At 72.3% G+C, this 55954-nt stretch carries 56 protein-coding genes (1 of these 56 cut by a window edge); 20 read left to right on the plus strand and 36 right to left on the minus strand.

Translation table 11 applies throughout. The features are described 5' to 3' along the window. Together AB4Y76_RS03030 and AB4Y76_RS03035 are read left to right on the plus strand one after the other, a co-directional pair. Positions 1-624 (plus strand): hypothetical protein (locus AB4Y76_RS03030; RefSeq protein ID WP_441922026.1); only part of this gene is annotated, 624 nt, incomplete at its 5' end. Continuing rightward, positions 621-1946, plus strand: a complete 1326-nt coding sequence (locus tag AB4Y76_RS03035; protein ID WP_441922027.1) for an ABC1 kinase family protein — start codon at positions 621-623, stop codon at positions 1944-1946. The genes AB4Y76_RS03030 and AB4Y76_RS03035, both read left to right, overlap by 4 nt. A 28-nt stretch (positions 1947-1974) precedes the next feature. On the opposite strand, the gene AB4Y76_RS03040 is transcribed toward AB4Y76_RS03035, so the two are convergent. From AB4Y76_RS03040 to AB4Y76_RS03065, 6 genes are all read right to left on the minus strand, one after another. Continuing rightward, positions 1975-2373, minus strand: a complete 399-nt coding sequence (locus tag AB4Y76_RS03040) for a hypothetical protein (RefSeq protein ID WP_441922028.1) — start codon at positions 2371-2373, stop codon at positions 1975-1977. Positions 2374-2414: 41 nt separating this feature from the next. Continuing rightward, complete coding sequence (locus AB4Y76_RS03045; RefSeq protein WP_441922029.1) at positions 2415-2576, minus strand: hypothetical protein; 162 nt, start codon at positions 2574-2576, stop codon at positions 2415-2417. A gap of 104 nt (positions 2577-2680) precedes the next feature. Then, a complete protein-coding gene (locus tag AB4Y76_RS03050; RefSeq protein WP_441922030.1) occupies positions 2681-2935 on the minus strand; it encodes a hypothetical protein in 255 nt (84 codons plus the stop codon). Beyond that, positions 2932-3207: a WhiB family transcriptional regulator gene (locus AB4Y76_RS03055; RefSeq protein ID WP_441922031.1), complete on the minus strand. Its 276-nt coding sequence runs from the start codon at positions 3205-3207 to the stop codon at positions 2932-2934. The genes AB4Y76_RS03050 and AB4Y76_RS03055 overlap by 4 nt, the downstream gene beginning before the upstream one ends. A gap of 163 nt (positions 3208-3370) precedes the next feature. After that, positions 3371-3562: a hypothetical protein gene (locus tag AB4Y76_RS03060; protein ID WP_441922032.1), complete on the minus strand. Its 192-nt coding sequence runs from the start codon at positions 3560-3562 to the stop codon at positions 3371-3373. 145 nt (positions 3563-3707) lie between these two features. Next, complete coding sequence (locus tag AB4Y76_RS03065; RefSeq protein WP_441922033.1) at positions 3708-5780, minus strand: ATP-dependent DNA helicase UvrD2; 2073 nt, start codon at positions 5778-5780, stop codon at positions 3708-3710. 112 nt (positions 5781-5892) lie between these two features. On the opposite strand from AB4Y76_RS03065, the gene AB4Y76_RS03070 reads away from it, so the two are divergent. Further along, positions 5893-6144 (plus strand): mycoredoxin, encoded by a 252-nt coding sequence (locus AB4Y76_RS03070; RefSeq protein WP_441922034.1) that lies wholly within the window; start codon positions 5893-5895, stop codon positions 6142-6144. Positions 6145-6173: 29 nt separating this feature from the next. On the opposite strand, the gene nudC is transcribed toward AB4Y76_RS03070, so the two are convergent. Both nudC and AB4Y76_RS03080 read right to left on the minus strand, forming a co-directional pair. Beyond that, entirely contained in the window at positions 6174-7112 is a 939-nt protein-coding gene (gene nudC, locus AB4Y76_RS03075; protein WP_441922035.1) for an NAD(+) diphosphatase, read from the minus strand. Beyond that, a complete protein-coding gene (locus tag AB4Y76_RS03080; protein ID WP_441922036.1) occupies positions 7097-9001 on the minus strand; it encodes a M3 family metallopeptidase in 1905 nt (634 codons plus the stop codon). The genes nudC and AB4Y76_RS03080 overlap by 16 nt, the downstream gene beginning before the upstream one ends. A gap of 109 nt (positions 9002-9110) precedes the next feature. On the opposite strand from AB4Y76_RS03080, the gene deoD reads away from it, so the two are divergent. After that, positions 9111-9821, plus strand: a complete 711-nt coding sequence (gene deoD, locus AB4Y76_RS03085; RefSeq protein ID WP_441922037.1) for a purine-nucleoside phosphorylase — start codon at positions 9111-9113, stop codon at positions 9819-9821. Here deoD and AB4Y76_RS03090 read toward each other — a convergent pair. The 10 genes from AB4Y76_RS03090 to AB4Y76_RS03135 all read right to left on the minus strand — a co-directional run bounded on the left by AB4Y76_RS03090 (position 9818) and on the right by AB4Y76_RS03135 (position 25692). Beyond that, positions 9818-12358 carry a beta strand repeat-containing protein gene (locus AB4Y76_RS03090; RefSeq protein ID WP_441922038.1) on the minus strand — a complete coding sequence of 847 codons (2541 nt, stop codon included), beginning with the start codon at positions 12356-12358 and terminating at the stop codon, positions 9818-9820. The genes deoD and AB4Y76_RS03090 overlap by 4 nt on opposite strands. Then, entirely contained in the window at positions 12358-13428 is a 1071-nt protein-coding gene (locus tag AB4Y76_RS03095) for a COG1470 family protein (RefSeq protein WP_441922039.1), read from the minus strand. The genes AB4Y76_RS03090 and AB4Y76_RS03095 overlap by 1 nt, the downstream gene beginning before the upstream one ends. A gap of 47 nt (positions 13429-13475) precedes the next feature. Further along, the gene (locus AB4Y76_RS03100) at positions 13476-13940 is read right to left on the minus strand and encodes a hypothetical protein (RefSeq protein WP_441922040.1); all 465 of its coding nucleotides are present in this window, start codon (positions 13938-13940) and stop codon (positions 13476-13478) included. Between the two features lie 197 nt (positions 13941-14137). Continuing rightward, positions 14138-17365: an ATP-dependent helicase gene (locus AB4Y76_RS03105; protein WP_441922041.1), complete on the minus strand. Its 3228-nt coding sequence runs from the start codon at positions 17363-17365 to the stop codon at positions 14138-14140. After that, positions 17362-20598 carry an ATP-dependent helicase gene (locus AB4Y76_RS03110; protein ID WP_441922042.1) on the minus strand — a complete coding sequence of 1079 codons (3237 nt, stop codon included), beginning with the start codon at positions 20596-20598 and terminating at the stop codon, positions 17362-17364. The genes AB4Y76_RS03105 and AB4Y76_RS03110 overlap by 4 nt, the downstream gene beginning before the upstream one ends. 13 nt (positions 20599-20611) lie before the next feature. Beyond that, positions 20612-20947, minus strand: coding sequence for an MGMT family protein (locus AB4Y76_RS03115; RefSeq protein ID WP_441922043.1), 336 nt, complete (start codon positions 20945-20947; stop codon positions 20612-20614). 17 nt (positions 20948-20964) lie between these two features. Continuing rightward, a complete protein-coding gene (locus AB4Y76_RS03120) occupies positions 20965-21822 on the minus strand; it encodes a hypothetical protein (protein WP_441922044.1) in 858 nt (285 codons plus the stop codon). An 86-nt stretch (positions 21823-21908) separates the two neighbouring features. Continuing rightward, positions 21909-23108, minus strand: a complete 1200-nt coding sequence (gene moeZ, locus AB4Y76_RS03125; RefSeq protein ID WP_441922045.1) for an adenylyltransferase/sulfurtransferase MoeZ — start codon at positions 23106-23108, stop codon at positions 21909-21911. Positions 23109-23156: 48 nt separating this feature from the next. Beyond that, positions 23157-24326, minus strand: coding sequence for a class F sortase (locus AB4Y76_RS03130; protein WP_441922046.1), 1170 nt, complete (start codon positions 24324-24326; stop codon positions 23157-23159). Positions 24327-24582: 256 nt separating this feature from the next. Continuing rightward, complete coding sequence (locus AB4Y76_RS03135) at positions 24583-25692, minus strand: hypothetical protein (protein ID WP_441922047.1); 1110 nt, start codon at positions 25690-25692, stop codon at positions 24583-24585. A gap of 466 nt (positions 25693-26158) precedes the next feature. Between AB4Y76_RS03135 and AB4Y76_RS03140 the strand changes: the two genes are divergently transcribed. The 3 genes from AB4Y76_RS03140 (at position 26159) to AB4Y76_RS03150 (ending at position 27556) form a co-directional block, all read left to right on the plus strand. Further along, a complete protein-coding gene (locus tag AB4Y76_RS03140) occupies positions 26159-26824 on the plus strand; it encodes a TetR/AcrR family transcriptional regulator (protein ID WP_441922048.1) in 666 nt (221 codons plus the stop codon). A 55-nt stretch (positions 26825-26879) separates the two neighbouring features. Continuing rightward, entirely contained in the window at positions 26880-27101 is a 222-nt protein-coding gene (locus AB4Y76_RS03145; RefSeq protein ID WP_441922049.1) for a DUF3107 domain-containing protein, read from the plus strand. 140 nt (positions 27102-27241) lie between these two features. Continuing rightward, a complete protein-coding gene (locus tag AB4Y76_RS03150) occupies positions 27242-27556 on the plus strand; it encodes a hypothetical protein (protein ID WP_441922050.1) in 315 nt (104 codons plus the stop codon). Between the two features lie 9 nt (positions 27557-27565). Here AB4Y76_RS03150 and AB4Y76_RS03155 read toward each other — a convergent pair whose 3' ends face one another. After that, positions 27566-28291 carry a ferritin-like fold-containing protein gene (locus AB4Y76_RS03155; RefSeq protein ID WP_441922051.1) on the minus strand — a complete coding sequence of 242 codons (726 nt, stop codon included), beginning with the start codon at positions 28289-28291 and terminating at the stop codon, positions 27566-27568. A gap of 146 nt (positions 28292-28437) precedes the next feature. Here AB4Y76_RS03155 and AB4Y76_RS03160 point away from each other — a divergent pair, with 146 nt between their 5' ends. Next, entirely contained in the window at positions 28438-29856 is a 1419-nt protein-coding gene (locus tag AB4Y76_RS03160) for a DEAD/DEAH box helicase (RefSeq protein ID WP_441922052.1), read from the plus strand. Between the two features lie 15 nt (positions 29857-29871). On the opposite strand, the gene AB4Y76_RS03165 is transcribed toward AB4Y76_RS03160, so the two are convergent. Then, positions 29872-30573 (minus strand): L,D-transpeptidase, encoded by a 702-nt coding sequence (locus tag AB4Y76_RS03165; protein ID WP_441922053.1) that lies wholly within the window; start codon positions 30571-30573, stop codon positions 29872-29874. 12 nt (positions 30574-30585) lie between these two features. Beyond that, on the minus strand, positions 30586-31350 hold the full coding sequence (locus AB4Y76_RS03170) for a ParA family protein (RefSeq protein WP_441922054.1): 765 nt from the start codon (positions 31348-31350) through the stop codon (positions 30586-30588). A 62-nt stretch (positions 31351-31412) separates the two neighbouring features. Here AB4Y76_RS03170 and AB4Y76_RS03175 point away from each other — a divergent pair, with 62 nt between their 5' ends. Continuing rightward, positions 31413-32210, plus strand: coding sequence for an SDR family NAD(P)-dependent oxidoreductase (locus AB4Y76_RS03175; RefSeq protein ID WP_441922055.1), 798 nt, complete (start codon positions 31413-31415; stop codon positions 32208-32210). Between the two features lie 38 nt (positions 32211-32248). Here the strand turns inward: AB4Y76_RS03175 and AB4Y76_RS03180 are convergent, their stop codons facing one another. The 3 genes from AB4Y76_RS03180 to AB4Y76_RS03190 all read right to left on the minus strand — a co-directional run bounded on the left by AB4Y76_RS03180 (position 32249) and on the right by AB4Y76_RS03190 (position 34184). After that, positions 32249-32854, minus strand: a complete 606-nt coding sequence (locus AB4Y76_RS03180; protein WP_441922056.1) for a MarC family protein — start codon at positions 32852-32854, stop codon at positions 32249-32251. A gap of 81 nt (positions 32855-32935) precedes the next feature. Continuing rightward, on the minus strand, positions 32936-33568 hold the full coding sequence (locus AB4Y76_RS03185; RefSeq protein ID WP_441922057.1) for a DUF6758 family protein: 633 nt from the start codon (positions 33566-33568) through the stop codon (positions 32936-32938). Between the two features lie 16 nt (positions 33569-33584). Then, complete coding sequence (locus AB4Y76_RS03190; RefSeq protein WP_441922058.1) at positions 33585-34184, minus strand: histidine phosphatase family protein; 600 nt, start codon at positions 34182-34184, stop codon at positions 33585-33587. A 28-nt stretch (positions 34185-34212) separates the two neighbouring features. On the opposite strand from AB4Y76_RS03190, the gene AB4Y76_RS03195 reads away from it, so the two are divergent. Beyond that, the gene (locus tag AB4Y76_RS03195; RefSeq protein ID WP_441922059.1) at positions 34213-35394 is read left to right on the plus strand and encodes an MFS transporter; all 1182 of its coding nucleotides are present in this window, start codon (positions 34213-34215) and stop codon (positions 35392-35394) included. A gap of 11 nt (positions 35395-35405) precedes the next feature. Here the strand turns inward: AB4Y76_RS03195 and AB4Y76_RS03200 are convergent, their stop codons facing one another. Beyond that, the gene (locus tag AB4Y76_RS03200; RefSeq protein WP_441922060.1) at positions 35406-35591 is read right to left on the minus strand and encodes a DUF5302 domain-containing protein; all 186 of its coding nucleotides are present in this window, start codon (positions 35589-35591) and stop codon (positions 35406-35408) included. Positions 35592-35785: 194 nt separating this feature from the next. On the opposite strand from AB4Y76_RS03200, the gene AB4Y76_RS03205 reads away from it, so the two are divergent. The 4 genes from AB4Y76_RS03205 (at position 35786) to AB4Y76_RS03220 (ending at position 40218) form a co-directional block, all read left to right on the plus strand. After that, complete coding sequence (locus AB4Y76_RS03205) at positions 35786-36871, plus strand: hypothetical protein (RefSeq protein ID WP_441922062.1); 1086 nt, start codon at positions 35786-35788, stop codon at positions 36869-36871. 118 nt (positions 36872-36989) lie between these two features. Further along, entirely contained in the window at positions 36990-38399 is a 1410-nt protein-coding gene (locus tag AB4Y76_RS03210; protein ID WP_441922064.1) for an NAD-dependent malic enzyme, read from the plus strand. A 59-nt stretch (positions 38400-38458) separates the two neighbouring features. After that, complete coding sequence (locus tag AB4Y76_RS03215) at positions 38459-40015, plus strand: hypothetical protein (RefSeq protein ID WP_441922066.1); 1557 nt, start codon at positions 38459-38461, stop codon at positions 40013-40015. Further along, positions 40012-40218 carry a DUF6752 domain-containing protein gene (locus AB4Y76_RS03220; protein WP_441922068.1) on the plus strand — a complete coding sequence of 69 codons (207 nt, stop codon included), beginning with the start codon at positions 40012-40014 and terminating at the stop codon, positions 40216-40218. The genes AB4Y76_RS03215 and AB4Y76_RS03220 overlap by 4 nt, the downstream gene beginning before the upstream one ends. 88 nt (positions 40219-40306) lie before the next feature. Here the strand turns inward: AB4Y76_RS03220 and AB4Y76_RS03225 are convergent, their stop codons facing one another. The 5 genes from AB4Y76_RS03225 to AB4Y76_RS03245 all read right to left on the minus strand — a co-directional run bounded on the left by AB4Y76_RS03225 (position 40307) and on the right by AB4Y76_RS03245 (position 45341). Further along, a complete protein-coding gene (locus AB4Y76_RS03225; protein ID WP_441922070.1) occupies positions 40307-41506 on the minus strand; it encodes an acyl-CoA dehydrogenase family protein in 1200 nt (399 codons plus the stop codon). Positions 41507-41628: 122 nt separating this feature from the next. Then, a complete protein-coding gene (locus AB4Y76_RS03230) occupies positions 41629-42783 on the minus strand; it encodes a hypothetical protein (RefSeq protein ID WP_441922072.1) in 1155 nt (384 codons plus the stop codon). A 10-nt stretch (positions 42784-42793) separates the two neighbouring features. Further along, on the minus strand, positions 42794-43057 hold the full coding sequence (locus AB4Y76_RS03235; RefSeq protein ID WP_441922074.1) for a DUF6752 domain-containing protein: 264 nt from the start codon (positions 43055-43057) through the stop codon (positions 42794-42796). Then, the gene (locus AB4Y76_RS03240) at positions 43054-44634 is read right to left on the minus strand and encodes a class I SAM-dependent methyltransferase (RefSeq protein WP_441922076.1); all 1581 of its coding nucleotides are present in this window, start codon (positions 44632-44634) and stop codon (positions 43054-43056) included. The genes AB4Y76_RS03235 and AB4Y76_RS03240 overlap by 4 nt, the downstream gene beginning before the upstream one ends. 8 nt (positions 44635-44642) lie before the next feature. Beyond that, positions 44643-45341: an NTP transferase domain-containing protein gene (locus AB4Y76_RS03245; RefSeq protein ID WP_441922078.1), complete on the minus strand. Its 699-nt coding sequence runs from the start codon at positions 45339-45341 to the stop codon at positions 44643-44645. Positions 45342-45458: 117 nt separating this feature from the next. Between AB4Y76_RS03245 and AB4Y76_RS03250 the strand changes: the two genes are divergently transcribed. After that, complete coding sequence (locus tag AB4Y76_RS03250) at positions 45459-45992, plus strand: GNAT family N-acetyltransferase (RefSeq protein ID WP_441922080.1); 534 nt, start codon at positions 45459-45461, stop codon at positions 45990-45992. On the opposite strand, the gene AB4Y76_RS03255 is transcribed toward AB4Y76_RS03250, so the two are convergent. Both AB4Y76_RS03255 and AB4Y76_RS03260 read right to left on the minus strand, forming a co-directional pair. Continuing rightward, entirely contained in the window at positions 45964-46875 is a 912-nt protein-coding gene (locus AB4Y76_RS03255; protein ID WP_441922082.1) for a DMT family transporter, read from the minus strand. The two genes, AB4Y76_RS03250 and AB4Y76_RS03255, sit on opposite strands and share 29 nt — an antisense overlap. Next, positions 46872-47753, minus strand: coding sequence for a PhzF family phenazine biosynthesis protein (locus AB4Y76_RS03260; RefSeq protein WP_441922084.1), 882 nt, complete (start codon positions 47751-47753; stop codon positions 46872-46874). The genes AB4Y76_RS03255 and AB4Y76_RS03260 overlap by 4 nt, the downstream gene beginning before the upstream one ends. 139 nt (positions 47754-47892) lie before the next feature. On the opposite strand from AB4Y76_RS03260, the gene AB4Y76_RS03265 reads away from it, so the two are divergent. Genes AB4Y76_RS03265 through AB4Y76_RS03280 form a run of 4 tightly spaced genes read left to right on the plus strand, consistent with a single transcriptional unit; the run spans position 47893 to position 51350 of the window. Continuing rightward, on the plus strand, positions 47893-49140 hold the full coding sequence (locus AB4Y76_RS03265; RefSeq protein ID WP_441922086.1) for a magnesium transporter MgtE N-terminal domain-containing protein: 1248 nt from the start codon (positions 47893-47895) through the stop codon (positions 49138-49140). A gap of 4 nt (positions 49141-49144) precedes the next feature. Then, complete coding sequence (locus AB4Y76_RS03270; protein ID WP_441922088.1) at positions 49145-49786, plus strand: DUF1003 domain-containing protein; 642 nt, start codon at positions 49145-49147, stop codon at positions 49784-49786. Positions 49787-49807: 21 nt separating this feature from the next. Then, positions 49808-50971, plus strand: coding sequence for an Mrp/NBP35 family ATP-binding protein (locus AB4Y76_RS03275; RefSeq protein WP_441922090.1), 1164 nt, complete (start codon positions 49808-49810; stop codon positions 50969-50971). A gap of 52 nt (positions 50972-51023) precedes the next feature. After that, positions 51024-51350, plus strand: a complete 327-nt coding sequence (locus tag AB4Y76_RS03280; protein ID WP_441922092.1) for a sec-independent translocase — start codon at positions 51024-51026, stop codon at positions 51348-51350. An 11-nt stretch (positions 51351-51361) separates the two neighbouring features. Here the strand turns inward: AB4Y76_RS03280 and AB4Y76_RS03285 are convergent, their stop codons facing one another. Genes AB4Y76_RS03285 through sigE form a run of 3 tightly spaced genes read right to left on the minus strand, consistent with a single transcriptional unit; the run spans position 51362 to position 53877 of the window. Next, on the minus strand, positions 51362-52771 hold the full coding sequence (locus AB4Y76_RS03285; RefSeq protein WP_441922093.1) for a S1C family serine protease: 1410 nt from the start codon (positions 52769-52771) through the stop codon (positions 51362-51364). A gap of 4 nt (positions 52772-52775) precedes the next feature. Next, positions 52776-53276, minus strand: a complete 501-nt coding sequence (locus tag AB4Y76_RS03290) for a zf-HC2 domain-containing protein (RefSeq protein WP_441922095.1) — start codon at positions 53274-53276, stop codon at positions 52776-52778. Positions 53277-53286: 10 nt separating this feature from the next. Continuing rightward, positions 53287-53877: an RNA polymerase sigma factor SigE gene (sigE, locus tag AB4Y76_RS03295; RefSeq protein ID WP_441922097.1), complete on the minus strand. Its 591-nt coding sequence runs from the start codon at positions 53875-53877 to the stop codon at positions 53287-53289. 246 nt (positions 53878-54123) lie between these two features. Here sigE and AB4Y76_RS03300 point away from each other — a divergent pair, with 246 nt between their 5' ends. Then, a complete protein-coding gene (locus AB4Y76_RS03300; protein WP_441922419.1) occupies positions 54124-54774 on the plus strand; it encodes an O-methyltransferase in 651 nt (216 codons plus the stop codon). A 44-nt stretch (positions 54775-54818) separates the two neighbouring features. On the opposite strand, the gene AB4Y76_RS03305 is transcribed toward AB4Y76_RS03300, so the two are convergent. Next, a protein-coding gene (locus AB4Y76_RS03305; protein WP_441922099.1) for a GAF domain-containing sensor histidine kinase crosses the window boundary here: on the minus strand, positions 54819-55954 show its 3' portion. It continues 454 nt past the right edge of the window; only the last 1136 of its 1590 coding nucleotides appear in the window; the start codon falls outside the window, past its right edge; the stop codon is at positions 54819-54821.

Below are 55954 nucleotides of genomic sequence, written 5' to 3' on the forward strand. Positions count from 1 at the left end.
GCGCTGGCCGACCCGACCGGGTTCGCCGCCCGCCTGGCCGCCCGCCGCCTGCGCGCGGTCGCCGTCCTCGGCGACCTCGGGGAGCTCGGTGACGACCACGGGCCGGACGCCCTGCTCGAGGCCGCGGGGCTCGGCGTCGGCCGGGACCTGGGCGGCCGGCTCCCGGACGCGGCGCTGGTGCTCAGCGTCGGCGAACCCGAACGCGAGCTCACCGACCTGCTGGTCCACGGCTCCGTACCGCACCTGGTCCTCCGCCTCCTCGAGGGGACGGTCGTGGTGGGCCCCCTCGTGGTCCCCGGCCGGACCGCCTGCCTGCGCTGCGTGGACGCCCACCGCGCGGACGAGGACCCGCTGCACCCGCTGCTCGTCGCGACCCACCACCGCGCCGTCCGCCACGACGGCGTCGCGGAGCCGGGCGACGCCGCCCGGGTCGCGCTCGGGGTCGCCTGGGCGGTCCGCGACCTCGTCACGCACCTCGACGGCGGCCGGGCCGCGTGCTGGTCCGCGACCGTCCGGATCCCGGTCGACCTGGCCGCCCTTCAGGTGGTCCGCTGGCTGCGGCACCCGGCCTGCTCCTGCATCTGGGTGGCCGATGCGGGGCCATCGTCCACAATGGCTGTATGACCGAGCTCCCCCGCAAGGCCGTACGGCGAACCGCGCGCCTCGCCGCGCTGCCCCTCGGGTACGCCGGCCGGCAGGCGATCGGGCTCGGCCGGCGCATCGGCGGCGCGCCCGCGGACACGGTCATGACCGAGCTCCAGCAGCGCACCGCGGAGCAGCTCTTCCGCACCCTGGGCGAGCTCAAGGGCGGCGCGATGAAGTTCGGCCAGGCGATGTCGATCTTCGAGGCGGCCCTCCCCGAGGAGGTCGCCGCCCCCTACCGCGAGCAGCTCACCCGGCTCCAGGACTCGGCGCCGCCGATGCCGACGATCACGGTCCGCGAGATCATCGCCGACCAGCTCGGCGAGGACGCCGGCCGGCTGACCGACCTGCAGGGCGACCCCGCCGCGGCCGCCTCGATCGGGCAGGTGCACCAGGCCCGGTGGGACGGCGCGGACGTCGCGGTCAAGGTGCAGTACCCCGGCGCCGGCGACGCCCTCCGCAACGACCTCAAGCAGCTCGCCCGGGTCGCCCGCGGGCTCGGCCCGGTCTTCCCCGGCATCGACGTCAAGCCGCTGGTCACCGAGCTGCAGGAGCGGGCCGAGGAGGAGCTCGACTACCGGCTCGAGGCCCAGGCCCAGTCCGTCTTCGCGGCGGAGTACGACGGCGACCCCGCGGTCGTCGTCCCGGCCGTCCGGGCCGGGACCGAGACGGTCCTGGTGACCGACTGGCTGGACAGCCCGGCCTCCCTCGCCCAGGTGATCCGGGACGGCAGCCAGGCCGAGCGGGACCACTACGGCGAGAAATTCGTCCGCTTCCTCTTCGGCGCCCCGGCGCGGACCGGCATGCTGCACGCCGACCCGCACCCGGGGAACTTCCGGCTGCTGCCCGAGCCGGACGGCTCTCCCGGCCGGCTCGGCGTGCTCGACTTCGGCGCGGTCGCCCGGCTCCCCGAGCGCGGCCTGCCCCGCACCCTCGGCTCGCTCATCCGGATCGCCTGCCTCGACGACTACGACCAGCTCGTCGCCGGCCTGCGCGACGAGGGCTTCATCCGGGAGAAGGTCCAGGTCGACGCGGACAAGCTGCGCGCCTACCTGAGCCCGTTCGTGGAGCCGGCCGGCGCGGAGACGTTCACGTTCTCCCGGGAGTGGATGCAGGAACAGTTCCGCCGGGTCAACGACCCGAAGGGCGACGCCTACTCGGTGATGCTGCGGCTCAACCTGCCGCCGTCGTACCTGCTGATCCACCGCACCTGGGTGGGCGGGGTCGGCGTGCTCAGCCAGCTCGGGGCGACCATCCCGTTCCGGGAGATCCTGCTGGAGTCGCTGCCCGGTTTCGCCGGCTGACCGACCGTACGGCGCCGACCGTACGGCGTCAGCCCGCCTGGTGCGGTCCGCCGTGCAGGATCGGCGAGCCGGCCGCCACGCAGCCCCCGTCGACCTGGACCACGGCCGCGTGCACGTCGTCGCGGGCCACGAAGAAGTCCTGCTCGGTCCGCACCCGGACCAGCTCCTCGGCCGCGTCGACGAGCGGCGCCAGCGTCGTCCGGGTCGCCCCCCGGGCGGCCCGGCTGAGCCGCCGGACCTGGTCGGCGAAGACGGTGCGCGACGTCGGGTCGGAGACGACCAGGGCGTCCACCGCCAGGTGCACCCCCGGGCAGAGGGACTTCAGCGGGACCCCCTTCGGTTCGTCGTCCGCCGCGGTCGTGGCCGCAGCACCGCACCCCGCGACCAGCAGCAGCGCGAGCGCGAGGAGGGCAGGGACGGGACGCATGCGCAGAACCTAACCGCGTCCGGCGCCCCGTGCGGTCGGTTTCACCACCACTCGGAGTCGAGCTTGGACTCCATCGAACGCAGGTGCTCGCGCGAGCAGCTGTCGCAGAACCAGCTCACCCGGCCGCGCTCGACCGCCGAGGTCCAGGTCAGCGGCGGCTGGTCCCCCTCGTCGACCTTGCCGCAGAAGGCGCAGGTGGTCATGGAGCCAGCCTAGGCGTGCCGGGACGCAGAACCGCCGCCCGGCCCCGAAGGGTCGGACGGCGGTTCGTGTTTTCCCGCGATCGAACGAGAAAGCTTCTGCCTGCTCAGATCACGCGGGCGACAGCCAGACGCGCCTGGGCAGCGGCGCGCTCGGCCTTGCGGGAGAGGCGCCGGGCGGCGGCGAGGTTGCGGCCTCGCCGGGTGCTGCGCGCCTCCGAGAGGCGCGCGCCGATATGGGCCCGCGCCAGGTCTTCCTGGATGAAACTCATCTTGGTGCTCCGTTCGAAGTTCAGGTTCAGGTGCTGGGTGTCGTGCTTGGTTCGTCGTGCGCGGATTCCGGCACTACCGGCGGTGCTCATGCGGCGACCTCGCTCTTGCGGGGCCGGCCACGGGGCCGCTTGCGGGGGATCACCACTCCTTGGAGGAACAGCTGACCTCCCCACACGCCCCAGGGCTCCCGACGCTCGAGCGCGCCGGCGAGGCACTCGGCCATCACCGGGCAGCTCGTGCACAGCGCCTTCGCGAGCTCCACGTCCGTGGGCGACTCGGCGAAGAAGAGCTCCGCGTCGTTGGTCCGGCACGGCAGCAGCTCGGTCTCGGCACTCTTCGGGTCGAGAACGCTGATGCTCATGTGTCCACCTCCTTCTCTCTTGTTCGATCGCTGGGTGTTGCTGGTCAAACTCGGGTGAGGAATCACTCGTCGATCTCCGGCTGGTCTCGTTCGGGAAACACGAAGGCCGCGGATCCCTTGGTGGGTTCCGCGGCCTTGGAGGTGCCGGTCGATGAGTGTGGACTCATGTGACAGGTGGACTCCAAGGCTTCGCCGAACCCGGCTTGGTGGCCTGGAAGGCATCGGTGCGACGCTTCGTCGCGGCGGCGGCGTAGCCGACCGCGGACGGGCACACGTCACCCATGCCGGAACCGTGGACGCGCACGACGGAAGCCGACCGCGTCACGGTCGTGTTGAGCCAGATGTTGTTGCTCACGGTCATGCACCTCCTCGAGGCAGTCGGGCGCCAGCGTTGTCAGGGCTGTGTTGCGCAGGTCGTGAGAGCAAAGTACGCCCGCCCTCAGAAGACGCGCAAATCATTTATTGAAAAATCTGGATCGCGTGCTACGCGCGCGCTCGGGTCACGCGCCGGCAAGGACCGCGAGGACGTCGTCGGCGTACTTCTCCAGCTTGGCCGCGCCGATCCCGTTGATCCGCAGCAGGGCGTCGCGGTCCGTCGGCCTCACCTCGGCGATCGCCTCCAGCGTCGCGTCGGAGAACACGACGAACGCAGGCACGCTCTCGGCGTCCGCGCGCTCCTTGCGCCACGCCTTCAGGGAGGCGAACAGCTCCTCGTCGTACGGGATCGGGCAGTCGTCGCAGAACCCGCGGTTGCGCTCCTTGGGCGTCGCCAGCGGCCGCCGGCACATCTTGCACACCGACGCCTTCCGGCTCGCCCGCTTGCCGCCTCCCCCGCCGGAGGGGGCAGCGCGGTCCATCACCGACTCCGGACGCAGGCCCGCCAGGAACCGCGACGGCTTGCGCCGCGCCTGACCGCCCGGGTTGCGGGCCAGGGACCACGAGATCATCAGGTGCTTGCGGGCGCGGGTGATCCCCACGTAGAGCAGCCGGCGCTCCTCCTCGACCGCGGCCGGGGTGTCGGCGTAGGTGATAGGCATCGAGCCCTCCTGCACGCCGGCCAGGAAGACCGCGTCCCACTCCAGGCCCTTCGCCGTGTGCAGTGTCGCCAGCGTGACGCCGTCGGCGACCGGGGCGTGCTGCTCGGCGGCGCGCCGGTCGAGCTCGGCGACGAACCCCTCCAGGGTCGGCGCGATCTCGGCGGCGGCGTACTCCTCGGCCTGGGAGACCAGCGCCATCAGCGACTCCCAGCGGTCCCGGGCCTGACCGCGCGCCGCCGGCGCCTCCGGGCCCCAGCCCATCCCGCCGAGCACGCCGTGCACCTGGTCGAGGAGGCCGTCGGTGGCGGGCTCGCCGGCGCGCAGGCTCGCCCGCATCAGCGCGAGCGCCTGCCGCACCTCGGGCCGCTCGAAGAACCGGGCCGCGCCCCGGACGACGTACGGGATCGAGCGGGAGGCGAGCGCCTCCTCGAAAGTCTCGGACTGGGCGTTGATCCGGAAGAGCACCGCCATCTCCCGCAGCGGCACTCCCGCCGCTCGGAGCCGCTGGACCTCCGCCACGACCGCCTCGGCCTCGGCGACCTCGTCGGTCGCCTCCTGCCAGCGCACCTCGTCCCCTGCCGGCCGCTGCGCGCGCAGCGTCACCGAGCCGGTCGGGGTGCCGTGCAGCAGCTCGTTGGCCGCCTTGATCACCTGCGGGGTGGAGCGGTAGTTCCGGACCAGCTCGACGCTGGTCGCGCCCGGGTGCTTCCGGGTGAATTCCTGCAGGTACGACGCCCGCGCCCCCGCGAAGGAGTAGATCGTCTGCGCCGGGTCGCCGACCACGCAGATCTCGTCGCGCCCCCCGGTCCACAGGTCCAGCAGTGCGGCCTGGATGGGGCTGACGTCCTGGAACTCGTCGACGACGAACCACTTGTACTGCGACCGCACCGACGCCGCGACCCGCTCGTCCTCGCTCAGCAGCGCGGCCCCGATCAGCAGCACGTCCTCCATGTCCATCCGGCCCTGGTCGCGCTTGAGCTCCTCGTAGGTGGCGAAGACGTGGCCGACGACCCCGTGGTCGAGCCCGCTCACCTCGCGACCCCGGGTCGGGGCGACCCGCTCGTAGTCGTCGGGCCGGACGTTGGTGACCTTGGCCCACTCGATCTCGCTGGCCAGGTCCCGGAGCCGGGCCTGGTCGACCTCGAGGCGGTTGCGCCGGGCGGCGCCGGCCACGATCGGGATCTTCGAGGCGGTCAGCTCGGGCGGCTCGCCGCCGTACACCCGCGGCCAGAAGTAGCGCACCTGGCGCAGCGCCGCGGAGTGGAAGGTCCGCGCCTGGACCCCGGGCGCCCCGAGGGCCCGCAGCCGGGTCCGCATCTCGCCCGCGGCACGGGTGGTGAAGGTGACGGCCAGCACCTCCGTCGGGTTGTAGGTCCCGGTCGCGACGCCGTACGCGATCCGGTGCGTGATCGCCCGGGTCTTGCCGGTGCCCGCACCCGCGAGCACTCGGACCGGGCCGCGCAGCGCCTCGGCGACCAGGCGCTGCTCGGGGTCGAGGGCTTCGAGGAGGCGTTCGGCACTCCCGGGGACCGTCACGGAATGTTTCCCCCTCCGAGGTCGTTGAGGCGTGTGGTGATCCGAAATTCGATCGGATCCGACCACCAGCTCGATCGTCAGACGCAGCCTAGTTGCGAGAGGGGACATCCCGATGTCCGGCCAGTTCACGATGTACAGCACCCCGTGGTGCGGCTACTGCCACCGGCTGAAGAGCCAGCTCGACCGCGAGGGCATCGTCTTCGACATCGTCGACATCGAGCAGCACCCCGAGGCGGCCGACCTGGTCATGTCGGTCAACGGCGGCAACCAGACCGTCCCCACCCTGGTCTATGCCGACGGCACCGCCCAGACGAACCCCTCGCTGGCGCAGGTCAAGGCCAAGCTGGCCGAACAGGTCGCCTGAGCGCGGCCGTCCGCGGCGCCTGACCTCGCTCACCACTGACCCGGCAGCGGGCCGCCGTACCAGTGCTCGATGAGCGAGCGCGAGATCGAGATGCCGCCAGGCAGGACCAGCGTCCCCGCCTCGGCCTCCTCCTTCATCTGCGCCCGCGTGAACCAGCGGGCGTCCTCGATCTCCTCGCCGTCCACCGACACCTCGGTGGAGACCGCGCTCGCAAGACAGCCGATCATCAGGCTCCGCGGCAGCGGCCACGGTTGGCTGCCGAAGTAGGAGACCTCGCCGACGGCGATCCCGGACTCCTCGAAGACCTCGCGGCGCACCGCCTGCTCGATGGACTCCCCCGGCTCCACGAACCCGGCCAGCGTCGAGTAGCGCCCCGGCGGCCACGCCGGGTGCCGGCCGAGCAGGCAGCGGTCCGCGGGGTGCTCGCCGTCGGTGACGACCATGATCACCGCGGGGTCGGTCCGCGGGAACTCCTCGCGGCCGCAGCCGGTGCAGCGCAGCACGTGACCGAGCAGGACCGGTTCCAGCGCCCCGCCGCAGCGCGGACAGTGCCGCGTCGCCCACAACCACTCCGCGACACCGAAGGCGTGCACCAGCAGCGACGCCTCGTCCTCGTCGAAGGCGCCGAGCAGACCGCGCAAGCCGGTCCAGTCCTCGCCGGCCGAGGAGGCCGGGGCGATCACCGCGAAGTGGACGACGCCGTCGCGGTCCCCGAGCAGCACCCGCGTGCCGTCGGGCGCCTCCGCGGGAGCGACCCACGGGACGCGGCCGTCCTCCAGGTGGATCCGGGTGCCCGCGACGACGAGCACGCGCGTGGCCGGGTCGGCCCAGACCTCGTCCAGCCAGGCGGCGTCGGTACGCCGGTCGGCGATCCGGTCGTGGGCGTGCCGGGACAGTGCGATCGGGGCGATGCCGTCGGTCCCGAGGGCGCGGGGGTCGCTGCTGTCCGCGGTCATCCGTTCAGCCACCGCGAGAACGCCTCGGTGTTGTACGGCCGGCCCAGGAAGTCGGCGACCAGGACGGCGGCGTCGCGCGAGCCGCCGGGAGTGAGCACCCGGTCGCGGTAGCGGTGCGCCACCTCCTCGGCGAACAGCTCGTCGGTGTCGAAGGCGCTGAACATGTCCTTCGCGATCACCAGCGACCACATGTAGGTGTAGTACGCCGACGAGTACCCGTCGAGGTGGCCGAAGCCGGTGTGGAAGTGCGTGCCCTCCAGCGGCGCGATCAGGCTGTACTGCGGGTAGAGCTCGAAGACCCGGGCGGTCAGGTCGTCGGGCACCTCCACGTGCAGCAGGTACGACAGCGCCGCGTAGAACATCTGCGTCCGCGCCAGGAAGCCCTTGCCGAACTCGTCGGCCGCCCGCATCGCCGCGACCAGCTCGGTCGGGATCGGCGTCCCGTCCGCGTCGGTCGCGAACAGCTGCAGCACGCCGGCGTCCCAGGCCCACTCCTCCAGCATCTGCGACGGCGCCTCGACGAAGTCCCACTCGGTCGCGACCCCGGAGAACCGCACCCACTCGTGACGCCCGGCGAGCACGTGGTGGAGCAGGTGGCCGAACTCGTGGAAGAGCGTCACCACCTCGCCGTGGTCCATCAGACCGCGGTTGAAGTTGCAGACCAGCACGCCCTCCGGCAGCTGCCGCTCGCGGACCCCGGAGACCAGGTCGAACTGGGCGGCGTGGTTGTACTTGCGCATCCGCGGGTGCAGGTCGAGGTGGATCCGGCCGATCCGCTCGCCCCCCAGGTGGACGTCGTACGTCGTGACCTCGTCGTGCCAGGTGGTCTCGGCGACCGGCTCGTAGCGGATGCCGAACAACCGGCTGGTGACGTCGAGCAGGCCCTGGTGGACCTTGCCGAAGTCGAAGTAGCGACGCACCTCCTGGGCGTCGACGCCGTACTGCTCGCGCTTGACCGCCTCGAAGCAGTACCGCCAGTTCGACAGGTCGACGGTCGCGATGCCGTCCTGCGCGCCGCGGGCGAGCAGCACGTCGCGGTCGCGCAACCCGGCGTCGCGGGCGTCCGCGGCGACCTGGTCGACGAACTCGAGGATCGCCGCGCCCTTGCCGATCATCTTGACCTCGGCGTCGAAGTCCGCCCAGTCGCTGTAGCCGAGCAGGTGGGCCTTCTCGCGGCGGAGCCGGAGCAGGTCGCCGAGGACCTGGTCGTTCTCCGGCCAGGCCAGGTTGAAGAACTCGGTCGCGACCGCGCGCCGCGCCTCGGCGTCGCGGCTGTAGGTCAGGAACGGATGCACGTCCGGGTACTCGGTGGAGATGGCGACCATCCCGTCCTCGTCGGGCTGGTGGTCGGCCACGTAGTCCTCGGGCAGGCCGACCAGCGCCTCCGCAGGGACCCGTGCCGTACGACGGCCGTCGCGGATGTTGCGCGAGAACGCCTGGCTGAGCTCGGTGTGCCGCTCGTTGAGCTCCCGCAGCCGGTCCCGGGTCTGGTCGTCGAGCTCCACTCCCGCCCGACGGAACGAGCGCAGCGCGTCCTCGAGCACCCGGCGCGCGCCGTCGTCCAACGGCTCGGGCCGTACCGAGGACAGCAGCGCGAAGACCTCGCGGTCGAGCAGCAGGTCGCTGGTGAAGCGCCGCACCTCGACCTCGAGCGCCTCGGCCTGCTCGATCACCGCCGGATCCGGGTGCACCGAGGAGAGCAGGCTGCTCACCGCGGAGGCGTTCGAGAGCGCGACGGAGGCGTCGTTCCAGAGCTGCAGGATCGCGGTGTCCCCGGGGTGCGCTGTCTTCAGCGCGGCGATCTCGTCGGCCGCCAGCCGCACCGATCCGTTGCCGCGCTCGGCCAACCACGAGCTCCACTGCTCCGGGGAGGTGGGCAGGGCAAGCGGTTCGAGGCTCATGGGGCCGAGGCTAGTCCGTGCCCGGTCGGCCGGTCGCGCGAGTTCGCCGGGTTGTCGAGCCTCTGGTCGTCGAGCCTGGGTTGGGGGTCGGTCCGTCTACCTTTCTTGCATGAGCACGCACATCGGCGCCGCGCCGGGCCAGATCGCCCCCACCGTCCTGCTTCCCGGCGACCCGCTGCGGGCGAAGTGGATCGCCGAGACGTTCCTCGACGACGCCTCCTGCTACTCGGAGGTGCGCGGGATGTTCGGCTACACGGGGACCTGGCAGGGAAAGCCGGTATCGGTGCAGGGGTCCGGGATGGGCCAGCCGTCGATGGCGATCTACGTCAACGAGCTGTTCCGTGAGTACGACGTGCAGGCGATCATCCGGGTCGGGTCCTGCGGCGCGCTGACCACCGACGTGGCCATCCGGGACGTCGTGATCGCCTCCGGCGCCTGCACGGACTCCGCGATGAACCGGCACCGGTTCCTCGGGCTCGACTACGCCCCGGTCGCCGACTTCGGGCTGCTCCGCGACGCCGCTGCGGCCGCCGAGGCGCGCGACGACGTGACCCACCACGTCGGGCTGATCCACTCGATCGACTCGTTCTACAACCCGCGTGCCGCCGAGCTCACCAAGCCGCTGGTCGAGCACGGGGTGCTCGCCCTCGAGATGGAAGCGTCCTCGCTGTACACGCTGGCGGCGTCGTACCGGCGGAAGGCGCTGGCGATCTGCACGGTCTCCGACCACATCGTCACCGGCGAGGAGACGACGGCCGCCGAGCGCGAGCAGACGTTCGGCGCGATGGTCGAGATCGCGCTGGCGGCGGCGCTGCGCTAGTTGATCGTGCAGGTGTCGCTGTTGTTGCCCGTGTGACTGAAGGCGGCAGTCGCGCGCGGGCCCTCGACGCCGTTGACGATCGCCGCCAGCTCGAAGGTTCCGCTCAGATTGCCGTTGATGTTCGGCGTGGTCCACGGCGAGGTGACCGGACTCTGTGCGGCGATGGATCCGGAACTCAGGTTCGTGTAGTAGATCTTGAAACCACCGTTTGGCGTCCCGCCGGCCCACGTCCACGAAATGCTGTAGCCCTTGTTGTTACCGCTCGGTCGGCTGCACGAGGTGATCACAGGGGCGACCACGGCGGACGTGACCGTCACACTCTGTGGCGTTGCCGACGCAGCGTTGAAGTTGCCGGTCGCCGACGACGAAGCCGTGATCGTGCAAGTGCCCGTCGAAGGACCGAAGGTCACTACGCCGCCCGCGATCGAACAGGCACCGCTCACCCCGATCGTCACGGTCGGTCCGGACGGCGAGGCAGAGGCCGTGGGCGTGTAGGTCGTGCCCGCGGCAGCGGAGGACGGCGCAGTCGTCCCGAACGTGACGGTCGGGGTCGCCTTGGCCACCGTGAATGTGCGCGGCACCGCGGTCGCGGCGTTGTAGTTCGTGCTGCCGCCCTGGCTCGCGGTGATCGTGCAGTCACCGGCTCCGACGATGGTCACCGTCGATCCGGAGATCGTGCAGACACCGCTCGGCGAGGCCGCGAACGAGACCGCGAAGCCGGACGACGCGGTCGCGGAGACCGTGAAGGCCGGGTCGCCGTACGTCTTGCCGGCCAACGCGGCGAAGGTGATCGCCTGGCTCGCCTTCGCCACCGTGAAGGACTGCGAGACCCGCGGGGCGGCGTTGTAGTTCGCGTTGCCGGCCTGGTCGGCGTCGATCGTGCAGGTGCCGGCGCCGACGATCGCGACCGATGTCCCGGTCACCGTGCAGACCGCGGTGGTCGTGGTGCTGAAGGCGACGGTCAGGCCGGACGACGCGGTCGCGGAGACCGTGAAGCTCGCGTCCCCGAAGGTCTTGCCGCCCAACGCGCCGAAGGTGATCGTCTGGCTCGCCTTGCCGACGGTGAAGGCCTGCTGGACCTGCGGCGCGGCGTTGTAGGCGGCGTTGCCCGCCTGGTTCGCGTTGATCGTGCAGATCCCGGCGCCATTGTTGAACGAGACCGTGGTGCCGCTGATCGTGCAGGCGCCGCTGACGGTGAACGTGACGGCCAGACCGGAGGTCGCGGTCGCGGCCACGGTGTACGACGAGCCGTTGAACGTCGCCGCGGTCGGCGCCGTCGAGGTGAACGAGACGGTCTGGTCGGTCCGGGTGACCGCGAACGACTGCTGGACCTGCGCAGCGGCCAGGTAGTCGGTGCTGGCCGCCTGGTCGGCGTTGACGATGCAGGTGCCTGCGCCGACGAAGCTGACGGTCGAGCCCGCCACGCTGCAGACACCGGGCGACCCGCTGCTGAAGGTGACCGCGTTGCCGGAGGCGCCACCGGTGGCGGCGACCGTGTACGTCGTGCCGTTGACCTTGGCGTCGGCCGGGACCGTCGAGGTGAAGGAGATCGCCTGCGAGCCCTGGCCGATCGCGTAGGGCTGCTGGACCTGGTTGGCTGCGAGGTAGTCCGCGTTGCCGGCCTGGTTGGCGTTGACCGTGCAGGAGCCGACGTGGTCGTGGCTCACGACGCCGCCGCTGAGTGAGCACTTGCCGGCGGTCGAGGAGTCGATCGAGAGCACCACCGGGTTGCCGGACCCGCCGCCTGTCGCGGTCGGCGTGTAGCCGGGGCCACCGACGACCGCGGCGCTCGGCGCCGTCGAGTCGAAGGAGACGACCTGCGCCGCCTTGGCGATCGTGAAGATCTGCTGGACCTGCGGCGCGGCCGTGTAGTAGCCGCCGCCCGCTTGGTTGGCGTTGATCGTGCAGGTGCCGGCGTGGCCGAAGCTCACCGACGAGCCGGTGACCGTGCAGACACCCGGGGTGGCGCTGCTGAAGACCACCGGGTTGCCGGAGCCGCCGCCGTTCGCCGTCACCGTGTAGGTGCCGCCGTAGGTCGGGCTCACCGGGCTCGAGGTGAAGGTGATCGTCTGGGTGGTCGTGACCACGTTGACCGCGCTGCTCGGCGCCGAGGCGGCCGACCAGGTGCGGTAGACCGCGGTGACGACGTACGTGGAGGTGCCGACGGGGACGCCAGCGTCGGAGCACGCGGTCCCGGTCGTCGGCGCAGCCGCCGAGGTGCCGCACGCGGCGACCACCGGGCCGCTCGAGGGAACCCGCTGGACGAAGTAGCCGGACGGCGCCGGGCTTCCCGTCGAGGCCGTCCAGGAGACGTTGACGGTGCCGGTGCTCGCGACTTGCGACCCGCTGACCGACGTCGGCGCGGCCAGCGTGCCGGTCGTCAACGTGCCGGTGTCGGAGCCGGTCGCGGTGAAGAAGGCCGTCGCGACACCGGCCGCAGCGAGGACGAGCGCCAGGGCGACGACGAGGACGAGGGAGCCCCGGCCGAGGCGGGTCTTGCCGCCGTCGGTCCAGTGCGGGGCGCGGTGCGTCGTCATCAGGCACCGTTCCCGGTCGCGGTGATCTTGTACTGCACGAGAGCGGTCTTGCAGGCGTCCTGGTTGCTCGGCAGGTTGAGCATCTGCACCTGCGGCCACTGAGCCCGCGGGACGCCGAGCTGCTGCAGCGTCCGGGTGCTGTTCGCCGGGATCGTCAGCGACGCCGGGCCGCTGTACGCCGTGACCTGGTAGTTGCCGATCCCGCACCCGGTCTTGTCGGTGCTCTGCAGCGCGACGCCGAGGTTGGTCACGGTCATCGGCGCGTTGAACGGGTTGGTCATCGAGACGTTGATGGCGCCGATCGGGCCGCCGGGCGACAGCACGCGGTCAGGCGTGCCGCTGATCGGGAAGTTCGGGTAGGTCTGCGGCTGCACGATCAGGTACGCCGACGCCGTGGCGGACGCCAGCAGCGCGGTGCCCTTGACGGTGATCAGGTAGCTGCCCGGGACCACGTTCGTCGGGACGTTCACGTTGACCGTCGCGGTGCTGCCGAGGATCGAGAGCGACGGCGAGACCGACGCGGTCGCGTACTGCGGCAGGCCGGTGACCTGGAGGCCGATCGCGCCCGCGAGCAGGCCGCGGTTGATGTTCAGGGTGTAGCTGGTCGACGACCCGTCCACCACGGTCCGGGACGGCGGCGAGAGCACCATCGTGAAGCCGGTCGGCAGCGAGACGACCAGGTTCACGGTGATCGTCGCCGAGGAAGTCCCGGAGGTCGCGGTGATCTGCAGCGCGTACGAGCCGACCGGTGTGGAGGCTCCGGTCAGGACGGAGATCACGAACGGGACGCCGGCGATCACCGTGTGCGGGTACGTGACGGTGGCACCGCTCGGTGCCCCGGTGACCGCGAGCGACACCGACCCGAGCAGTGAGCCGGGCTGGCTCACCGTGCCGAGGACGACGGCCTGGCTGCCGACGGTGACACCGAGTGCCGACTGGTCGACGCTCAGCGTGAGACCGACGCCGACGGTGGTGGCCGTCGGACGCAGGGCCCCGGACCCGACGGACGCGGCCAGGAGCGCAGCGACGAGCACCACGAGGAGCTTGAGCCCCCGGCGCTTCATCCTCATGCTGTTCTCCTGGCCGCGTCGTCGTCAGATCAAAGGGTCGAGCTGCGTCAGCTGACGGCGACCTTGACGGTGACCTGGGCGTCCTTGCACGCGTTCTGGTCGGCGCCGTCGTCGACGAGACGCAGCTCGAAGGTGCCGTTGACGGTCGCGCCGGCGTTCACGCTGCCGGTGGTGATGCTGGTGTTCGAGGTGGCGTAGTTGGACGCGGCGCAACCGGCCTTGTCGGTGCTCACCACGGTCGGGACGGCCGAGCTGAAGCTCTGCACACCGCTGCCGTCGTTCTTGACGGAGAAGCTCACGGTCTGGACCGGGAGGCCGGTCGCGGTGGTCGGCGCCAGGTTGGCGTTGTTCGTGTCGGTGATGGTGACGGTCCACGGCGTGGAGGTGCCGGTGGTCGCGGTGCCGGTGTCCTCACCGGTGGTGGTCCAGTACGCGAACGCGGCACCCGCGGTGAGGGCGACGGCGCTGACGCCGGCGAGGACGGCGTACTTCTTCTTGGTCAGACGAGCCATGAGTGTTCCCCTTCGAAATGACGCACAGGTCAGCAAGGTGCCGCCCCGTGTGATGCCCCCCGGCATCCAGTCGCGCAACGAGGTCGCGCGACGGTGCGTTACGGGTGGAACGAGTGAGGTGCGCGTTGGGTACGAACGGCGGATCCGGATGGCCCGAACGGACTAGAGGAAAGGTCCGCTTTCGCTTGGTTTCGGGCTTATCGCCCGACGTCTCGGAGCAGGTTGTCTAGCGCGGGCCGGTCGGCCAGGACCTCGGGCTCGACCACCCGGCCGGAGCGCACGAAGAAGAACGCGGCACGCACCCGCTCCACCGGTACGCCGACCAGCTCGGCCCACGCCAGCCGGTAGAGCGCGAGCTGCAACGGGTCGGCCGACGACTCGTGACCGGTCTTCCAGTCGACCACCAGCCAGCCGCCGTCGGGCCCGAGATCCGGTTCGGCGTAGACGGCGTCGATCCGGCCGCGGACGACCTGGCCGGCGAGCACCAGCGAGAACGGCGCCTCCACCGAGTGCGGGACGCGGTCGGCGAACGGGCCCTCCTCGAACCGGGCGATCAGCCGCGCGAGGTCGGCCTCGTCCTCGATGCCGACGTCACCGCGTCCCGGGAGCTCGTCGGGGTCGACGAGGAGCTGCTGGCCGAACCGGGACTCGACCCAGGCGTGGAACCGGGTCCCGAACCGTGCGGCCCGCGACGGCGGCCGCGGCATCGGGCGGGCCAGGTCGCGTAGGAACGCCTCCGGGTCCTCGCGGAGGCGGGCCAGCGCGGTCACCGACAACGTCGCCGGCATCGGCACCGCCACCGAGTCCGGTCGCTGCGCCCGCGCATCGGCGACGAGCCGGTCGAGCTCGGCGTCCCACTCCGCGACCCGGGCGGTCTCGATCATGTCCAGGTCGCCGTCCTCGCCCTCCGGGTCGGCGGCACGCACCCGGGCCGCGGCCTCGGCACGCAGCTCGCTCTCGACGCCCCGCTCGGTCACCGGCCACGGGCGGGACGCGTCGCGGTCGTCGTACGGGTTCGGGCTGCCCTTCTCGGGCTTCTCGGCCCAGTCGGTCACCGGCTCGCCCCAGCGCTCGCAGGCCTCGGCGACGACGCGCTGGTACGGCGACGGGCCGAACGCGCTGGTCCGCTGGCTCCACAGGTACGACGACACGGAGAGCCGGTGCGCCGCCCGGGTGAACGCGACGTAGCCGAGCCGGAGCTCCTCGACCTGGCCGTGCGCCCGGGTCGCGACCCGGTAGGCGTCCAGCGCCTGCTTGTCGTACCCGGCGAGCTGGGGCAGGTCGGCGGCGTCGCCCCGCAGCGGGGCCGGCAGGACCGCCGGTGAGGAGGTCCACAGCGTCCGGGACCGGTTCGAGGGGAACCGGGTCTCGCAGACGCCGACCAGGAAGACACTCCCCCACTCCAGCCCCTTGGAGCGGTGCACGGTGAGCAGCTTCACCGAGTCCGCCTCGGTCGGGGTGGCGACGTCGAGCCCGTTGCCCTGGTCGTCCTCGGCGGTCAGGTAGGCCAGCAGGGCCGGCAGGGTGACGTCGCCGTCGACGGCCTGGAACTCGGCGACCGCCTTCACGAACAGGTCGAGGTTGTCGCGCCGGGCCGCGGCCGCCGGGTTGTTCGAGGAGGCGAGCTCGACGTCGATGCCGGTGACGTCGATGATCCGGCGGACCACGTCGAGCAGCGGTTCGCCGACCGCGCGACGCAGCTGACGCAGCTCGGCGGCGAGCAGCCCGAAACGTTCCCGGGCCTCGGCGGCGTAGTCGTGCTCGCCGGGGTCGTCGAGCGCGTCGGCCAGCGCCGGGAGCTCGGCCGGGTCGATGCCGTCGGCGATGGCGGCGAGCTGGTCGGCCAGGTCCGGCGACTCGGTGCGTCCCGACGAACCGGCGATCTCGGCGGCCCGGACCGCGAGCAGCCGCAGGTCGCGCGGGCCGATCGCCCAGCGCGGCCCGGTGAGCAGGGTGAGCAGGGCGGCGTTCGCCGTGACGTCGTGGAGCAGGTGCAGCACCGCGACCACCTCGGCGACCTCGGGCAGCCGCAGCAGCCCGGAGAGCCCGACGATCTCGACCGGCACCCCGGCCGAGGTGAGGGCGTCGAAGACCTCGGCTGCGTGCGCGTTGTCACGGGTCAGCACCCCGATGTCGGACCAGGCATCGGTGTGCGTGGCGACGACCGCCTCGACCAGGCCGGCGAGCTCGTCGGCGTGCGTGCTGAAGACCTTCGCGGTGACGGACCCGGGGGCGGCGCCGGGCTTCGGCTCCAGCGGGCGGACCTGCGGCAGGTCGGCGTACAGGGGCGCGGCGAGGTCGTTGGCGACCTCGAGGATGCGCGCGTCCGAGCGCCGGTTGACGGTGAGCGGCAGCACCGGGACCGGGCCGCCGTCGGCAGCGGGGAAGGTGTCGCCGAAGTTGAGGATGTTGGAGACCGAGGCACCGCGCCAGCCGTAGATCGCCTGGTTCGGGTCGCCGACCGCGGTGACGGCGTGGCCGCGCCCGGACGCCGGGTCGGGCCCGGAGAAGAGCCGGGAGAGCATGGTCGCCTGGGCCACCGAGGTGTCCTGGTACTCGTCGAGCATGACGACCTTGAACTTGGCCCGCTCCAGCGCCCCGACCTCCGGCTGCTCGCTGGCCAGCCGGGCACCGAGCGCGATCTGGTCGGAGAAGTCCATCAGGCCGAGGTCCGCCTTGAGCCGCCGGTAGGACGCCACCAGCCCGAGCAGCTCGCCGCGCCGGTCGATCGCCGAGATCGCCTTCTCGCAGGCTTGCCAGTAGGTCTTGCGGTCCTTGCCGGCGCGCTCGGCGACGACCTCCCGCTCGAAGGCGGCGCGTGCCTCGGCGTCGACGCGGGCGACATCGTCCGGGCCCACCAGGTGCTCGCTCATCGCGGCGTCCAGGGCGAGCAGGTTCTGGATCACGGTCGGCGGGTGGTCGGTGAGGAAGTCGACCGGTCCGGTGAAGCGGTCGACGGCCCGGGCGCCGAGCTGGAAGCGGGAGGCGTCGGTGATGACGCGGGTGTCCGGCTCGTGGCCGATCCGCAGCCCGTGCTCGGTGAGCAGGTCGGCGGCGTAGGCGTTGTAGGTCGCGACCGTCGGCTCGAGCACCTCCTCGACGTCCGGGCCGGGCTTGGGCAGCGCCCCGGCGGCCTCGAGAGCCTCCCGGACCCGGGTGCGGAGCTCGGCGGCGGCCTTGGTGGTGAAGGTCAGCCCGAGCACCTCCTCCGGGCGCACCTGACCGGTGACGACGAGGTAGACGACGCGGGCCGCCATCAGCGTGGTCTTGCCGGACCCGGCGCCGGCGATCACCACGGCCGGAGCCAGCGGCGCGGAGATCGCCGCCCACTGCTGCGGGCTGGGCGCGTAGTCGGTGCCCATCACCCGCTGCAGGTCCTCGGGGGTGTCGATCCGCACCCGGGTAGGTATCTCCAGGGTCGTCATGCGAGCACCGCCCCGGCGCTCTTGATCGGGCAGATCGAGACGAAGTCGCAGCGCTCGCACTGCTGCCCGGCGATCGCCGGGAAGGTCTCGGTCCGCAGCATCGCCGCGGTCCCCTCCAGCGCGGCGCGCAGCGCGGCCCGCTCGGCGCCGTCCTCGGCCGGCACGGCCTGCTCCTGGACCACCGCGGTCGGCGCGTCGTCGAGGAGGCCGAGCTGGACCAGCTCCGCCCCACCGCTGCGGTGCGGGCCGGCGTCGGGAGGGCCGACGTGGTCGGCGGCGCCGCTGTCCACGGCGTACTGGTAGAGCGCCAGCTGGACGTTGCGCTGCACCTCGGGCCCGGTCGGCGGGGTCCGGCCGGTCTTGAGGTCGACCACGACGAGGCGGCCGTCGGCGTCGAGCTCGAGGCGGTCGGCGTACCCGACGAGCTTGACGCGTTCGCCGCCGGGGAGGTCCACGACCGCGGTGAACCGCGACTCGATGCCGACCAGGTCGCGCCGGTTGCCGCGGTGCCAGGCGAGGAAACGTCCGAGCGCGGCCCGGATCCGGCCGTACTCCCGGGATCGCGACCACGGCGTCCGGAACTCGAGCCGGTCCCAGACCTTGTCGACCTCGCCCATGAGCGCGTCGACGTCCGCGTCCGCGAGCTCGCCCTTCGCGACCCGCTCGGCCAGGGCGTGCACGAGCTGGCCGACGTTGGCGGCCTGGTGCGCCGCGACCACGCCGCCCGCCTCACGGGTCAGGAACCACTGGGTCGGGCAGACCAGCACGGACTCCAGCAGGCTCGCCGAGATCGGCACCGGCTCGCCCGGGTCGCGCACCGGCGTCGGCGACCAGGTCGCGGCGCGGGTCCCCCACCAGCTGCCCGGGTCGGCCTGCGGGACCAGCGGACGTTCGTGCCCGGGCGTGCCGACGGTCTCGCCCGCCAGCCGGGCCAGCCGCCACGCGGCCGCGTCGCGCAGCGCCTCGCTCGCCGCCGGGTCCGCGACCGTACGCCGCAGCTCCGCGACCACCCCCGCCAGCGACAGCGGGCGCCGCGGACGACCCGTCACCGCGACCGGTTCCAGGCCGAGCTCGTCGAGGAACCGGGAGGGCTGCTCGCCATCGTCCTCGGGCGAGCGGACCGCCGTGACGACCAGTCGCTGCCGGGCCCGGGTGCAGGCGACGTAGAAGAGCCGGCGCTCCTCGGCCAGGAGCTCGCGGGTCGACACCGGCGGCACCAGGCCGTCGGTGCCGATCCGGTCGGCACCGAGCAGGGTCGAGCGCCGGCGCAGGTCGGGCCAGCCGCCCTGCTGCACGTGCGCGACGACGACCAGGCGCCACTCCAGCCCCTTGGACCGGTGCGCGGTCAGCAGCCGGACGGCGGAGCCGCGGACTCCCCGCTCGGCCAGCGTGTCACCGGGGATCTCCTGGGCCACCAGGGTGTCGAGGAAGGGGCGCACCCCGAGGTGGTCGCGCTGCTCCTCGGCCCGGGCGGCCGACTCGAAGAGGGCGCAGAGCGAGTCGAGGTCCCGGTGCGCCCGGCCGGCGGCCGCGCCCCCGGACCCGGTGGCGCGCCGCAGCCGCTCGGGCCAGCCGGTCCCGGACCAGAGCACCCAGAGCACCTCGGCGGCGCTGTCGCCGTCGTCCGCCGAGCGCCGGGCGGCGACGAGCAGCGCGTTGAACGCGCGCGCCCGGTCCGCCTCCGGGCCGGGGAGCCCGTCGAGGAAACCGTCCTGGAGGACGGCCAGCCGGAGCAGGTCGCGCGAGGGCCGGTGACGGTCGTCGGGGCCGAGGACACGGGCCTTCTCCCGCTGCCGCAGCGCCCGCCCGAGCCGCCGGACGTCGCCGGCGTCGAGGCCGGCGAGCGGACCGAGCAGCAGGCCCTCGGCGCGGCCGGCGTCGACGAAGTCGACGTGGTCGGGGTCGTGGTTGTCGAGGTTGAGGACGGCCCGGAGGGCGTCGAGCAGCGGCTGCACGGCGGGGTCGCGGACCAGCGGTACCTCGTCCGCGGCGATCTCGACCGGCACCCCGGCGGCGGCCAGCGAGCGCCGCAGCCCCGGGATCGTCGAGCGGCCGGAGCGGACCAGCACGGCCATGTCGTGCCAGGCGACCCCGTCCTCGAGGTGCGCGCGACGGAGGAGGTCGGCGAGGTGCTCGGCCTCGGCACGCTCGGTGTCGAAGGTGAGCACCTCGATCCGGCCGTCGCCGTGCGGGCCGGGGACGCACTCGGGGACCCGGAACGCCTCCCGGGCAGCCTCGTCGATCGAGCCCTGCCAGGCGAGCTGCCCGGCGACGCGCTGGGCACCGGCCAGGATCCGCGGCCCGAACCGCCGGGTACGGCGCAGGACGACCGTGTCCGCCGGGCTGCCGTCGCGCTGGGGGAACGCGGCCGGGAAGTCGAGGATGCCGCGGACGTCGGCCCCGCGGAAGGCGTAGATCGACTGGTGCGGGTCACCGACGGCGACCAGGTCGCGCCCGTCGCCGGCGAGCTGGCGGAGCAGCGCCACCTGCCCGGGGTCGGTGTCCTGGTACTCGTCGACGAAGACGTGCCGGAACTCGGCGCGCAGCTCGTCGCGGTGCGCGGCCGCCTCGATGGTCGCCCGCCGGATGAGGTCGGCGTAGTCGGTGGCGCCCTGGCTGTCCAGGACGGTGAGGTACTGCTCCAGGAAGAGTCCGGCGGCGACCAGCTCGGGCAGGTCGTGCGCGGCGCCCAGGCCGCGCAGCTCCTCGGGGTCGAGGCCCTTCTCCCGGGCCCGGCCGAGGACGGCGTGCACCTCCTTGGCGAAACCGCGGGTGCCGAGCGCGTGCTTCAGCGAGTCCGGCCAGGCGACCGACTCCGGCGTGCCGACGAGCAGCTCGCGGAGGATGCCGTCCTGCTCCGGCGCGGAGAGCAGGCGCAGCGGGGCGGCGTACAGCTCGGCGGGCGCGAACCGGCGCAGCAGCCCGTAGGCGAAGGAGTGGAAGGTCGCGCAGACGGTCGTCGAGGTGGTCCGGCCGAGCCGGGCGGTGACGCGGTCGCGGAGCTGGTCGGCGGCCTTGCGGCCGAAGGTGAGCGCCAGCACGGAGTCCGGGGCGGCGCCGCGGTCCTCGATCCGGGAGACGATCGCCTCGACCAGGGTGGTGGTCTTGCCGGTGCCCGGACCGGCCAGCACGAGCAGCGGACCACCTACGTGCTCGACGACGCGGCGCTGGTCCTCGTCGAGAGTCGGCGCGGCGACGGTGCCGGCCGGCCGGACGAGGTGGTGGGTGGTCACGGAGGTCAGCAAATCAGGTGCCGGGGACAGTGGCGGGGTCGAGGGGCGGGAGCCAGACGGCCGCCTCGATGTCGACCGCGCCCGAGCGGCGCAGCGGGGTCCCCTCCCCCAGGTAGGCCTGCCGCGCCTCGGGACCGTGCGAGTCCGGCAGCGTCCCGTCGGCGCGCACGACCCGCCACCACGGCACCCCGCCGCCGTGCAGCGCCATCACGGCACCCACCTGGCGCGGACCGCCGCTGCCCAGGGAGTGACGCAGCGCCTCCGCGATCAGCCCGTACGTCGACACCCGGCCCGGCGGGATCTGCTCGACGAGCGCGAGCACCCGCTCGACGTACTCCTCGCTGGCCACGGGTCAGACCCTACGGCTCACTTCCCGGTGAACGGCACCGTCCCGGCGGCCAGCATCAGGCCCTTGATCCCGGAGTACTGCCGGGCGAAGGTGAGCTCGGCGTAGAGGTCGCCGATGGTGTTGCGCACCGGGGTGCCGAACAGGGTGAGCCCGATGCTGAGCGTGGAGAGCACGCCGATCGCCCGGCCGGACGCGTCGAGGAAGCCGCTGCCGGAGTCGCCGGGGATGCCGCCGGAGCCCTTGATCTCGTACCCGAGGCCGCTGCCGTCGCGGCTGATCACGTTGCCCGTCTTCTTCGACAGCGCGCCGCCGCGCAGCGACGAGCTGCCGACGCTGAACAGCTTCGCGCCGGCGCCGAGCGGTGCCCCGCCGAAGGTGCGCGGCCCGCCCCAGTAGGGCACCGTCGGGTTGACCTTGCCCTTGTCGGCGGCGTTCACCCGCACCAGTGCGAAGTCGTTCCACCGGCACCGGGCCGCCGCCGTCGTCTTGAGCCGCTTCATGGTCAGCCACGACGAGTACACGAGCCGGCCGCCGCCGAGGGTGCGCCCGCTGGAGAGGATGTTGCCGCCCTTGGCGAACCGGACGGCGCTGCCGAGCGGCAGCGACGCGGCCTTGCAGCCGTTGGTGTCGGTCGACGAGCCGGTCCCGGCGCAGTGGGCGGCGTACCCGACGTAGACGTTGCCGGCGGCGTCGTAGAAGACGAAGTTGCCGGTGCACTGCGCGTCCCCGGTGTACATCTGCGCGCCCGGGCGGATCGTCGCGGTCGAGACCGGCGCCCAGCGCGGGGTGGCTTCGGCGCTGGTGCCGTCGACCAGGGTCACCGAGACGAGCACGAGCGCGACGGCAGCGAGCAGACGGGTGCGGATCGAGGACATGCAGGAACCTCCGGGGGTGAGGTCCTGCACAACGACGAACTCCCCGCCTCGGTCACGCGACCGGGACGGGGAGCTCGTGCTCGGGCTCAGTAGGAGGGCTGCGACGGGTCGATCTGGTTGACCCACGCGACCACGCCACCGCCGACGTGCACGGCGTCGGCGTAGCCGGCGCCCTTGACGATCGCCAGGCACTCGGCCGAGCGGACGCCGGTCTTGCACTGCAGCACGATCTGCTTGTCGGCCGGGAGCTGCTCCAGGGCGCTGCCGTTGAGGAAGTCGCCCTTCGGGATGAGCACCGAGCCCGGGATCTTGTTGATCTCGTACTCGTTGGGCTCGCGCACGTCCACCAGGACGAAGTCGCGGGTGCCGTCGGCGCGCTCCTTGAGCATGCCCTCCAGGGTGGCCACCGAGATGGTCGCGTCGGCGGCCGCGTCCGCGGCCTCCTCGCTGACGGCACCGCAGAAGGTGTCGTAGTCGATCAGCTCGGTGACCGTGGCGTTCTCGCCGCAGAGCGCGCAGTTCGGGTCCTTGCGGACCTTGAGCTTGCGGTACTCCATCTCGAGGCCGTCGTAGATCATCAGCTTGCCGACGAGGGGCTCGCCCATGCCGGTCAGCAGCTTGATGGCCTCGTTGACCTGGATCGAGCCGATGCTGGCGCAGAGCACGCCGAGGACGCCGCCCTCGGCGCAGCTCGGGACCATGCCCGGCGGGGGCGGCTCGGGGTAGAGGCAGCGGTAGCAGGGCGCGTCGTCGGCGAGGGTCGGCGCGAACACGCTGGCCTGGCCGTCGAAGCGGTAGATCGAGCCCCACACGTAGGGGATCCCGAGGAAGTACGCCGCGTCGTTCACCATGTAGCGGGTGGCGAAGTTGTCGGTGCCGTCGACGATCAGGTCGTAGCCCCGGAAGACGTCGTAGACGTTGTCGTTGTCGAGGCGCTCCTCGTGCAGGACGACCTTGACGTAGGGGTTGATCTCGGCGATCGACTCCTGGGCCGAGACGGCCTTCGACTTGTCGATGTCGCTGACGCCGTGGATCACCTGGCGCTGCAGGTTCGACTCGTCGACGGTGTCGAACTCGGCGATGCCGAGGGTGCCGACGCCGGCCGCCGCCAGGTACAGCAGCGCCGGGCTGCCGAGACCGCCGGCGCCGATGACCAGCACCTTGGCGTTCTTGAGCCGCTTCTGCCCGGTCATGCCCACGTCGGGGATGATCAGGTGACGGCTGTAGCGGCGGACCTCGTCGATGGTCAGCTCGGCGGCTGGCTCGACCAGTGCGGGCAGGGACACGGCACTCCTCGGTGACACGGCGTTTCTCGGTACGTACGTGGGTGCGGGTCAGTCGGCCCGCGGTCCGCTGGGTGCAACACCCAGCGGCCCTCCAGTGTTCCCGGGACGCCTGGTCACCGGCTGCTCGGGTCCGCCATCTGGGACCCGGCCCCGCTCCGGCGAGGCCGCCGGCCCGCCGGCGAACGGCTCGTCGAGCACCGGGACCGCGTAGACGACCGCGTTGGAGAGGTACTCGTGGCCGTTCCAGTCGTCGCAGGTGATCAGCACGAGACGGCCGTCGCCGCCCCGGCGCAGGATCTCCTCGGCGTTCCGGGCGAGTGCGGCGGTGGAGTAGACGGTGGACCGGCGGACGACGTACCGGATCCAGCCGTGGTCGGTCCGGACCCGCACGGTGTCGCCGGGGACGAGCTCTCCGAGGTGGTCGAACGCGCCGCCACCGGTGTGCACGGTGTGCCCGGTGACCACGGCCGAGCCGTGCCTGGCGCCGGCGACCCTGCCCTCCTTCCACCAGCCGAGCTCCTGGGCGTCGGCGGGCGGGACCAGCGCGCCGCTGCGGCCGCTGATCGGGAGCACGTCGGAGGAGACGTGCAGCCGCGGGACGCGGACCTCGCGGGGCGCGCCGGCCGCGGCGAGCCGGACCCCGGCGTACGGGCCGTTGAGCGCCTGGACGCCGACGGGGCCGACGAAACCGTCGGCGGGCTCGATCTTCGGGTCGGCGACGGAGGGGGTCCGGATCGCCTGCTCGGGGACCGAGGCGCCGAGGGTGTCGCGGACCTGCGGCACCACCCAGGGCAGCACCGCGCACGCGCCGACGAGGGCGGCGACGGCGGCGATCCGGGCCGGCCTACGCCAGCGCGCGGGACGCTCGGCCGCGCGCGCGGGCGGCACCCGGGGCGCCCGGACGAACGGCATCCCGTACGCACGAGCGGCCGCGACGCGGGCACGCGAGCGTCGTCCGCGCGGCTGCGGCTCGACCCAGTCCAGCGGGATCCGGTCCTCGGGCAGGAGGTCGTCCGGGTCGGCGGGCGGGTCGAGGAGGTCGGCGATCTCCTCGGGTGTGGCGTCGGCGAAGACGTGGTTCGAGCGCGCTGCCCGGGCGGCGCGGCGCTTGCCCTTGCGCCGGCGCTTGCGGCCCCCGGGAGGGGTCGCGGTCGACCCGGACGGGGCGTCCTCGTCATCCGGGACGCCCCCGTCCGGGTCCGGGGCGTACTCCTCCACGGTCTCCAGATCGGCAGCGACCGGCTCAGGCTGAGGATCCGGGGCCGGGACGACCGACGGCGCCGCCGGCACCGGCCCCGCGGGCCGGGCGGAAGCGCCGCGGTTCAGATCTGCGTACTGGTCTCCGGACCACGTGCCGTCGGGCAGAGGCCAGGAGCGCTCCTCCTGCTTGCGCAGGAGGGCTGTCGTGCCGAGAACCAGGAGTCCGAGGGCGGCGGTGCGGACAGTCCGTCCGCCGCCCCCGGCACTACCCAATTCAGGCCTGCGACTTGCCACCGCGCGGTCGGATCAGTCCGAGACCGCCGGCCACCACGAGGAGCGCCATACCGGCCGCGACCAGGGCCAGGCCCTGCTCGTCACGCAGGTCGTCGGCCGAGACGAGACCGGCCGAGACGACGGTCGGCGTGGCACCCGACTCGGGGCTGTCGACCACGACCTCGGTCTCCGGAACGGCGACCGGGGTCGGCGTGGTGCCCTCGGGGCACTCGCCGGCGGCCGGGATCTCCAGGGTGTAGACGACCTCCTGGGCCTCCCCGTTGAACTCGAACCCGTTGGCCGGCGTGGCCTTGACCTTCACCGTGCTCCCCGGAGTCAGCGTGCCCTCGACCAGCGTGTACAGCACGTTGTTGATCGTGGCCGGCAGGTCGGCCAGGGTGGCGGCCATGCGGGCCGGCGCCTGGCTCTGCGCGGGCAGGTTCAGCGACGGCTCGGTGGTGCAGTCACCCGCGGTGACCGTCGGCGCGACCGGGGTCGCCTTCGGGTTCTGGACGCCGCCGCACTCGGTGGCCGCGTTGAAGTTGTGCAGCGGGAAGGCGATCGATTCCTGGTTGTCCGGGAACGCGAAGCCGTCCTTCGGGCTGACCGTGACCTGGACGCTGCCGCCGACGGCGGCCGCACCCGTGACGACCTTGGTGATCGCCGCGTCGATGTTGTCGAGGTCGTCCACGCTCAGCGTGAACGACGCCCGCTGCGGGTTCTCGCAGTCCGGGTCGGCGTAGCTGATCGTCGGGGTGATGACGGTCGGCTCGGTCGGCGGAGTGCTCGGGGACGGGCAGGCGCCGTTCACGGCGTACTCGTCGTGGCGGCCGTCCTTCGACTCGTGCTTCCAGTAGTGCCCGTTCGGGTAGAGCGACTCGTCGATGTGCGACGACGCCTTGTTCGGGCTGATGATGTTCCACCCGGTCTTGGTCTCACCCTTGCCGTTCACCGGGTGGCAGATGGCCGGCTTCGACTCGCCACCCGTCTGCGCCGCGTTCGCGGTCCCGGCCGATGCCATCAGCGCGGCGCCGCTGGACATGACCAGCACGCCGAGCGCGGCGATGATCGTTGCGACGCGCGCACGCGTCGACTTCTCGCTGTTCCCCATTTTGATTGCCCCAGATCGAAGAGTTGATTTAGTGCAGGCGTGCCAGGCGGTTCGTACGGTCCGGGCCCCCTGAGCTCTGACGGAAACGAAAGAGCTCTGTTCCGGACTTCCTGATACGTCTGTCCCCCATGGAATCGCTCAACGACCCCAGGGGCGAGGCGGTCACGATCGCGGTCTAGCCCAGACTCGCCGGTGCCGTAAATCAGGCCCGGAGGTTATGTCCGGGTATGCCACGTTTCGCCGCGCCTGTACCCACGAATCCCTTGAGCGCAAGCGTTTTGGCCGTGATGCACCCGACGTGTCGCGGGACCGACCGGACGACCCGGCCGGCGACCACCTTGCGTACCTCCCGCATCGACGGGGGTGCCTCGGAGTAGGCTCGCGCCACGTCGCCCGCCGGGTGGCAGCGCCCGACCCACCGGGCCCCGAACCGAACCGTCCGCGCAGGCACCAGGAGGCCCCGACCGTGACCACGCCGGTGACCGGTCCCGACCAGGGGATCGCGCAGCCTCCTGCCCGGGGGAGCCGCCTCCCCCGGCGCGCCCGCCGCGCCCAGCTCCTCGAGTCGGCCCTCGAGGTCTTCGTCGCCCAGGGCTACCACGCCGCCGCGATGGACGACATCGCCGAGAACGCCGGCGTCTCCAAGCCCGTGCTCTACCAGCACTTCCCCGGAAAGCTCGACCTGTACGTCGCCCTGCTCGACCAGGCCGTCGACAAGGTGATCGACGGGACCCGGCAGGCCCTGGAGTCGACCGACGACAACAAGCAGCGCGTGGCCGCGACGATGCACGCGTTCTTCACCTACGTCGCCAGCGAGCAGGGCGAGTTCCGGCTCGTCTTCGAGTCCGACCTGACCAACGAGCCCGCGGTGCGCGAGCGGATCGACCGGGTCACCACGGAGTGCGCCGGCCTGATCGCGCACGTCATCCACGACGACACCGGCCTCCCCGACGAGGCGTCCCGGCTGCTCGCCGTGTCGCTGGTGGGAATGGGCCAGGTCAGCGCCCGGTTCTGGCTGCAGGACCGCCTGCTCGGCAACGACACGATCGCGCAGGGCGACGCGGCCAGCCTGGTCGCCGGTCTCGCCTGGCGCGGCATCCGCGGGTACCCGCGCAACGACGAACCCACCTGATCCGCTCCGCAGCACCGCACGACCCACCGAGAACCACACCAGGGAGGTCCTCCGCATGGAGGTCAAGATCGGCGTCAGCAACGCCAACCGCGAACTCGTCCTCGAGTCCGACCTCGACGCCACCGGCATCGAGGAGCAGGTCCGGACCGCGATCGCCGACGGCGGCGTCCTCGCGCTGACCGACCACAAGGGCCGCCGGGTCCTGGTCCCGGTCGAGAAGATCGCCTACGTCGAGGTCTCCACCAGCACGGTGGGTCAGGTCGGCTTCCGCTCCTGACCGAGCGTGTCGAAACCTCGCACGGGTCCGCACCTCGCGCCGGCCCGCGGGTCTCGCCCGGAAGGCCCTCCTGGAGTCATGATCAGGAGGTAGTCGTCGCCGGAGGTCCCGGCGACGCGCGACCGGAAGAGGTTCTGGCCATGTTCTGGACGATCGTCGGTTCCATCATCGGAGGCCTGATCATCGGTCTCCTCGGCAAGTTCTTCGCGCCCGGCAACCGGGACAACATCCCGCTGTGGCTGACCCTGCTCTGCGGGATCGGCGGCATCTTCCTGGGCAGCTGGCTCTACTACCTGATCTTCGGGGTCGCCGACAACGTCGCGAACAACCCGGACTACGACTGGCTGAACACCACCAAGGGGCCCGACTGGTGGCGGTTCGCCTGGCAGGTCGCCACCGCCGCGGTGCTGGTGGTCGTGGCCGCCGGGGTCACCGGGCGCAGCAAGCGGACCTGAGGTCCGGCGTCAGCTCGCCAGCCCGAGCTCGGCCATCCGCCGGGCGTGGTTCTCCGTCAGCCGGGTGAACATCCGGCCCAGGGCGGCCAGGTCGAGCCCGGGGCGGTCGACGCCGCCGGCGAGCAGGGCGGCGAGGGAGTCGCGCTCGGCGGCGACCCGCTGGGCCTGGGAGAGCGCCTCCCCCATCAGCCGGCGACCCCAGAGGGCGAGCGCGCCGGCCACCCGGTGGTCGGCCTCGATGGCGCCGCGCACCCGGTCGACCACGAAGTCGGAGTGGCCGGCATCCGCGAGCGAGGTGATGATCAGGTTGCGGGTGTCCGCGTCCAGGAAGGCCGCCACCTCGCGGTAGAAGTCCGCGGCCAGCCCGTCGCCCACGTAGGCCTTGATCAGCCCCTCGAGCCAGTTGCTCGGCGCCGTCTTGGCGTGGAAGGCGTCGAACGGCTTCATGAACGGCGCCATCGCCTCCACCGGGTCCGACCCGAGCGCCGCGATCCGGTCGATCAGTGGCTCGACGTGGTTGAACTGGACCGTCGCCATCTTGCCGAGCGCGAGCTTGTCCTGGATCGTCGGGGAGAGCCGGGCGTCCTCCGCGAGCCGGTCGAAGGCCGCGATCTCGCCGTACGCGATCGCCCCGAGGAGGTCGACGACGGCGGCGCGGTAGCCCGGGTCCTGGAAGGCGACCGGGATGTCCTCGACGGTCCCGGCGTCGCCCTCGGCGGCGGAGATTTCGGTCATGGTGCGAGGGTACCGATAGACTGGCCCCGCGAGACGGCCCCGTCGGACCACGGACCTCACCCGGTCGGACCGCGGCGTAGACCGCTCCAGACGACTTTGATTTCACACAGAACGGCAAGATCCTGACCACCTTCAGAGAACTCGGGGTGCTCCCCGAGATTTGCGACGCTCTCGAGCGCAGCGGCATCACGACTCCCTTCGCCATCCAGGAGATGACCCTCTCGGTCGCCCTGATCGGCACCGACCTCATCGGCCAGGCGCGCACCGGTACCGGCAAGACGCTGGCCTTCGGCATCCCGGTGCTCCAGCGCACGGTCGCCCAGCACGACCCCGACTACGAGGAGCTCGTCGCCCCCGGCAAGCCCCAGTCCCTCATCGTCGCGCCGACCCGTGAGCTGGCGCTCCAGGTCTCCAGCGACCTCGCCCTGGCCGGCGCCGACCGCGGCATCCGGGTGCTCACCGTGTACGGCGGCGTGCCCTACGAGCCGCAGCTCGACGCGCTCACCTCCGGCGTCGACGTCGTCGTCGGTACGCCGGGCCGGCTGATCGACCTGATGAACAAGCGCGCGCTCGACATCTCCCACGTGAAGAGCCTGGTCCTCGACGAGGCCGACGAGATGCTCGACCTGGGCTTCCTGCCGGACGTCGAGAAGCTGCTCGCGAAGACGCCGGAGACCCGGCAGACGATGCTGTTCTCGGCCACGATGCCGTCGGCGATCGTGGCGCTGGCCCGGATCCACATGCGCCACCCGATGAACATCCGCGCCGAGTCGTCGTACGACAACCAGACCGTGCCGGCGACCGCGCAGTTCATCTACCAGGCGCACGACCTCGACAAGCCCGAGATGATCGGCCGGATCCTCCAGGCCGAGGGCGCCTCGCTGAGCATCGTCTTCACCCGCACCAAGCGGCAGGCGCAGCGGGTCGCCGACGACCTCACCGAGCGCGGCTTCGACGCCAGCCCGCTGCACGGCGACATGGCGCAGACCGCGCGCGAGAAGGCGCTGGCGAAGTTCCGCGACGGCAAGCTCCAGGTCCTCGTCGCCACCGACGTCGCCGCCCGAGGCATCGACGTCAGCGGCGTCACCCACGTCATCAACTACACCTGCCCCGAGGACGAGAAGACCTACGTCCACCGGATCGGGCGGACCGGCCGCGCCGGCGCCACGGGTACCGCGATCACGCTGGTGGACTGGGCCGACCTGCACCGCTGGAAGATGATCAACAAGGCCCTCGACCTGCCGTTCGACGAGCTGGTCGAGACCTACTCCAGCTCCGAGCACCTCTTCCACGACCTCGGCATCGCGCCCGGCACCAAGGGCCGGCTGATCCCGGAGGGCCAGGTCGTGGTCGAGCGCAAGGACGACCGCGGGGGGCGTGGTGGCCGCGACGGTGGCCGCGACGGTGGCCGGGGTCGCAGCAGCGGCGGTCGGGGCGGCAGCCGCGGCGGCGAGAGCCGTGCGACGGAGACCAAGCCCGCGACCGGTGACGGCGAGGCGGCCAAGCCGCGTCGCAGCCGCAACCGCCGCCGCACCCGCGGCGGATCCGGCACGGCCGCCGAGTAGTCCGGGCGGACCTGCTCAGACCACGACGACGTCGGTGCCGACGTCGGCGAAGTCCCAGAGCCGCTGCGCGTCGGCGAGCTTCTGCCGGATGCAGCCGTGCGACTGCGGCGTGCCCAGCTGCGCCTCGGTCTGCAGCGGCACCCCGCCCTTGCTCGGGATGCTGTGGAAGCCGATCGCCGCGTTGTCTCCACGGGTGAAGCGCACGAAGTACTGCATCACCCCGGAGTCGTCGACGCCGACCGCCCAGCGCGACCGCGAGTAGACCGCGTAGCTGCCCGGGTGCAGGTTGTCGGTGACGCTGCCGGAGACCAGGTACGTCGACACCACCCGGTCCTCGGCGTCGACCAGCCAGACCCGCTGGGCCTCCTCGGAGAAGACCACCCGGCGTCCCGAACCACTGCCCGCCGGCAGGCTCGTCGAGGCTGCCGTCCGAGCCGTGTCCGTCGGCATGGGGGTCGGCGTCGGGGTCGGCGTCGGCGTGGACGTGGGGGTCGGGGCGGTGACACTCTTCTGCGCCGCGGTCAGGTCGGACGCGGCACCCGCCGCCTGCGGCGCGGGGTCCGCGCCGGCACGCGAGCCCGCGCCGGATCCGACCGGGATCACGCCGATCCCGCCGAGCAGCGCCACCAGGGTCACGGTCAGCGCCAGCCCGGCCGCGGCGATCCGGCCCGTCCGCGGGCGGACCCGGGGCGGCGGTTCGGCGCGGTGCTTGCCCATGTCAGCTCCGGGTCAGGTCCGGGCGAGCAGGTTGCGAGCCACCTCGCGGTAGGCCGTCGCACCCTTGTTGGAGGTGGAGGTCGCCAGGATCGACCGCCCCGCGGCGGGAGCCTCGGCGAACCGGATCGACTTCGGGATCGGCGGCTCGATCACGGCCAGGTCGTAGGTCTCGGAGATCGTCTCCAGGACCGTACGGGCGTGGTTGGTGCGGCCGTCGTACAGGGTGGGGAGGACGCCCCAGACCTCGAGCTCGCGGTTGGTGAACCGGCGTACGTCGTGGACGGTGTCGAGCAGCTGGCCGACACCGCGGTGCGAGAGCGTCTCGCACTGCAGCGGGATGAGCACCCCGGTCGCCGCGGTCAGCGCGGCGACGGTGAGCACCCCCAGCGACGGCGGGCAGTCCAGGAGCACCCAGTCGTAGTCGTCGGCGAGCTCCTCGACCACGGTGCGGATGACGTACTCGCGGCCGGTCCGGGTGAGCAGGTCGGCCTCGGCCCGGGCCAGCTCGATGGTGGCCGGGAGCAGATCGACGCCGTCCTCGGTGGTCGCCATCACCTCGGTCGCCGGGACGCCCTTGGTGAGCACGTGGTGCACCGACAGCTCGAGGTCCTCGGGGTCGATGCCGAGGCTGAAGGTCAGGCACGCCTGCGGGTCGAGGTCGACCAGCAGGACGCGCTGGCCGAGCTCGGCGAGGGCGGAGCCGAGCGAGGCGACGGTGGTCGTCTTCGCCACGCCGCCCTTCTGGTTGGCGACGGCGAGCACACGGGTCGTTGACATCAGTCCACATCATGCCGCACCCGCCTTGCCGCGACGGCGCTGTCCCGGGAATGCTGTGCCGCATGTCGCAGTCCCCGGATGAAGCACAGCAGCGCGGATCGCGCCCCGTCGCCCTGGTCACCGGCGCCACCGCCGGCATCGGCCTGGAGTTCGCCCGCCAGCTCGCGGAGCGGGGGCACGACCTGGTGCTCGTCGCCCGCGACGCGGCCCGGCTGGACGAGGTCGCGCTGCAGCTGCACCAGGAGTTCGGGGTGGACGGCGAGGTGATCTCCGCCGACCTGGCCGACCGGGAGCAGCTCGCCCTCGTGGAGGCCCGGCTCGCCGACCCGGCCCGCCCGGTCGACCTGCTCGTCAACAACGCCGGGTTCGGGCTCAAGGGCCGCTTCCTGGACAACTCCGTCGAGCAGGAGCAGGCGCACCTCGACGTGCTCGTGGTCGCGGTGATGCGGCTCTCCCACGCCGCCCTGGGTCCGATGGTGGACCGGGGCCGGGGCGCGGTCGTCAACGTCTCCTCGGTCGCCGGGTTCCTGCCGCGCGGCACCTACTCGGCGGCGAAGGCCTACGTCACCAAGCTCAGCGAGTGGGCGCACGCCGAGTACGCCCCGCACGGCGTCAAGGTGATGGCGCTCTGCCCCGGCTTCATCCGCACCGAGTTCCACGAACGGATGGAGGTCGGCCGCGACTCCGCTCCGTCGTTCCTCTGGCTGGAGGCCTCCGACCTCGTGCACGGCGCGCTCGCCGACCTCGAGGCCGGCAAGGCCGTCTCGGTGCCGACGTTCCGCTACAAGGCGATCGTCACCGGTGCGAGGTACGTCCCCGCCGGCCTGCTCCAGCGGTTCCAGTCGCTGGGCCGCAAATAGCTGGTCGAGGAAGGCGCTCCGCCGCCTGTCTCGAAACCTCAGCCTTCGCCGGCGATGAACGCGCGGACCGAGTTCGCCACCATCTGAACGGCGATCGCGGACAGCAGCAGACCGGCGATCCGGGTGACCAGCATGACGCCGCCCTCGCGGATGACCCGCAGGATCGGGAGCGAGAAGCGCATCGCCAGCCAGATGGCGATGTGCACCGCGACCACGCCCAGGGCGACGGCGGCGAACTCGTCGAACCCGTCGACCTGCTTGCTGAAGACCATCGTCGCCACGATCGCGCCGGGACCGGCGAGCAGCGGCGTGCCCAGCGGGACCAGCGCGACGTTGGTCTCCTGCGCCGCCGTCGGCTCGGTCTCGTTGCCGGTCAGCAGCTCGAGCGCGACCAGCAGGAGGAGCAGACCGCCGGCGCCCTGGAGCGCCGGCAGCGAGATGTGCAGGTACTCCAGGATCCGCTGGCCGAAGAACGCGAAGACGGCGATCACGCTGAAGGACACGGCGACGGCCTGCCAGGCGAGCCTGCGGGCGGCCTGGGGCGACCGGCCACCGGTCAGCGAGAGGAAGATCGGGATCGTTCCCGGCGGGTCCATGATCACAAAAAGCGTGACGAAGACCGATGTGAACAGGACCCAATCCATGAGGGAGAGGGTATGGCCGGAAGGCTTCCGGCGACGAACTCGCGGAGGGTCATCTCGGTCACCCTCTCCACCACGCCGGGATCACCAGGTGGGGCGGGCACCCCCGAACGGCATCTCGAGCGCCTGCGGCCCGAAGCCGGTCACGTCGGCCAGCAGCCAGTCGTCGCGCAGCAGCAGAGCCGCAGCGGCCGGGCGGATCACCAGCCACAGCCAGCGCCCCTCGGCCTCCCCGGCGAACACCGACTGGGCCAGCGGGTCGTCGTCGGGGCCGGAGTCGACCGACCACAGCGGCAGGGTGCGGCCCGCCGCGCGGACCCGGATGGCCGGCTGGCCGGAGCCGACCTGGCTGCCCGGGTCGGCGTACCGGGCCCGCGCGCAGCGCGCGCCCAGCCCGACGCCCGGGTCCTCCGAGACCAGGGTGACCTCCACGGGACCGTCCAGGTCGCTGGAACCGACCGTCGTCGTGACGGTCGCGACCGCCCGGTCCACCGACGCGACACAGCCGAAGTCCGCGATCGTCCAGCCCGGGCTCATCGGCCACGGCAGGTAGGTCGGCAAGTCCGCGGCGAGACCGACGAGCTCCGCGAACGACGTGTAGTCGACGTCGCCCGGGCGCCACAGCGGGTCCACCCGGCCGTGGACCGCGCACGACCACGCTCCGTCCGTCTTCGTGAAGGCCGACGTGCAGCGTGGGCATGAAGCCTCGAGCGACACGACCCGAGAGTAGTGCTCAGGAGTTCCAGCGCGCCACGGCCGGTTGGTCGTGCTCGTGGCCGAGCACCGAGATCGTCGTCGGGTCGAGCTTGAGCAGCCGTCCGCCCGTCACCTGGAGACCCAGCCAGCGCATCCCGAGCGCGCGGGAGGCGTGGCCGTGCCCGAACACGAGCACCCGGCCCCCGAGCATCCGGGTCCGGGCCAGCACCAGGTCCAGGCGCCGCCCCACGTCGTCGGCGCTCTCCCCTCCCGGGCAGGGATGGCTCCACACCGTCCAGTGCGGCACCCGCTCCCGGATCTCCGGAGTGGTCAGGCCCTCGTACTCGCCGTAGTCCCACTCGGTCAGCCCCTCGACGACCTCGGCGCCGCCGAACCCTGCCAGCTTCGCGGTGCGCCGGGCCCGCTCCCGCGGGCTGCAGAGCACGAGGTCGAACGCCGTCGCCTTCAGCCGCTCCCCCACCTCCCGGGCAGCGGCCTCGCCGGCTTCGGTCAACGGCACGTCGGTGTGCGACGTGTGCCGGCCGAGGCGGCTCCACTCGGTCTCGCCGTGGCGCACCAGCCACAGCTCGGTGAGCGGCGCCGGGCCGGAGGACGATGCCGGGTGAACGACCTTCATGCGAGGACTCTTCTGCGATCATCAGCCGGTGACAAGCCCCCTCGTCGAGATCGACACCACTCTTCGCCGGGCCCGCCTCGCGACCGCGGCCGCGTTCGCCACCCAGGGCCTGGTCTTCATCAGCCTCACCACCCGGCTGCCGGACTTCTCCGACCACTGGGACCTCGACGACACCGAGCTGTCCGGCCTGCTGCTGATGATGGTGCTGCTGGCCGGCGTCGGGTCCGTCATCGCCGAGCAGCTGGCGAAGCGGCACGACTCGGCGACGCTGCTCCGGGCGGGGCTGGTCGTGATCGCGGTCGGCGTACCGGTGCTGGCGCTGGCGCCCGCGTTCGGCTTCTTCGTCGGCGGCCTCGCCTGCTACGGCGTCGGGCTCGGCATGGTCGACGCCAGCACGAACATGCAGGCGGTGGCGCTCGAGCACCGGTACGGGCGACCGATCCTGCCGTCGTTCCACGGCGCCTGGACCCTGGGTGGCCTGATCGGCTCGGTGATCACCCTGGGCACGTCCTCGTTGCCGCGCGAGACCGTCGCCGTGCTCGCACTGATCCCGCTGGTGGTGGCGACCCGGCCGTTCCTGCGCCGGGTCGGCGACCCGGTCGCGTCCGGGCCGAAGGTCGCGGTGCCGTGGCGCCCCATCCTGCTTGTCGGACTCGGGATGGTCATCTTCTACATGGTCGACACGGCCGCGTTCACCTGGGGACCGACGTACCTGGACCACGTCTTCTCGACCCCGGAGTCGCTGGTGGCGCTGGCGACGTTCCCCTACCTGCTGGCCAGCGGCACCGTCCGGCTCGCCGGCGACAACCTCGTCAGCCGGTACGGCGCCGTGCCGGTCCTGCGCGTCGGTGCCGTGATCGGATGCCTCGGTCTCGCGATCATCGTGTTCGCCCCGGTCTGGCCGGTTGCCGTCCTCGGCTTCCTGGTGGTCGGCGGCGGTGTCGCCGTCGTCGCCCCGCTCAGCTTCTCCGCCGCCGCCCGGATCGCCGGAGCGGGCGGCGACCAGGACCCGGTCGCCCGGCAGGCGCGGGTGGACGCGGTGATCGGCCGGTTCAACCAGTTCAACTACGTGGGCTCACTGCTGGGCGCGGTGATGACCGGGCTGGTCGGAGCCGGCGACCTGCGGATCGGCTTCGCCGTCCCGATGGTCCTGGTGCTGGCACTGGTGCCGCTGGCGAGCGCGTTCGCGCCGCGGGCGGCACCGCTCTAGGAAACCCTCGCTCAGGAACCCCCGCCGCCGGCCTTGCGGCGGTGCATCTTCGGGCCTCCGCCGACGACCTCGGAGCCGTGCGCCTTCTCCTTGAGCGCGCTGCCCTCCGGGACGCCGCGGTCGTTGGCCTTCTTGCGGTCGAGCGCCTCGCGCATCTTGGCCTTGAGGTCGTCGTTGGCGTGGTTGTCGTCCGTCATGGCACAGCTCCTCCGTCGCGGCGTGACCTCCACCTTGGCACCCGCCGCTCCCGGGCGTCGACCCGGTTTTCGGAGAGATTCGGTACCGATTCTCCTAATCGCGTGACAAAGCCCGCCTTTTCGGATCTCATCTTCAGTTGTCGCGCGCCGATCGGGCGCGCGACGTTTTCTCTCACCGGCTCGGAGGCCACACCGTGAAGTTCCGCCCCACCCACCTGCTGCTGCCCCTGGTGGCCGCCCTGACCTTCGGCACGCTGGCGCCCGCCGAGGCCGCCGCTCCGACCGACCCGGTGACCGGCCTCGCCATCACGCAGTCGCAGGGCCCGGGTCACACCTGGAAGATCCACGCGTCCTGGGACGCCGCCACCGACCCGGCAGTCACCGGCTACCGCGTCTGGCTCTCCGACAGCCCGACCCTGCCCAGCAGCTTCGACTACGACCACGCCAACACCTCGGGCACCTCGGTGGACCTCGAGAGCGGTGACCTGATCGCCGGCGGGTCCTTCTACGTGATCGTGAAGACCCTCTCCCCGGCCGAGGGCGATCCGGCGCCCAAGGACTTCGCCCCGATCGCGCTGGACACCACCGGCCCGACCGGCAGCTACACCCTCAACCGCACCTCGGGCTACCTCGATGTCCCGCCGGGCGGCGACGTCTTCGAGGACGACCTGCGCGCCGACTTCCGGATCAGCGAGACCGTCACGCCGACCGACGACCAGCCCGGTCCGGTCAACCGCCAGGTCGACGCCGGTGACGGCACGGCCCCGAAGGCCTGGACGTCGGGCACCGCCTTCACGCTGAGCTACCTGAAGAAGGGCACCTTCAGCCCGAAGGTGATCCTCACCGACCAGTTCGGCAACGCCAAGACCGTCCCGCTGCCGACCGTCACCGTCCGTGAGGACGTCATCGGTCCCGCCGTCCGCATCACGCGACCGGCCAAGGCCACGCTCAAGTCCTCGTGGGTCCGGATCCGCGGCACCGCCCAGGACAGCGGCACGGGTGCTGCCTTCGCGCTCGGGATGGTCATCGAGAAGCGCGGCGCCACCTGGTACGCCTACGACTTCCCCAAGCGCAAGTGGCTCAAGGGCTACAGCTCGATGGCCAAGACGCTGGACAAGACCAAGGCCCACCCGGCCTTCATGACGGTCACGGCGGGCGGCAATTGGCGGACCCCGCGGATCAAGGGCCTGACCAAGGGCACGCTGCACGTCGAGGCGTTCGCCGTCGACGACGCCTTCAACTTCAGCCTGGCGCGTCCGATCACCCAGAAGATCCACTGATCCACCCCTGACCTCCGGCCCGGGCCGCGCCAGTGCGCGACCCGGGCCGGAACCATTCCTACTCCCGGGTCAACAAGCGCGATCGGCGGCCCGGATCGCGGGTGGCAGGATGCTGGACATGCCGGACCGCGCCCGCAGAGCTGCCACCAGTGCGTCGTACTCGATCACCATGCGGTTGCACACCGCGATCGACCACGGCCTGATCGGGACGGTCGCCACCGCGATCGCGGGCGGCGGCGGCATCGTCACCGGCATCGACGTCGCCGACTCCCGGGCCGACGCCCTGGTCGTCGACGTGACCTGCTCGGCCACCGACTCCGACCACGCCAAGGAGCTGGTCGACGCCGTCGGGGTGATCCCGGGCGTCGAGGTGCACAAGGTCTCCGACCGCACCTTCCTGCTCCACCTCGGCGGCAAGATCGAGGTCACCTCCAAGGTGCCGCTGCGCACCCGTGACGACCTCTCGATGGCCTACACCCCTGGCGTCGGACGGGTCAGCCTGGCACTCGCCGAGCACCCCGAGGACATCCCCAAGCTGACCATCAAGGGCAACTCGGTCGCGGTCGTGACCGACGGGTCGGCGGTGCTCGGGCTCGGCAACATCGGCCCCGGCGCCGCGCTGCCGGTGATGGAGGGCAAGGCCGCGCTGTTCAAGCAGTTCGCCGGCATCGACGCCTGGCCGATCTGCCTGTCCACCCAGGACCCGGACGAGATCGTCGACATCGTCGCCGGCATCGCGCCCGGGTTCGGCGGCATCAACCTGGAGGACATCGCGGCGCCCCGGTGCTTCGAGATCGAGGCCCGGCTGCGCGAACGGCTCGACATCCCCGTCTTCCACGACGACCAGCACGGCACCGCGATCGTCGTCCTGGCCGCGCTCACCAACGCGCTGCGCTGCGTGCGCAAGGAGCTCGCCACAGCCAGGGTCGTGGTCGCCGGCGCCGGTGCCGCCGGGACCGCCATCGTCAGCCTGCTGATGGCCGCGGGCGTCGTCGACGTGGTGGTCTGGGACCGCGAGGGCTGCCTGTCCGTCGGGGACACCACGCTCCCCCCGGCCAAGGCCGCCCTGGCGGCACGGACCAACCCGCGCGACGTCCGCGGCACCCTCAAGGACGCCCTGACCGGCGCCGACGTCTTCATCGGGGTCAGCGGGCCCGGCGTGCTCGAGCCCGAGTGGCTCGGGGTGATGGCCTCCGAGCCGGTCGTCTTCGCGCTCGCCAACCCGGACCCGGAGATCGATCCCGCCGAGGCCGACAAGTACGCCGCGGTGGTCGCCAGCGGCCGCAGCGACTACCCGAACCAGATCAACAACGTGCTCGCCTTCCCCGGCGTCTTCCGCGGCCTGCTCGACGCCCGGGCCAGCGACATCACCACCGAGATGCTGCTGCGGGCGGCCGACGCGATCGCCCACGTGGTCACCGACGACCAGCTCAACCCGAGCTTCATCATCCCCAGCGTGTTCAACCCCGAGGTCCCCAAGGCCGTCGCCGCCGCCGTCCGCGGCGATGTCGGCCACGCCCACGCCTGACCCGGAGGTAGGCTGACGCGTCGCTCAGGCACGGGCGCAGCGAGGCCGAAGGGGCACGGGTGGCAGTACAGATCGACGGTCGGGGCATCCGGTTCCCGCGGAAGGCCGGCGTACCGGGCGACGTCCCCCTCGACGTGCGCATCGGCGGCCACCGCGTCTGGTCCTTCACGGCCGGGCGCGACGGCACCGTCTCCGGGTCGGGCGTCCACGTCGCCTGGCCGCGCCCCCTGGTCCCGCTCCTCGACGGCCGCGCCGAGGTCGAGATCGTGCCGCACAACGGCGGCGACGCGCTGTTCGCCGGCGAGGTCGCGTTCGGTACGTCGACCGAGCCGCTGACCCTCGTCGACGACCTCGGCAACCCGCTCTCCCTGGACAAGGGCGGCCGCCTCCAGCGCACCTTCGGCGACTTCGCCGGGGACGCCCGCGCCGACGTCGTCGAGGCCGCCCACCGGGTGCTGCGCGACCTCGTCGAGGAGTGCGGGCTGGACGCCTACCTCTGCTACGGCGGCCTCCTCGGCGCCGCCCGCGACGGCAGGATGATCGGCCACGACTCCGACCTCGACCTGGCCTTCCTCAGCAAGTACACGCACCCGTTCGACATCATCGGCGAGACCCGGGCCGCCGAGCGCCGGATGTCCGAGCTCGGCTGGCAGGTCGTCCGGATGTCCGCGGCGAACTTCAAGATCTGGGTGCCGATGGCCAGCGGGAAGCGGGTCGGCGTCGACGTCTTCGGCTCCTTCCACGTCGGCGACCACTTCCACATCACCGGGTCCCTGCGGGGGACGCTGGACCGGGACGCGATCGTGCCGTTCGGCGAGATCGACCTGGAGGGCGTGACGTTCCCGGCCCCGGCCGACGTCCCCCGGTTCCTGGCGTTCACCTACGGCTCCGGCTGGTCGGTGCCCGACCCGGCGTTCCACTTCGACCACCCGCCGGCGAACGTGCGGCTGATGGACCACTGGTTCCGCGGCAGCCGCAACCGGCTGCACTTCTGGCAGAACTTCTACAAGGGAGCGCACCGCAAGGTCCCCGACGGTCCGTCGCCGTTCGCTCAGTGGGCCGAGTCCCGGATGCAGCCCGGCGACCGCGTCGTCGAGCTGGGGTCCGGCACCGGCCGGGACGCGGTCTGGCTCGCCGCGAACGGGCACGCGACCACCGGTTCGGACTACTGCGGCGTCGCGCGCACCGTCGCGACCCGGACCTCGGAGAAGGCCGGCGTCGGCACCGGGTACCGCAACATCAACACCGAGTCGCTGTACTCCTCGCTGATCGGCGCCGTCCGGATCGCCTACGAGTCGCAGCCCCGGCACGTCTACGCGCGTGGCCTGGTCGACGCGCTGGCCCCCTCGGGCCGGATCGGCCTGTGGCGGTTCTGCGCGATCGTCGGCCGCCGCGGCGGCCTCACCTTCCTGGAGTTCCGCACCGACCGGAACGGCCGGCTGCGCACCTTCTTCGGGCCGCACGCCCGCACGTTCGCCCGGCCCGAGGAGATCGTCGCCGAGATCGAACGGGCCGGCGGCCGCATCGTCGAGCAGGAGGTCGGCCGGGGGCTGGCCCCGCTGGGCGAGGAGGACCCGCACGTCTGCCGTCTCGTCGTGAGCTGGAGGAAACCATGAAGAGCACCCGCACCCGCGTCGCCGCCCTGGAGGCCCAGGTGGCCGAGCTGATGGGGTCGGTCGAGGAGAACCGCCGCCTCAACGAACGGCTCAGCGACGTCCTCGACGTCGTCACCGAGCTGCTGGTCCCCGCGGTCGACCGCGACGACGAGCGGCTCAAGGCCGCCCTGACCACGCTGGTCGAGAGCAAGCAGCGCGCGTAGCCGAGAGCACCGAGGGCCCCGCCGCTTCCGCGACAGGGCCCTCGCAGACCGCTGGTTGAGGAGCTCGCTCTGCGAGCGCCTCGAAACCTCAGCCCTTGAGCTTGTAGTCCTTCAGCATCGCGTTGCCGATGATCATCTTCTGGATGTCGGTGGTGCCCTCGCCGATCAGCATGAAGGCGACCTCGCGGTAGAGCCGCTCGATCTCGTACTCCTTGGAGTAGCCGTAGCCGCCGTGGATCCGGAAGGAGTCCTCGACGACCTCGTGCGCGTACTCCGAGGCGACCATCTTGGCCATGCCGGCCTCGACGTCCATCCGCTGGCCGGTGTCCTTCATCCGGGCGGCCTTGACCATCATGGTGTGCGCGACCTCGACCTTGGTGGCCATCTCCGCGATCCGGAAGAGGATCGCCTGGTGCTTGGCGATCTGCTTGCCCATGGTCTCGCGCTGCTGGGCGTAGGCGACACCGAGCTCGAAGCCGCGGATCGCCAGGCCGCAGGCGCGGGCGGCGACGTTGACGCGGCCGACCTCGACGCCGTCCATCATCTGGTAGAAGCCCTTGCCGGTCTCGCCGCCGAGGATCTGGTCGGCACTGACGACGTGGTTCTCCAGGATCATCTCGGTGGTCTCGACGCCCTTGTAGCCCATCTTGTCGATCTTGCCCGGGATGGTCAGGCCGGGGGCGGTCTCGCCGAAGCCGGCCTCCTTCTCGATCAGGAAGGTCGTCATGTTCTTGTAGACCGAGTCGGCGCCCTCGTCGGTCTTGCACAGCGTCGCGACCAGGCGCGACTGGGCGCCGTTGGTCAGCCACATCTTCGAGCCGGTGATCGAGTAGCTGCCGTCGGCCTGCTTGGTGGCCTTGGTCGAGACCGCGGCCACGTCGGAACCGAGGCCCGGCTCGGACATCGAGAAGGCACCGCGCATCTCGCCGGTGGCCATCTGCGGAAGGTACTTCTGCTTCTGCTCCTCGGTGCCGTGCTGCATCACCATGTAGGCCACGATGAAGTGCGTGTTGATGACGCCGGAGACGCTCATCCAGCCCCGGGCGATCTCCTCGACGCAGAGCGCGTAGGTGAGCAGCGACTCGCCGAGACCGCCGTACTCCTCGGGGATCATCAGACCGAAGACACCGAGCTCCTTGAGGCCCTCGATGATCTCGGTCGGGTACTCGTCGGCGTGCTCGAGCTCCTGCGCGACCGGGATGATCTTCTCGTTCGTGAACGCGCGGACAGCCTTGAGGATCTCCTCCTGGATGTCGTTGAGTCCCTCGGTCTGAGCCAGTCGAGGCATGGTGGTGCGGTCCTTCCGGTCGCGTTCGCACGCCCGCGGAGCACGGGCGCGTCAGAACATTACCCGCCAGTATTGTTCGGGGAACGTCTCCGCCGCCATGACGCCGGTCACGTCGGCTGGTCTCAGCGTCGCACGATCCGGCGGGCCCAGGGGAACCGGGTCGCGATCGCCTCGCGGAGCCCCGGAACCGGGTTCTCGGCCCGCAGTGCCTCCAGCTCGCGCTCCAGCCCGTTGCGCTCGCGGGTCAGCCGCCGGACGTCGTGGAGCATGTGGCCGATCACCGCCGTCGCCACCTCCGCGACCTCGGCCTCGGTGACCGAGTCGACCGGGCGACGCGGCGCCAGCACGTCGGGGACGCGGAGGTCCTCGACGTCGCCGACCACGTCGTACCCGTTGACCCGGATCGTCGCGATCGCCGCGTCGGCGCGCGCCCGGCACTCCAGCAGGGTGTCGTCGGTCGGCCAGTACTTCTCGCCGCCGCGGGTCACCAGCCGCTCGTCGGCGAGGAAGGTGCGGATGTAGACACCGCGGTCGAACGGCGCCTGGAAGTCGTCGTCCTGCAGGTGGGCGTTCACGCGGCGCAGGGTCTCGGCCTCGGCCAGGCCCATCGACTCGTTCGGGAAGGTCGCGGACAGGTCGAAGCTGGCCGGGTCGAGCCCGACCAGGGTCGCGAACCGGGTCCACAGCAGGTCGCGGGGCGAACCCGGCGGAGGCAGCGGCAGTACGTGCACGTGCGCGGCCGGCAGCGTCGCCGCCCAGCGCTCCAGCACCAGCCCGACGTCGAGGGTGCGCCAGTTCCACACCGCCATCGGGTTGTCCGAGACGGGCGCAGCGGCGTACTCCGGCATGGTCCGGGTGTCCCGGTTCTTCAGGCTCTCCTGCCAGCTGCCGGCGTACAGGCCGACCGGCTCGCGCGCGGTCACGACCAGGTGCACCTCGGCCGCCCCACCGTCAGGCCCCTGCAGCGCGGCGATCATCCCGGCGGCCTGCTCGGGCGAGCAGCCGGCGAAGAACTCGTGGCTGATCACCGCGGTGCCGCTCCAGGCCGCGATCTCGGCACGGAGCACGTCCCAGGACTCCCGCACGGCCGCGTCGTACGTCGCCAGGTTCGGGTCCTGCCGGATCACCCGGGTCGCCCACAGGTGGTCGCGGCGCTCACGCCCGGGCAGCAGCACGCCCTGGGCACGCATCCGGGCCCGGTCGGACCACATCACCGTCTGCAGGTAGGTGGTGCCGGTCTTGGGGAGGCCGATGTGCAGGAAGACCTTCGACGCCATGGGTCCTCCGTCAGAGCGAGCGCTCGAACTTCGCGAGCGCTTCCTCGATCCGGGCACGGTCCTGGGAGGCGACCGGCAGCAGCAGCTCGGTGACCAGGTCGACCAGCTCGGCGACGCGCACGTTGAGCTGGCGGCTCTCCTGGACCTCGGCCTCGAGGTCGGCGATCCGGGTCATCAGCTCGTCGACGACGCCACCACCGGCAGCGTTCGCGAGCTTCCGGGTGACGCGCTGGCGCACGCCGCCCTTGCCGCCCGCACCCTGGGGACCCGTCATTTCCGCCACTGCGCCACCATCCGTGCCAACGGCCGACCGGGCTCTCCGGACGCCTTCGTCTCCTGCGTGCTCTCGCGGTGAACGATAACCGCTCCCCGCGCCTCCAGCTCGGCGGCGACCACGTCCGCCGGGACCGGCGAGAGCAGCTCGGTGCCCTCCCGCGGGCGCGGCTCGCCGTCCCAGAACTCGAGGTACAGCCGGCCGCCCTCGCGCAGCGCCATCGCGCAGACCCGCCAGGTCGAGTCCCGGGACGCGTCGTTGCCGGCGTCGATCAGGTGCCGGCACAGGATCGTGCGCGGACCGGGGGTGTGCGCCAGCCGGGTCCCCTCGGCCAGCCAGGAGCGCAGCGAGTGCAGGTTGATCGGACGTACGGTCAGGTCCAGGCCCTGCGCGGCGGCGACCTCCTGGACCGCCTCCGAGGCCCACGGCACGAAGTCGAGCGCGGTGACGCTCGCGCCCTGCCGCGCCAGCCAGAGCGCGTCGGCGCCGCGCCCGGCGCCGAGGTCGACGACCTGCGCGGGGACGCCGCCCTCCCGCTCGACGAGGTACCGGGCGAGGTCGCTCGGACCGGCCGGGGGCAGCTTCTTGCGCAGCGTGCTGAACCGGCGGTCCCAGTCGTTGCGGAAGACCCGGATGCCGCGGAACCAGCCGTTCAGCCGCCGCACGGTCGTCCGCGGGGTCCCGAAGTGGAACGCCGGGTCCGGCACCTTCCAGCCGGGCCCGTACGTCGCCTCCAGGAGCTTCTCCGGCCGGGCCGGCGCCGGCAGGGTCCGGCCCTCCAGCGTCGTGGTGCCGAGCGGGTAGATCCAGTCGAGCTCGAACGGGGCGCCGATCTCCCCCATCAGGTAGAGCATCGCCGGCCGGCCGCCCACCGGCGGTGCGATGAAGCCGCCGAAGACGTCCAGCCCGCGCTTGGAGCCGTCGCCCTCGACGACGTCGACCTTGAACGCGATCCCGCTGTAGCGGTGGGTGGCGTAGCCGAGCTCGCCGAGCCGGCGCTGCAGCACGAACGACTCGCGGATCACGTCGACCGGACGGGTGTGCCGCGAGACGTAGCCCAGGTCGGCGTCGCTGTCGTGCCCGATCAGGGCGCCGTCGCGGACCGCGCCCAGCAGCGTCCCGTACGCCGGGAACGCCTCCACCCCGGCGTCGGAGATCACCCGGAGGACCTCCTCGATGGAGTCCAGCAGCGGCGCGACCTGCTCGGGGCTGCGGGTGTCGAAGGTCAGCGAGATCCGGTTCGACTTGTCCAGCGCGAGCGGCTTGCCCTCGGCGTTGACGACCGCGATCCGGTCGGTGCCCTCGCCGAGGGTGACGTCGGCCTCGTACAGGGTGGTGCCGCTGACGTGCGCGACCAGGCTGAGCCGGGTGCTGCCGTGGAGGAACCGGGTCAGCTGGCCCGGCCACTCCGCGAGCCGGCCGGCTCCGTCGGCGACCGAGTCGCGCAGCAGCCAGAACGACCAGACCCGGCGGCCGTCGAAGCAGACGTCGACGACGTCGTCGTCCGCGGTCCGGAAGGCGATGCCGCGGTCGTCGACCGCGACCGCGTCGACCTTCGGAGCAGCGGGTGCCGGCACGCGGCTCCTCAGCCCTCGACGAACGAGTTGGCGCGGTCGAGGTCGTCCTCGAAGTCGACCTCGACCACCTGGAACTGCGAGATGTCGACGGCCTCGATCCGGAGGCCGTCCTTCTCGATGGCCAGCTCGAGCCCGCGCTCGAAGTAGTCCTGGTCGTCGGCCTCGTCGAGGCGGGCGATCAGCGCGGCCTTGTCGCCGTCGGCGATGTAGTTGATGCCGACCGCCTCGCCGAGTCCGCCGACGACGGTCTTGGAGAGCTCGGCGATGTAGCCCTCGGCGTCGAGGGTGTACTTGACCTCCTCCTCGGCGACCGACGCGGTGTTGACCGCGACGAAGCTGCGGCCGGCCTCGATCTTGTCGTGGATCAGGCCGAGCACCCGCGGGTCGAAGACGACGTCGCCGTTGAGCCAGAGGACGCCCCCGGGCTGGGAGAGCCGGAGCGCCTTGAGCAGGCTCTTGGAGGTGTTCGTGGAGTCGTAGACCTCGTTGTAGACGAACGAGATGTCCGGCATCGCCTCGATGACCAGGTCGAGCTTGAACCCGACGACCGCGGTCACGAAGACCTCCTCGCCGTACGCGGTGCGCAGCGAGTTCACCGCCCGCCGCATGATGCTCTCCCCGGAGGTGAGCGGGGTCAGCGGCTTGGGGTGCGGCTTGCCGAGGCGCGTGCCCAGACCGGCGGCGAGGATGACGACCTGGATGGCCACGGGCTCTCTCTTTCACATGACGGGTCCCAGCGGGATCGCGTCATCCTACAAACTCCCGGTCCGTGCGAGAGTGGCACGGTGGAACCGGGGCAAGAGCAGGGAACCGAGCCCAGGACCGTGCTGAGGACCGACCGCCTGCGGATCCGGGACTGGGTCCCGGCCGACGGGCCGACCGTGCTGGAGATCTACGGCCTCGTCGAGGTGGTCAAGTGGCTCGGCGACGGCGACCCGGTGCCGTGCCAGACCCCCGAGCAGGCGCAGGCGTGGATCGAGCGCTGGCGCGGCCGGGACGACCCGCCGCTGGGCTACTGGGCGATCGAGGTCGCGGAACCCGGGCCGTTCGCCGGGCGCACGATCGGCGCGGTCCTGCTGGTCCCGCTGCCGAACGGCGACGGTGAAGTGGAGATCGGCTGGAGCCTGCACCCGGACGCGTGGGGCCACGGCTTCGCCTCCGAGGCCGCCCGCGCCGTCCTCGCCCGCGGGTTCGACGGCGGCCTCCCCGAGATCCACGCCGTCACCCACCTCACCAACGAGCCCTCGATGGCCGTCTGCCGCCGCATCGGCATGGAGCACACCGGCATCGTGCACACCTGGTACGACGACCCCTCGCAGCACTTCGTCCTCACCCGGGAGGCGTGGCTCGCGAGATAGCTTCCACCTCCGGTTCGGGCGCGGCGAGGATCACGGCCGCCATCCCGCCGAGGATCAGGACCAGGCCGACCAGCGCACCCGGTCCGGGGACCTGGTCGAGCCAGACGCCGGCGATGAGCGCGGCGCCGGGGATCTCCAGCAGCAGCGCGAGCGAGACGACCGTCGGCGTCACCGTGGCGAGCAGGTGGTTGAAGACCGAGTGCCCGAGGAGCTGCGCGGTCAGCACCAGCAGCACCAGCCACGCCCACTGGTCCGCGGGGTAGCCGCCCAGCGACTGGCCCGCGACCACGGCCGCGACGCCGAGCACGACCGCCGCCGTCCCGTAGGCGCCGGCCGTGTACGTCGTCGTGCTGACCCGCTGCCGGACCCGCCCGCCGATCACCGCGTACGCCGCCACCGCGACCGACCCGACCAGGGCCAGACCGTCGCCGGCGAGCGCCCGGGCCGAGAGCGACAGGTCGACGCCGGAGACGACGACCGCCCCGAACGTCGCGACGCCCACCCCCACGAGCACCCGGCGCGGGACCGGCTCGCCGCGGACCAGGTCCCAGCCCACCACCCAGATCACCTGGAGCGAGACGATCGCGGTGCTGGAGGCGACCGAGGTCATCGACAGCGAGGTGATCCAGGTGCCGAAGTGCACGGCCAGGCAGAGGCCGGCGGCCCCGATCCCGGCGATCTCCCGGCGCGCCAGCCCGCGCACCTCGTCGCGACGGGCGACCGCGGCCACCGGCACGAGCACGCCGGCCGCCATCGCGTTGCGCCAGAACGCGATCGCCAGCGCCGGGACGGCCAGCTGGGCCATCAGCGGGGCCGCGAGGGAGACCGCGAGCACGCCGACGGCGAGCAGGCCGAGCGTCGGCAGCGAGAGGGACGACCTCACGCGGTGGGCACCCGCAGCTCTCCCCGGGCGATCGGGTGCACCTGTCCGGCGACGCGCACCGTGGCCACCGTGCCGTCGGCCCCGTGGACCGAGCCGAGCAGCCGCGAGGGACGGCCGATCTCGATCCCCTGCGCGATCCCGTAGGTGTCCCCGTCGCCGAGGAGGCCGCGGGCGTGCAGCGCGATCCCGAGGCCGGCGGCGGCCGACCCGGTCGCCGGGTCCTCCGCGACCCCGGCGTCGGCGACGAAGACGCGGCTGTGCACCTCGAGCGGGCCGGTCCCGGGGACGACGGCGTACAGGTCGATGCCCTCGAGCGGGTCCCGGGTCTCGGGGAAGGTCGCGATCTCGCGCACCGAGCGCCGGCCCGGGACCGCGCGGGCGACCGCGTCCGGGCGCACCGGCAGGTAGGCGAAGCTCAGCCCGGCACCGGCCACCCAGACCTCACCGGCGAGGTCGGAGCTCCGCAGCCCGACCTCGGCCAGCAGACCGGCGACGGCGGCCTCGCCGACCGGGCCGGCCAGGTCGCGCGGCACCGCGGAGAGCTCGACGGTGCCGTCGCCGAACCGGACCCCGATGTCCCCGGCCCCGCACTCCTGGACGACCTCGTCGGCGCCGAGCAGGCCGCGTTCGCGCAGCACCCAGGCGGTACCGAGGGTCGGGTGGCCGGCGAACGGCAGCTCGCCGGCGACGGTGAAGATCCGGGTCCGGTAGCGGTCCGGGCCCAGCGGCACCGGGAAGGTCGTCTCGGAGTAGTTGAACTCCCGGGCGATCGCCAGGAGCGCCTCGTCCGGCAGGTCTCCGGCGCCGTGCACGACGGCGAGCTGGTTGCCGGCGAAGGGCGTCTCGGCGAACACGTCCACCACGTCGTACTCGAGCATGGGTCCATCCTGCCGCGTCGCCGCCGCAATCCGCTCGCACCGATCGTTAGGCTGGTGCCTCGTGATCCTCACTCCGTTCGTCAACGCGACGTCGCCCACTCGGCCTCGAGCAAGCTCGGGCACTCGATAGGCTCCGCGCGTGAGCACGACACCGACCCGCGTCTTCGCGGCACGCCTCGCCGGGCTGCCGGTGTTCGACCCGCAGGGTGACCAGGTGGGCAAGGTCCGCGACGTCGTCGTGGTGCTCCGCGCGGAGGTCCGCCAGCCCCGGGTGGTGGGCCTGGTGATCGAGGTGTTCGGCCGCCGGCAGATCTTCGCGCCGATGACCCGGGTGACCGCGATCGACTCCGGCCAGGTGATGACCACCGGCCTGCTCAACATGCGCCGCTTCGAGCTCCGCACCACCGAGACCCTGGTGATCGGCCAGATGCTCGACCGCAAGGTCCGGGTGAAGTCCAGTGGTGTCGAGGGCGTCGTCTTCGACGTGGCGATGGAGCAGGCCCGGACCCGCGACTGGGTGCTCTCCCGGGTCGCGCTCCAGGAGGGCAGCAAGGGGTTCCGCCGCCGCGGCCAGACCCACGTCGTGGAGTGGGACGACGTCGAGGGCCTGGCCCGTCGCGAGGCCGGACAGGGCGCCACCCACCTGATCGCCTCGCTCGCCGACCTCAAGGCGGCCGACGCGGCCAACGTGATCCACGCGCTCCCGCGCGACCGCCGCAGCGAGGTCGTCGCCGCGATGGACGACGAGCGGCTCGCCGAGGTCATCGAGGAGCTGCCCGAGGAGGACCAGGTCGAGATCCTCGAGCACCTCAGCCACGAGCGCGCCGCCGACGTGCTGGAGGAGATGTCGCCCGACGACGCCGCCGACCTGATCAACGACCTGCCGCCGGAGACGGCCGCCCACCTGCTGGAGCTGATGGAGCCGGCCGAGGCCGAGGACGTCCGCCGGCTGATGGAGTACGGCGAGGAGACCGCGGGCGGCATGATGACGCCCGAGCCGGTGATCCTGCCGCCGGACGCGACCGTGGCCGAGGCGCTCGCCCGGGTCCGCAACGAGGACCTGACGCCGTCGCTGGCCGCGCTCGTCTACGTCTGCCGCCCGCCGATGGAGACCCCCACCGGGAAGCTCCTCGGGATCGCGCACATCCAGCGGCTGCTGCGCGAGCCGCCCAGCGAGCTGGTCGCCGGCGTGCTGGACACGAGCATCGACTACCTGCACGCAGACGCGAGCCTGGAGGACGTCGCGGTCTTCCTCGCCACCTACAACCTGGTCGCGGCGCCGGTCGTCGACGACGAGGGCCGGCTGCTCGGCACCGTGACCGTCGACGACCTGCTGGACCACCTGCTGCCCGAGGGCTGGCGGGACCGGAAGCCGGGACGGGGGTGAGCCGATGACGCCGGAGAAGAGGCCGGAGGTCCGCAAGCCGGACCGGAAGCCGGAGAAGAAGGTCGACAAGCCGGGCGAGGACCGACCGCGCGCCCGGCTGGACGTGCCCACCGAGCTGCGGCGGACCGCGTTCGGCCGCACGGTGGCGCGCCGGTCGAACGCCGACACCGACAGGTTCGGCCGGTTCGCGGAGCAGTTCGCCCGGTTCATGGGGACCGCTCGGTTCCTGATCTACATGACCCTGTTCGTGGTGTTCTGGGTCGGCTGGAACGTCCTCGCGCCCCAGGACCTGCGGTTCGACGACTACCCGTTCATCTTCCTGACCCTGATGCTCAGCCTGCAGGCGTCGTACGCCGCCCCGCTGATCCTGCTCGCGCAGAACCGGCAGGAGGTCCGCGACCGGGTCGTGAACGAGCAGGACCGGCAGGCGAACGCCCGGGCGCACGCCGACATGGAGTTCCTGGCCCGCGAGGTCGCGTCGCTGCGGATGGCGCTCGGCGAGGTCGCCACCCGCGACTTCCTGCGCTCGGAGCTGCGCGGGCTGCTCAGCGAGCTCGACCAGCGTGAGCAGGACGCCGCGATCGACGGCGACGAGGGTGACCAGGGTCATGGCCCGGGAGCCGGGCAGCGGTCGGACGGCGCCTAGCCAGCACGTACCCTGGACCGCATGAGTTCCCCTGTCCTCGAGCAGATCCAGGCCGCCCTGGCCACCGTGCAAGACCCGGAGATCAAGCGCCCCATCACCGAGCTCGGCATGGTCGAGTCCGTCGAGATCGACGACACCGGCAAGGTGGACGTCAAGGTGCTGCTGACCGTGGCCGGATGCCCGCTCAAGGACACCATCACCCGTGACGTGAACGCCGCCGTCGGCCAGGTCGCCGGCGTGACGGCGGTCGACCTGGAGCTGGGCGTGATGACCGCCGAGCAGCGGGCCGGCCTCAAGGAGGTCCTCAGCGGCGGCCAGGCGAGCCGGGACATCCCGTTCGCGAAGCCGGACTCGCTGACCAAGGTGTACGCGATCGCCTCCGGCAAGGGCGGCGTCGGCAAGTCCTCGGTGACCGTCAACCTGGCGCTCTCCCTCGCCGCGCAGGGCCTCAAGGTCGGCGTCGTCGACGCGGACATCTACGGCCACTCGGTGCCGGCGATGCTCGGCGTCGCGGACACCCGGCCGACCCAGGTCGACGACCTGATCATGCCGGTGCCGACCGCGAGCGGCGTCTCGGTGATCTCGATCGGCATGCTGAAGCCGCGCCGCGACCAGGTCGTCGCCTGGCGCGGACCGATGCTCGACCGGGCCCTGGTCCAGATGCTCGCCGACGTCTACTGGGGCGACCTGGACGCCCTCCTGCTCGACCTTCCGCCGGGCACCGGCGACATCGCCATCTCGCTGGGCCAGCACCTGCCGAACGCCGAGGTCATCGTGGTCACGACCCCGCAGGAGGCAGCCGCCGAGGTCGCCGAGCGCGCCGGCACGATGGCCTCGATGATGCACCAGCGGGTCATCGGCGTGATCGAGAACATGAGCTTCCTGCCCTGCCCGCACTGCGCCGAGGAGGGCACCGAGCACCGCCTGGAGATCTTCGGCTCCGGCGGTGGCGCCCGGGTCGCCGAGACCCTGAGCCAGCGCTTCGGGTACGACGTGCCGGTGCTCGGCGAGATCCCGATCGACGTCTCGCTGCGCGAGGGCGGGGACGCCGGCAAGCCGGTCGTGGAGGCCGACCCGACGTCCGCAGCGGCGAGGTCGCTCACCGCGATCGGGACCAGGCTCGCCGGCCGCGGCCGCGGTCTCGCGGGCATGCAGCTCGGCCTGACGCCGAGCTCGAAGTTCTGAGACCGGGACCGGAAGCCTGACCGGTTTCGGCCTGCCCTCCTAGACTCGCGACATGTTCGGAATCGGTCTGCCGGAGGTGGCGGTGATCCTCGTCGTGGGGATCATCGTGTTCGGGCCTGACCGGCTGCCGGACTACGCCCGCCAGGCGGGCCGGATGGTGCGCCAGCTCCGCCAGTTCGCCCAGTCGGCGCAGACCGACCTCCGCAACGAGCTGGGCCCGGAGTTCGCCGACCTCAAGCTGAGCGACCTGGACCCCCGCGAGATGATCCGCAAGCACGTCCTGGAGGGCATGGACGACGAGTCGGTCTCCAAGCCGGTGCCGTCGCTGGACGTCCTGGGCCCCGACGAGCAGCCGCCGTACGACATCGACGCCACGTAGAGGTAGCCCCGTCAGCCGACCTTGGCCTCTAGGCCGACCTCGATCGTGATGGTCTTGCCGCCGCGCTTGACGGTCAGCTTCACCTTCTCGCCGGGCTGGTGGGAGCGGACGGCGACGACGACGTCGCTGGAGCCGGAGACCGGCTGACCGTCGACCTTGGTGATCAGGTCGCCGACCTTGAGGTCGGACTTGCTGGCGGGGCTCCCGGCGCCGATGCTCTCCACGGTCGCCCCGTCGAGCTTCGCCGTCCCCTTCACGTTCGCGCCGATCACGGGGTAGAGCGCCTTGCCGGTGCGCAGGATCTGGTCGGTGGTGACCTGGACCTGCTCGATCGGGATGGCGAAGCCGACGCCGATGTTGCCGCCCTCGTCGGAGGTCGACGACGAGCCGAGCGAGGCGATCGCCGAGTTCACGCCGATGACCTCTCCCTGGAGGTTCACCAGCGGGCCACCGGAGTTGCCGGGGTTGATCGCGGCGTCGGTCTGCACCGCGTTGATGTAGGAGGAGTCGGAGCCGTCGCCGGTGGTCACCGGCCGGTTGACCGCGCTGATGATCCCGCTGGTCACCGTGGCCGAGAGCCCCAGCGGCGAGCCGAACGCGACGACGGTCTCGCCGACGTGCATCTGGTCGGCCGACCCGATGGCGGCGGGCTCGATCGACTCGGCGCCGTCCACCTGGAGCACCGCGATGTCGTAGACGGCGCTGCGCCCGACCACCTTGGCCGACATGTGCCGGCCGTCCTGGTCGATCACGTCGATCGGGCCGTCGTCGGAGGCGGCCTCGGCGACGACGTGGTTGTTCGTGATGACGTGGCCCTGCTTGTCGAAGACGAAGCCGGAACCGGTCGCGCCCTGGGCCTTGCCCTTGTACTCGGCGACGATCTGGACCGTGCTCGGCAGCACCTTCGACGCGACCGACGCGACGCTGGCGTTGTCGGCGGGCAGCGGGGCCGCCGTCCGGCGCTCGACCTTGAGCACGCCCGCGGAGCCGGTGCTGTCGTCGCCGGAGACGAGCTGGGCGCCGACGACGCCGCCGACGACGCCGAGGACGAGCGCGAGCGCGCTGATCAGCGGCCAGGTCCAGCCGGGCAGACGGCCGCGGCTCGGCTCGGAGGCCTGGGTGGAGGCCTGGGTGGAGGCCTGGTCGGAGGCCGGGGTGGTGACCGGCGGCTGCACGGGCGGCGGGACGTAGCCGCTGCCGGGCTGCCCGTACGCCGGAGAGGCGGGCGGGTAGGCCGGGGCGGCCTCGACCGCGGGCGCCTCCGGGTACTGCTGGTACTGGGGGTAGGCGGCCGACGGAGGGGTCGGAGGCGTCGGCGGGGTGAACGCAGCGGGCTCGGCCGGCAGCTCGGCCGTGGGCTCCGGGGCCGGCAGCGGGGTCGTCGGCTCAGTGCCCGGGTCGTTGTTCTCGGTGTCGCTCACGGACCTATCTTGACGTACGGCCGAAAGCGGCGTCGTCGACGTCGGCGGTCAGCCCGGTCCCCGGCTCGTCCCGCGCCGGGGACTGGCTGATCCTCGCCGGACCCACGACGGGTCCGCGGCCCGGGACCTCCCCCCGCCCTGCGGGCGGGGAGCTGATCGCGACCATCGCCAGCACGGCGATGCCGACCGAGCCTGCCCCGACCAGTGCGGCCGAGGTACGGCGCCGGGTGGATCGGCGCTCGATCTCGTCGACGACGGCCCACGCGTCGACGTCGTACAGGTTGCCGATCAGGCCGGCAGGGGCGGTCAGCGCGGCCTCCGCGCCGACGGGTCCGTTCAGTCCGGCCACGCGCCGCTTGACCCAGCCCTCCCGCTCGACCAGCCGGCGGCAGCCGGGGCAGCCGAGGACGTGGTTCCAGGCGCGCTCCTCGTCCGCGGCGGACAGCTGGCCGTCGACGAGCGCGGACGCGTGCGACCCGATGTGGCCGTGCAGCTTGATGATCACCGGGCCCCCCTCACCGGACGGCGTGCCCCGCGAGACGGGGACCGGAGACCCGGACCCGGCCGGCGCTGGGCGCGCGGTGCGCGAGCGCGTTGCGGAGCAGGGCGCGGCCGCGGTGGATGCGGGATCGGACGGTGCCCATCTTCACGCCGAGCACGTCGGCGATCTCCTCGTAGCTGAGGCCCTCGACGTCGCAGAGCACGACGGCCGCGCGGAAGTCCGGCGGCAGCGCCGCGAGCGCGGCCTCGACGTCGGCGTCGAACATCTGGTTCACGTACGCCAGGTCCGGCGTGGGGACGGCGCTCGGCAGCCGGTTGTCGGCGTCCTCGGGCAGCGCGTCGAACCGGATCCGGCTCTTCCGGCGGGCCGCGTCGAGGAAGAGGTTCGTCGTGATCCGGTGCAGCCAGCCCTCGAACGTGCCGGGGGTGTAGGTGTGCAGCGAGCGGAAGACCCGGACGAAGACCTCCTGGGTGAGGTCCTCGGCGTCGTGGGCGTTGCCGGTGAGCCGGTAGGCCAGCCGGTAGACGCGCGCGGAGTGCTGCTCGACGATCTCGTCCCAGGACGGAACACCGGCCTGGACGGCTTCGGTGGTGGACTCGCTCACGGCGGACTCCTTGTTCCTGCGCGGATCGGTACGACGGACGATCAACCTGCGGACCTCCACGCTAGGAACAGAACTTGAGAGACGGCTGAGACCGCCCTGAGGGGCGGCTGCCAATCGGCACCGGCCGGTTCGGCACGCTCCACGTGGGGTGAACGCCCGGGGCCGCCGAACTGTTCCCGGGGCGCGCCCCCGCGACGACCACGTCCGGCGGCGGTACGCTCCCCCAAAGTCACGAGGAGGCCCACCATCGTCACCGCACCCAAGCCCGCGAGCTGGACCTGGTCGGAGCAGTACGTCGCCGAGGACGAGGTCCTCGCGAACGCGCGCGCCCGCGCCGAGGAGGTCGGTGTCGCGCCGATCGGCTCCGGGGGCGGCGCCGCGCTGCGCTTCCTCGCCTCCGTGCTCGACGCCCGCGCCGTGGTCGAGATCGGCACCGGGACCGGCGTCTCCGGGCTCTGGCTGCTCCGCGGCATGCGCCCGGACGGCGTCCTGACCTCGGTCGACACCGAGGCCGAGCACCAGCGGCTCGCCAAGGAGACCTTCACCGAGGCCGGCATCGCGTCCCAGCGCGCCCGCCTGATCCCGGGCGCCGCGCTGGAGGTCCTCCCCCGGCTGACCGACGGGCACTACGACATCGTCTTCGCCGACGGCGACAAGCAGGAGTACCCGGACTACCTGACCGAGGCACTCCGGCTGCTCCGTCCCGGCGGCGTCGTGGTCTTCGACAACGCGCTCTGGCACGACCGGGTCGCCGACCCGGCGCAGCGCGACCCCGACACCGTCGCGATCCGCGAGCTCGGCCGCGCGGTCGCCGAGAACGAGTCGCTGGTCCCGGTGCTGCTGCCGGTGGGCGACGGTCTGCTGTTGGCGAAGAAGGTCTGGCTCCCCGAAGCCTGAGCGTCCAAGCGCGGCACCTGGCTCGACACCCAGGTGGCGTGAGCTCAGGCGAGCGGGACCTGCCACTCCAGCAGCGTCCCGTGCGGCTCCTCCGAGGTGATCGCGAACCGGCCGCCCAGGTCGGTGGCGCGGCGGCGCACGTTGCGCAGGCCGCTCTCGCTGCGCGCGTCCGGGATGCCGCGGCCGTTGTCGGAGACCCGCAGCGTCAGCCGGCCGTCGGCGACGTCGACCTCGACCACGCACGCGTCGGCGTCGGCGTGCCGGGCCACGTTGGACAGCGCCTCCCGCAGAGTGGCGACCAGGTGCTCGGCCACCGGGCCCGGCACCTCGCTCTCGACCTCGCCGCGGAGCCGCACGAACGGCGTGAAGCCGAGGACGGGGACGTACTCCTTGGCCAGCGCCCGGATCTCGCTCTTCAGCGAGGAGCCGTCGACCCGCTGCAGCTCGAAGATCGTCGACCGGATGTCGCGGATGGTGGTGTTCAGCTCCACGACGATCTCCTCCAGCCGCACCTTCACCTCGTCCACCAGCACCTGCCGGCGCAGCCCCTGCAGCTGTAGTGCGGCCGCGAAGATCCGCTGGATGACCGAGTCGTGCAGGTCGCGGGCGATCCGGTCCCGGTCGGCGACGAGCATGTGCTCCTGCCGCTCGAACAGCCCCTGGGTGCGGTCGAGGGCGAGGGCCGCCTGGTCGGCGTACGCACGGAGCAGCGCGGTCCAGGCGTCGGTGACCCCGCCGCCGGAGTCGTCCAGCAGCACGATCAGCGAACGCCCCGGGACCAGCCGGGACGGCAGCGGGACGACCACGACGGTGCGGCCGACCGCCTGCCCGACCCGGAGCTCGCCGGTGGCCACCGCCTCGACGACCAGGGCGTCGGACTGCTGCCGGGCGGCGGCCAGGGACGACTCGGAGATGCGGACCCGCCGACCGCCCGGACTGCAGTGCTCGATGAGCACCTCCTCGCCCTCGGTCCCGATCACGGCGACCAGGAGCGCGCCGGCGACCTCGCAGAGGCCGGAAGCGACCCGCCGCAACGCCCCGGGGACGTCGTCGGAGTCCTCGAGCGCGTGCGACAGGGCCAGGCTGGCGGCCAGCCACTCCCGGCGCTGTTCCCCGAGCAGCTGCGTGCGCGCGGTGCCGATCACGAAGCCGGCGAGCTGGGCCAGGATCACCACCAGGG

It is taken from the genome of Marmoricola sp. RAF53, assembly GCF_052114005.1.
In the GTDB taxonomy this organism is placed as follows: domain Bacteria; phylum Actinomycetota; class Actinomycetes; order Propionibacteriales; family Nocardioidaceae; genus Marmoricola.

Bases quoted from the DNA above. Each gene is read 5' to 3' on its own strand.
- AB4Y76_RS03155 (WP_441922051.1), bottom strand. From the start codon at position 28,291: ATGACCGAAATCTCCGCCGCCGAGGGCGACGCCGGGACCGTCGAGGAC.
- AB4Y76_RS03100 (WP_441922040.1), bottom strand. From the start codon at position 13,940: ATGGCTCGTCTGACCAAGAAGAAGTACGCCGTCCTCGCCGGCGTCAGC.
- AB4Y76_RS03120 (WP_441922044.1), bottom strand. From the start codon at position 21,822: ATGTCCTCGATCCGCACCCGTCTGCTCGCTGCCGTCGCGCTCGTGCTC.
- AB4Y76_RS03235 (WP_441922074.1), bottom strand. From the start codon at position 43,057: ATGACGGGTCCCCAGGGTGCGGGCGGCAAGGGCGGCGTGCGCCAGCGC.
- AB4Y76_RS03135 (WP_441922047.1), bottom strand. From the start codon at position 25,692: ATGGGGAACAGCGAGAAGTCGACGCGTGCGCGCGTCGCAACGATCATC.
- AB4Y76_RS03230 (WP_441922072.1), bottom strand. From the start codon at position 42,783: ATGGCGTCGAAGGTCTTCCTGCACATCGGCCTCCCCAAGACCGGCACC.
- AB4Y76_RS03190 (WP_441922058.1), bottom strand. From the start codon at position 34,184: ATGAAGGTCGTTCACCCGGCATCGTCCTCCGGCCCGGCGCCGCTCACC.
- AB4Y76_RS03260 (WP_441922084.1), bottom strand. From the start codon at position 47,753: ATGCTCGAGTACGACGTGGTGGACGTGTTCGCCGAGACGCCCTTCGCC.
- AB4Y76_RS03180 (WP_441922056.1), bottom strand. From the start codon at position 32,854: ATGGATTGGGTCCTGTTCACATCGGTCTTCGTCACGCTTTTTGTGATC.
- AB4Y76_RS03220 (WP_441922068.1), top strand. From the start codon at position 40,012: ATGAAGAGCACCCGCACCCGCGTCGCCGCCCTGGAGGCCCAGGTGGCC.
- AB4Y76_RS03050 (WP_441922030.1), bottom strand. From the start codon at position 2,935: ATGAGCACCGCCGGTAGTGCCGGAATCCGCGCACGACGAACCAAGCAC.
- AB4Y76_RS03080 (WP_441922036.1), bottom strand. From the start codon at position 9,001: ATGAGCCTCGAACCGCTTGCCCTGCCCACCTCCCCGGAGCAGTGGAGC.
- AB4Y76_RS03275 (WP_441922090.1), top strand. From the start codon at position 49,808: ATGAGTTCCCCTGTCCTCGAGCAGATCCAGGCCGCCCTGGCCACCGTG.
- AB4Y76_RS03095 (WP_441922039.1), bottom strand. From the start codon at position 13,428: ATGAGGATGAAGCGCCGGGGGCTCAAGCTCCTCGTGGTGCTCGTCGCT.
- AB4Y76_RS03145 (WP_441922049.1), top strand. From the start codon at position 26,880: ATGGAGGTCAAGATCGGCGTCAGCAACGCCAACCGCGAACTCGTCCTC.
- AB4Y76_RS03070 (WP_441922034.1), top strand. From the start codon at position 5,893: ATGTCCGGCCAGTTCACGATGTACAGCACCCCGTGGTGCGGCTACTGC.
- AB4Y76_RS03175 (WP_441922055.1), top strand. From the start codon at position 31,413: ATGTCGCAGTCCCCGGATGAAGCACAGCAGCGCGGATCGCGCCCCGTC.
- AB4Y76_RS03040 (WP_441922028.1), bottom strand. From the start codon at position 2,373: ATGCGTCCCGTCCCTGCCCTCCTCGCGCTCGCGCTGCTGCTGGTCGCG.
- AB4Y76_RS03090 (WP_441922038.1), bottom strand. From the start codon at position 12,358: ATGACGACGCACCGCGCCCCGCACTGGACCGACGGCGGCAAGACCCGC.
- AB4Y76_RS03035 (WP_441922027.1), top strand. From the start codon at position 621: ATGACCGAGCTCCCCCGCAAGGCCGTACGGCGAACCGCGCGCCTCGCC.
- deoD (WP_441922037.1), top strand. From the start codon at position 9,111: ATGAGCACGCACATCGGCGCCGCGCCGGGCCAGATCGCCCCCACCGTC.
- AB4Y76_RS03280 (WP_441922092.1), top strand. From the start codon at position 51,024: ATGTTCGGAATCGGTCTGCCGGAGGTGGCGGTGATCCTCGTCGTGGGG.
- AB4Y76_RS03165 (WP_441922053.1), bottom strand. From the start codon at position 30,573: ATGGGCAAGCACCGCGCCGAACCGCCGCCCCGGGTCCGCCCGCGGACG.
- AB4Y76_RS03045 (WP_441922029.1), bottom strand. From the start codon at position 2,576: ATGACCACCTGCGCCTTCTGCGGCAAGGTCGACGAGGGGGACCAGCCG.
- AB4Y76_RS03270 (WP_441922088.1), top strand. From the start codon at position 49,145: ATGACGCCGGAGAAGAGGCCGGAGGTCCGCAAGCCGGACCGGAAGCCG.
- AB4Y76_RS03210 (WP_441922064.1), top strand. From the start codon at position 36,990: ATGCCGGACCGCGCCCGCAGAGCTGCCACCAGTGCGTCGTACTCGATC.
- AB4Y76_RS03105 (WP_441922041.1), bottom strand. From the start codon at position 17,365: ATGACGACCCTGGAGATACCTACCCGGGTGCGGATCGACACCCCCGAG.
- AB4Y76_RS03225 (WP_441922070.1), bottom strand. From the start codon at position 41,506: ATGCCTCGACTGGCTCAGACCGAGGGACTCAACGACATCCAGGAGGAG.
- AB4Y76_RS03055 (WP_441922031.1), bottom strand. From the start codon at position 3,207: ATGAGCATCAGCGTTCTCGACCCGAAGAGTGCCGAGACCGAGCTGCTG.
- AB4Y76_RS03150 (WP_441922050.1), top strand. From the start codon at position 27,242: ATGTTCTGGACGATCGTCGGTTCCATCATCGGAGGCCTGATCATCGGT.
- AB4Y76_RS03200 (WP_441922060.1), bottom strand. From the start codon at position 35,591: ATGACGGACGACAACCACGCCAACGACGACCTCAAGGCCAAGATGCGC.
- AB4Y76_RS03170 (WP_441922054.1), bottom strand. From the start codon at position 31,350: ATGTCAACGACCCGTGTGCTCGCCGTCGCCAACCAGAAGGGCGGCGTG.